Consider the following 57,671-nt stretch of genomic DNA (forward strand, 5'->3'; position numbering starts at 1 on the left):
ATTGCAATTGGCATAACGAGAAAGCCAGCAGTTAACAATGTTCCACAATTAAAAAAAACAAAATGATACACCTAATAGTCGGAAATACAGGTTCTGGAAAAACAACATATTCAACAGAATTGAAAAGAAAAACGAACGGAATCATTTTTTCGATTGATAAGTGGAATAAAACACTGTTTCTTCCCGATAAAAATTCTGAAGACGGATTAGAATGGTTTCTTGAAAGAATTGAAAGAGCAGAAGAAATGATAATGGAACTCGTCAAACAGTTGGAATCCATAAAAACTGATTCTATTCTCGACTTAGGCCTTTCAAAATTCGAACATCGAGAAAAATTTAGAGGATTTGCCAAATCAAATGGATTCGAAATAAAAATTCATTTTTTGGATATCTCAAAAGAAACCCGGCTGGAAAGAGTAATAAAACGAAACAACGAAAAAGGAAAAACTTTTGAATTTGAAGTAAGTAAGGAAGATTTTGACTTTATGGAAAGTTGGTTTGAAAAACCGAGCAAAAAAGAATTAGAGGACGGAATAATTATTCTGGAATAGAAAAGTGTATCGAGCTGTAAGCCATTATTCACTTTCAAAAACATAATAAAAATCGAACATAAATGAAATTTAGAAAGGCAACAATCAATGACATTTCGAAAATTGTCGAAATGATTGCAGACGACGAACTGGGAAAAACAAGAGAAAATTTTCGTACTCCCCTACCCAATGAATATTATGAGGCATTTGAAAATATTGATACAGATAAAAATCAAGAACTGATAGTGATTGAAAATGACAACTCGGAAATTATTGGAACTTTACAATTGAGCTTTCTACAATATATGACCTATCAAGGTGGAATACGAGCACAAATTGAGTCTGTAAGAATTAGAAAAGACCAAAGAGGAATAGGGCTGGGCAAAAAAATGCTTGAATGGGCCATTAATAGAGCTCAAGAACGAAAAGCCTATTTGTTGCAACTCACTTCGGATAAAAAAAGACCAAAAGCATTAAGATTTTATGAAAATCTGGGTTTTATCACATCCCACGAAGGAATGAAAATGCACTTCAAAAATAAGTGAAAAGGGCAGAAAGTAGATTACAATCTCGGGAATGAATCCCTCATCAAATGATAAAAGGATGCCCGAAATCATCGTAATACGAGTTTTGATTGTCTGGCAAAACCTCAAAGATTTCAAGCTTATTATTGTAATTTTAATGTTTAATTCCGATAATGAAATGACTTGGACACCTAGAAAATGAATTAACTGAAAATGATTTGAGCTATGATACATACAATCTTTCGAAAAAAATCTTTTTACAATATTTCCTCAGGCTCCACAAAGACTATTGGAATTCTCTTAGTTGTATTTATTTCAATTGTAGGTCTTACAATATTTCAAGATTTTCTAGAATCCATTAGAAGTGGCTCCTTTTTTTATTTTAGTGAATCCATCTTATTTAAATCAATCTGGTTTCTTTTTATACCAATATTGGGAGTGCTGAGTATCATTCTGAAAAATCAAAATTTATATACATTCGGTAAAACGATCTCACTGATATTGGCACCTATATTCATCCATTTGGCGCTTCTTACCTTTGTTTTCATATTCTTGTCTGTTCTTTTCTATAACGGCAGATACGATATTTATAAAATACTAACCTACACTCTAGCGAACGATTTATATAAACTTGTGTTAGTTTATTCCATTTTCGTTATTGCGCATAGGTATCTTTCATATAGAATAACTGATATAGTTTCTTTAGATAATAAATCGTACATCAGCAAAATAATTATTGGAAATGGGAAAAATAATACCGTTGTTAAAGTGAACGACATTTATCAAATTACAGCGGAAACACCCTATATTTCAATTCAGCTTAATGACAAAAAATATCTTCACACAGAAACTCTAAAGTCAATGTCAACACAATTGGATAACAAGGTTTTTGTTAGAGTCCATAAATCATCCATTATAAATTTGGATAAAGTCGTTTCATTGAAATCCCGTCTTAATGGCGATTATGACATCACTTTAAAAAATGGAGCTGAAATAAGATTGAGTAGAAATTATGTAGCCGATTTCAAGAGCAAGTTAAAACTAACTCATCAGGTTACCACATAAACTCATCGTCTGAACACATTTGATTTCTGTTTAAATACCTCCAAACCTACATTTGTTTCAAACTTAAAACAAATTAAAATGGATTTTCAAACAACGTCACTTCGGCACTCAATGAAAATATTGCATTTCATTATTTTGTTTCCTTTTATAAGTATCTTGACAAATTGTAATGGACAGAACAAAACTGATACAAAACAAACCAGAGTCAATGTCGAAAACAAAAAACTTGTTGGCGGAGGTTGCGATGGTTGTGAACTAATGTACGTTGGAATGCCAAAAAACATTAAGTCAATTGACACAAGTGCAGGTTGGACTGAAAAAGGTCAAAAACTCTTATTAACAGGAACAGTCTATAACCTTGGTGGCAGAATACCCGCGCCAAACGTCGTGGTTTATTATTGGCAAACCGACAATAACGGATATTATTCCCCAAAAGAAGGAATAGATGAACAAGCCAAACAACACGGACATATTAGAGGTTGGGTAAAATCTGACGAAAATGGCAACTATTCAATTTATACAATTCGTCCAGCACCTTATCCAAACGAAGGCATGCCTGCTCACATACACCTTTCGATAAAAGAGCCGAATATTGAGAACGAGTATTATGCTGAACTCTATTTTGACGATGACCCATTATATTTAAAGCACAAGAAAAAGTACGGAAAACTTGATAGAGCAGGCACGGAATTATTGAGAGTTTTATTGGATAAAAAAGTACAAGTCGCAGAACACAACATAATACTGGGATTAAATATCCCCAATTATCCAACCCAAAATAATGCAATAAACCAATCTGGTTTAAATATTGGCGAGGACCAACCTTCATTTATTCCGTACCATGCTTTTGGACCAGATAAAGGAACACAAACTTGCCCAGTTTGTAAATATGGTCGCTATCATGGTATAGTATATTTTGTAGGCAACCATCCAAATTGGGAAAACATCAAAGATTGGTTGTCGTTTTTGGAACTTCAAAGTATTAGTCGAAGTAAATATCTAAAGGTTTATTATGTCTACGGAAACGAGAAAGATTACAATAAAGAAAAAAGAGAAGAGGAATTGGAAGATTTGGGCAAACAACTTAATCTGAAAAATATTGCTTTAACCTTTGTTCCAGCCTTTTCGGACAAAGAAAGTGAAGCGAATCTGAACAAAATAAATCCGGAAGTAGAAAATACATTTGTAATTTATAAGTACAGAACTATTATTGACAAATTTGTGAACTTAGAGCCCACAAAAGAAAATTTCAGTCTAATTTCACAAACTTTGGACAAAACAAAAAACGAATATTTTAATCTTTCTGCCCCTAAATACGATTGATAAAAGTAGATACAGCGAAAAACCACATATTACAGGTGATGAGATGATGACTGGAACGCTAAAAGACCCTTTTGGAAATGTAATCGGACTTATTTACAACTCATATTTTAAGCTAAAAGAATAGTCTTTTAGAATTATAGAAAAAATTAAAACAAACATAAAACATGATACTAGAAATTGCAAAATGGATTGTACTGTTTTTCGGAGTTTTTATAATTTTTATTGGATTTATAATGCTTTTTAATCCCAAGAAAGCACGAGAAACTTTAAGAAAAGCAGGAAGCACAAATTTTATAAACTATGCCGAAATAACAAGTAGGTTGATTCCTGCAATCGCTTTGATTTTATACTCGGATTTATCTAAATATCCAGAAGCCTTTAAAATATTCGGGTGGATAATGCTAATAACATCGCTTGTCCTTTATGCTGTCCCGAAAAAAATACATCATAAATTTTCGATGAAAAGTGCAGATATACTTAAACCAATTTATTTTCAGCTCATCTCCCCTTTTGCCTTTCTATTTGGCGGATTAATAATTTATAATGTGAATTGGGTTTGAATATTAGAACATATCATCTGTAAAAAATTGGAAACCAGAGCCGTCTTATTACAGAATCCATCCAAAAACAAAAATTCTATGAAGACTTCAACTGACAAATCGAACGCCTCAATTGACTTTCAAATAAATATCAAAATCAAGTTAGCAGGATTATGGACAGCGACAACTCTTTGTTATTTATACGGAGACTACTTCCAATTATATATTCCTGGGCAAGTTGAAAGTTTAATAAGCGGTGAAAATGCATTAAACAGTCCACTGAAGCTTTTTATAGCTTCAATTATTTTAGCAATTCCTCCAATAATGATTTTCCTTTCTCTTGTTTTAAAACCTAGGTTAAATAGAATATTAAATATTATTTTAGGGTCGATTTTTACTATTATGATGGTCTCGATTGCCATTAATTCCCTTACACCTTGGTATGCATTCTATGTCTTTTTAGCCATTGTAGAGGCTATACTAACATTTAAAATTGTGTGGAAAGCATTTAAATGGCCGAGATAAAATGGGAAATAAGTTTATGAGTTGAGGAGTTGAGGAGTTTTGAATATCCGTATTTATATCTATGAAAAGAACAGGCAATTTTTATTGCCAACAATGAAATAATCGTTGTAACTCTAGAGAAAATCAAACTCATCAATAGATAACTCCATATTTAAAAAGCAGAATAGTACTGAATAGTAAGTTTTGTAGCCCACTCGAACTGCTTAGTGGTTTAAAAGGAAAGTACTATGAAATCTGCTGCAACTTATACAGTTTACCGACACTTGAATTAGCAAAACGAAATCAAATTCAAAAAAACCAGAATTTACAAAAGACGATTTTACGTAATTTGAGAACTCTTCTTATCTCCAATTAAAAATAAACAACAATTTCTGCAACTTAATTCTACAAGGTCTGTCTAATTAACTGTATGGATTATAAACCCGAAAACAATCTTTCCGACAGATACCTTATTGAAAAGGTATTGAATGGAAATACAGCTGCATTTTCGACCATTATTAAAAATACCGAAAGATTAGTAGCGCAAATTGTTTTCAAAATGATCCCAAATATTGAGGACAGAAAAGACATTGCTCAGGATATTTATTTAAAGACTTTTCATAAACTGGGGAGTTTTAAATTTCAATCAAAACTTTCCACTTGGATCGGCCAAATAGCCTACAATACCTGCTTGAGTTATCTTGAAAAGAAGAAGTTAGTATTCCTAAAATATAATTTTGATAATGAATCTCAAGATGAAGCATTGGAATTCATTAGCAGTAAAATCAACATGGAGAATGAAACTGAAAAACAACTTTTCCGAAAAGAGCTTTCAGAAATTTTGACTATTGAAATAGAAAAACTTCAACCTATCTATCAGGTTTTAATCAATCTATATCATAACGAAGAATTGAGTTATACCGAAATTTCTCAAATCACTCAACTTCCGGAGGGAACTGTAAAAAATTATCTATTTAGAGCTAGAAAAAAACTTAAAGAAAACTTGTTTCTCACGCATAAAAAAGAAGAGTTATGAAAAACGAACATATAAATGAAAAGGAAATTCAACAATATATATTGGCTAAAGATGATTGTGATATCAATATAATTGAGCATATAAATCACTGTCAAAAATGTAAAGCTGAAGTTGAGCTCTATAAATTATTATTTGCTGCAATTAAGAAGGAACCAAATCCAGTTTTTGAATTCGACCTTGTAAATTTAGTAATGCAACAGGTATCCGAAAAACAAAATTTCTCATTTGACAAATACTTAATTGCAATATTGTCAGGCGTTTCAATAGCCGTCATATCGATTTTGATTTATTTAACCAATAAATATTTTCCAACACTGTTTAATGGAATTTCTTTCATACAATTTTCACTAATAGCGGTAACAATTCTTCTAATTTCCATTTTCATATATATTGACATGAATAAGAATTATAAAGATCAAATGAACTTTTCTTGATTTCTTGCAACATTAATTAATTGAAGCGGTCTAATAGATATAACTAAAATCTTAAAAAATGAAAAAGTCTTTCTTAACATTAACAGCCATTGCCTCAACATTCGCGGCAACTGCACAAAACGATAGTATTTCAACTATAGACAAAGATATCCTGGTAATGATTGGAATGTTAGTTTTAATTGCTTTAGTTTCATTTACTGTTTTAACCATAATAAAACGTTGGATGGATTACCGTTTAAAAAACAAATTAATTGACAACGGACTTTCTGAAAATATAATTAATTCCATTTTACAAGATGATACCAATAGAAATAAAAACTCCAATATCAAGTGGTTCGCTATTTTAGTGGGAGTGGGCACTGCGCTTACCATAATTAATTACACCCTTCCTTTAGGTATCCATTCTATTGCAATTATGACTTTTAGTGTATCCGCAAGTTTTCTTGGTTATTTCTTCTTTCTAAAATACTCGGCTAAACAAAAATAATTAAAGCGCCTTTTTAAATATGGAATTCCATCACGTGAAATAACCTCAATACAGTTTCCCTTCCTTTTCGAATATTCAATTCAATTAATCAATTAAAGCAATTGGTTGGTAGGAGATAGTATTGACTATCATTTAAAAACTAGAACCCTTCAATTCCTGTTGATCAGCATATAAAATATAAAGCTAAAGCACTGGCTTGCAGTCTTTTTTTTTAAAATTACTCGAATTAAAAACAGTATAAATTAACCCATAATTAATCAAATAGAAACAATGAAAAATAGAATATCAATCGCAAAGGATAAGGTCAAAACAATACGCATAAAAAGTATTTTAACTGTACTATTTGTTATTGTAACCGCACTGTCTTCTGCACAGAAAAGCACAAATGAAAATAGGATTGCTCCCGAAAAATTGAAACAGGATCTTCAACTCTTGAGAGCCTCTCTTGAAGAAGGATACCCAGGAATGTATACGTATAATTCAAAAACAGTTATCGACTCTTTATTTGATTCATCTGAAAAACAGCTTCAAAAAGAAATGACTGAACGGGAATTTTATTTGTTCTTAAGTAAGATTGTTATGCAGCTTCAAGATGGTCATATGGATATTTATCCCACAAAAAATACTCGCGAAAAATTGGCAAATAGTAAGTGTTCTATTCCTATTCAGACATTTGTTTCCGGGCAAAAAATGTATGTTCAAAAAAATTATTCAACCCTGAGTGACAAAGAATTATTAGGGGCAGAAATAATTTCAATTAACGGCTACCCAGTATCCTCTTTTATTACGGAGGTCCTTTCAATTTGCAGTTCAGATGGCAACAATGAAACTAACAAATTCAAACGATTTGAAAGCACTGGATTACTAACCCGGTATTTATTTTACTTTCAGGGATATACAGAAAACTATAAAATAGAGTATTTACCATTCAATGATACCAAGACAAAAACTTCCACGTTAAAAGGAATAACCTTTGAAAATCTTCTAAAAATCCGCTTAAATAGATATCCGGGCGTTAAACAATCGCCAGCAGAATTTAAACTCCTTGATCCTTCCACCGCATACCTCAAAATAAAAAGTTTTAATGAAGATGATTATGAGAATAATAAAATGGACTTTCCTGCATTTTTGAGATCCTCATTTGAAACAATTAAAGATAAAGAAGTGAAGAACCTGATTCTTGATTTAAGAGACAATGGCGGCGGAACAGATGAGTATGGCAAAATTCTATTTTCATATTTTATAAATCACGAGTTTATGTATTACGAATCCTTAATTATCAATAAACCGGAATTTAATTTTATAAAATATACAGACTATGGCGAAATGAAAATTCCGGAGGATGCAATCAGGATTAATAAGGAAGGAACTTATTCTGTTATAGACCATCCCAACGTTGGAATGCAAAAAAATAGCACGCCAACTTATTCGGGCAAACTATTCATTCTTATTGATGGCAATTGTTTTTCAACAACATCTGAATGTCTTTCAATGTTGGAAAGCTACACGTCTGCTGTTTTTATTGGTGAGGAAAGTGGTGGCGGCTATTATGGAAACTGTTCTGGTTCCGTACCTATGCTAATCCTGCCAAATTCATTGTTACAAGTTGGAATTCCCTTAATGAAATATTCAATGGCTGTAAAAGACTATAAATACAAGGACCGTGGTGTGATTCCCGATTACAACATTGCACCAACTATAAAAGACAAAATCTTGTCTAATGATCCAGAACTTGAATTTGCTAAGAAGCTGATTAGTCCTCAATAAAGGATGCTGATTATTACAAACAAATTTTACAATCACTTCAATCCAACTTCTATTTTATATATGGCATCTTTTTCCAAGTAGTTTAGAGCCGCCAATATCATTATGCTTTGGCTTTTAAATTAAGGGGTGAAAAGCAGTTATAAATAACCATCTTAAAAAACCTCGTACAAGCCGTTGTTGGGTGTATGCTCCACTGTAAAATTCTTGCGGATTTTGTAGTGGAGTTTTGTATTTTTGATCGTTAGTGGATGAGACACCCATCGCTTTACTAAAAAATCCCAATTAAAAAAATGAACCTTGGCGAAAAAATAAGTTCCCAAAGAAAAATCAAGGGTTTGTCACAAGAATTACTTGCAGAAAATTGTGGGGTTTCATTACGGACCATCCAGAGAATAGAGAACAATAAATCCAACCCAAGACCTTATACCTTAAAAGTAATCGCGGATGCTTTAAATATACAAATGGTGCAGTTGGAACAAACTCAGAGTTCCGAGGTAGCAAATGATTATTCTCTATCAAAAATCAATTTGATAAATTCTTCAGCATTGTTAGGAGTATTAATTCCTTTCCTAAATATATTCGCACCAATCTATTTCTGGAAACTGAATAAAAAGAATTCGTTGGTAAATGAAAAAGGTAGAAAAATTATTAGTTTTCAAATACTCTGGCTTCTATTTTCCTTGTTGATTTTATTTATAACCCATTTTCTTCATTATAAAATAACGGGAGAATTCATAAGTGGTCGGATTCCGATTGTGCTCGTTGTTTACATTTTACTTCTTTTGGTAAATATATTCTTCATTATTAAGAACTCAATTCAGATCAAAAGAGGTAATCCAGAAATCTATACCTCCTTCCCAAATTTGTTTTAAACATATCAAATGTCCTAATAACGACGTCGCAATGTCGTAATCAAAATGGTTAGTTACGGGTAATTTTGTCCAAAACTAAATCTTTAAAAATGAAAAAAGCATTGCTACTTGGTATTACAATTTTAATCACTTCCGTAATCTCTATTGTTCTATTTTCCTATTTAACGGGCAATCCAACCTATCCCGAATCCGTCATTCAAACTACTATATATTCCAAAATATTAAATGAGGAAAGAGAAGTGATAATTCATCTTCCCATAAACTATGACAAAACAAAAAAGTATCCAGTTATGTACGTCCTTGACGGAAGTTTGCAGGACAAACACATTGCCAATAAATTTGATATTCTATCCTCCGCTGGGTATGTTCTAGAAACAATTGTAGTGGGCATTCCCAATGTAAGTGGAAAAGGTAGGCAACGTGATTATACGCCACCCTATATGAAAATTGACATCGATGAAAAAGACAGTCCGCTGGGAGGTGGAGACAAATTTTTAGCTTTTATGGAGAAAGAACTTCTCCCTTTTATTGAGCAAAACTATTCGGTTTCAAAAACTCGCTCCCTCGCAGGAAATTCAAGAGGCGGACTTTTGGTAATGTATTCGTTACTTTACAAACCTGAATTGTTTAAAGGTAGGTTTTGTTTCAGCCCAGCATTTTGGAGAGATGATAATCTAATCATAAAAAAGGCATCTGATTTTCTCAGTAAAAATGATAATTTAAACTCTTTTTTATATTTGAGTATGGGAGAAGATGAAAATGACAAAATGAAAAACGGGTTTAATGAAATGACCAAAACCCTGAATAAAAAACAAGATGGGAAATTAGTTTGGTTTTCGGAATTTACCAAAAATGCCGACCATCAAAACAATGCCGAAATATCAGCATCTGTGGCAATCAGGAAATGGAGCGATTATTTAAAAATAGTGAAATAATAATGATTGTCATCTACAATCACAATACGGCCAACTAAGGTAAAACTTCAGAAATTAACCTATACTTTTTCCTTAAACTTCACTAAAAGTTTAGTCTAAATTCTTACCTGATAAAATTCTCTTCAAAATAGTGTGATTTTTAAGAGCCTTGTGCGAATAATATAGAAAGGACGAATATTTCTTATTAATTTCAACCACAATGAAGCTCAAAAATATTAGAGTGCTTTTTGTTACCGCTATCGCATTTACATTACTTTCAACTGGTTGTAGTATTACATTTACCAAAAACTATTACAATGCAAAACCAAAACAACAAAAGGAAACTGATAGTACTACGTGCGCATCAAAATTAGACTCTCAAGCATCCAAACCAAATGATGGACAAAAATAAACCAGACGTTTTCCTTGAGGTTGTTGAGAAACATAAAGGCATCCTTTACAAAGTAGCGAACTCCTATTGTCAGAATTTTGAAGATAGAAAAGACCTCATTCAAGAAATAATTATCCAGCTGTGGAAATCATTTGAAAACTACAATGAAAAATTCAAGTACTCAACTTGGATATACCAAATCTCATTAAATGTGGCTATTTCATTCTATAGAAAAGAAAACAGCAGAAAACGAATTTCAAATCCGCTGGTTACAGATATTTTCGATTTTACAGATACTGAAATAGCGGAGGAAAAAGAAACCAATTTAGGTTTACTAAACCATCTTATTTCAAAACTTGATAATTTAAACAAAGCCTTAATGTTGCTATATCTAGAGGAAAAAAACTACAAGGAAATTTCAGAAATCATCGGTATTACCGAAACCAATGTTGCAACAAAAATTAGTAGAATTAAAAGTAAATTAAAAGCTGAATTCGATCAAATTAAAAATCATTAAAATGGAAAATTTAGAGCTTATCAATATTTGGAAAGAGCAAAATGCCAAGATCGAAAAGACATTGGCTATAAACAAACTGCTTTTAAAAGAAACCATTAGCAGAAAAGCAGAATCATCTTTACAAGGATTAGTTAGATTGACAACAGCCGGAATCATTGCTTTTGTAATATATCTTCTAATTTTGGGCTATGTGCTGGTTTATGCCATTTCAAATTATTCCTCAGCAAGTAATTACTTTATCATTTCAATGTCGGCAATAGCTTTAATAAATTTAAAAGGGTTTGCCGATTATATTAAACATCTTGTTTGGACAAAAAACATAAACTACAATGGCAGTGTATTGAAAATTCAAAAACAATTGTCAAAACTTCAACTTTCCATCATCAACCACTCAAAAATTATGATTCTCCAGTGTCCGTTTTGGACTACTTTTTATCTAAGTAATAGTTGGTTTCCGCAGGACGTAGGTGTACCATATATTCTGTTTCAAATTACGATTACAGGAAGTTTTATTTACTTAACCTATTGGTTGTACAAACAACATAGTCCAGAGAATTTTAATAAAAAATGGTTTCGAAATATGATTGCAGGTTCAGGAGGAAAATCTGTGGAAAAAGCGATTGAATTCTACAAAGAGATTGAGGAATTTGAGAAAGAATAAAAAGAGCACTTGTACATATACTTTTTAGTGTATTTGTGGAAATAACCTTGTTATTTAAAAACAAAAAAAAATGCCTTGAAACCTGAAACTAGAAACTTCGCTTATTCTTCTTCCCCTTCATTATTCCCAATTCGGAAGCAATGTAAATAATCAAGTGGAAGGTGGCTGCTGAAACAAATCTCAATCCAACCTAAAAAACACATTCGCAGGTTGAATGGGGTCAACTCAAAAAAACTCGTAACTATCACGCTGAACGCTTCTGCTGAGTGTAGCCGAAGTAAAGTAGAAGGGCCGTTAACTCGAAATCTGAAATTAGACCCAACAAACACTATATTTAGAAAATGTAATTTGAAGTAAAATTATCACTATTGGGTAAACTATCCTAAAGTTTAGAAAGCAACACATTAATCAGTATGGAAATTACTGCCATATTACATATCAATATTGATGATTTCGTTATAGATTTTAGACTTTCAACTAAATAGATTTTCTCGTATTGATTTTTTGATCCAAAATAGATCATCAAAAATAAATCCGCCTTCCCTCTGAAATAATTGACAGTATTTTTATGCCATTTTTCAGCACCAAAAGAGGTTTTTTATCTTATAAATGTTAAAGTTTAGTAAGAGGTGCGTAATTCGGTGCGTAGTAAATTTTGGTGGTTTGTGAGGCACTGTAAAGACTAGTGAACTAGAAAAACGGTTAGTTCCTCTTTCTCCGCTTAAAAACCTGTAAACCAATTGTTTGCAGGTTTTTTATTTTAATGTTTTTCCTTTTTGAATCACTCCGCAAATTTTCTCATTGAATCCTTACTTTTTGCTAATAATTTCGTCTTTTAACCATTCAAAAGCTACCTTCTGATCATAATTGTTATCTGGACTTAACTGGCCTACCATATCTCCTGTAAATATGACATCGGTTTCCTTCGCCTCTATACTTAATAGAAACTCCTTTTGAGATGGCACCGTTTCTTATGATAACTCCAAATACACTTAAGAGCATTTTAAAATAGCTCGAGGTCAAGCTCCATATTTTGACGGGAGTAATACAAGTCAAAAAGATCTCGTCCTTTACTTCTTTGATATAACGCTCTGAGCTTAGTTCCTAAAAGTTTATTTATACTATAAGTTTTTATATTCGCTTTTCCTTCGAACCACGGATTATTTACCTAAAATGAAAAATCCACCCAATCCAATACATTGAAGTGTTCCTTACAATTGATTTCTAATTTAAGTCTTCTACGTTCGTTTTCATATTCTGAATTAAATCGGTATAAAGATTTTGCTCCGTGACCTCGCACTTGGGTACTCCTCTTTTCTTCAAAGAAAGTAATTACCTCGCCAATACGCTTTAAAATTGGTTTGATTAGACCTTCCTTTATTTGCACAAGAAATATCTTCAGAGTATCATGGAGCGGGGTTTAAATATAGTTTATGCAAAGCTGTTCCGCCGCGAAATTTCGGGCTATAATGGAAGAGAAGGATTAATAATTAAGGTATTCAGTTGTAATTGTTCAATTTTTTAACACTTCACCGTTACGCCACGAAGCAGTCAAAATATTTATTTCGTTAGTCAAAAATAAAAAGGGTTTAAAGTTACTTTCGTAACTTTAAACCCTTAAAGATATTTTGATTAAACTTAAATTTTGGTAATCTCACCACAGGCCACGGGAATTGTTGCAACATACGAACCACCGTTATTTAAACCGTGCAATACTATGGTTCTATTCTCTAATGTGCCAAGTGCCTCAAGAGTTAGAACTCCATTTTCTCCAAGTGTGAAAGTTTTAGTATAATTCACATTTCCATTAGCATCAGCCATTGGAAAATCCTCTAAAGGTAACAATACTGCACCATAAAAAGGAGCCCCTTCTGGAATCGTTATTATACCATCACCATCGGTATCTGCTGAAGTTGGAGGACAAGTGGCATTTGATCCATCATCTTTACCGTGAATGTGCTGTGGATGTGGTTGATTCGGAACCATTCCAGTTGCTGTGACACTAACGGTCATCTTGTTGTTATCAACTATAATGTTTACCATTCCAGAAGCCCCAGAATTGTTCAATTGATTTAGAGTTCCTGAATAGTTAGCTACTACAGGTGTTGGCGTATTGTCATCATCTGAACTACAACTTGCCAAACCTATAAAAACTAACATTGATAGTGCAAATAATTTTACTGTTTTCATAATTTTAATGTTTGATTTTTATTACTGTTTTGTATACTAACGGTTAATATTTACCGATGGTTTTGTTTTTAACTGAATTTTAAGGGATCGAATAAAAACTTAACCTTTTTTAACGAACTACTCAATTCGCTGGTGAACTATATTTTATCGACACTAATTTGTGCCATACTATGGAAATGGCTTTTATGCTATAACATTTCGCTTTTCCACAAAATGATTAGCAAACAAACGACTCACAACCAAGATTAAAATATAATGAGAGTATCAATCAACAGTTTCCGCTTTAAAGCCCACTTTTTGCAATGTTGCCTTTATATCTTCTTCTGAAGCACCATCGCTTTCAATGGTCAAAATTTTATCAGGATTGGCGGTATCAACCTCCCAACTTTCAACACCTTTTTGCTTGTTTAAAAAAGGGGTTACTTTTGATACGCACCCTCCACAATTGATATTTGTTTTAAATTTTAAAGTTTTCATTTTATTTGAATTTATAATTAAGTTTTATTCGTTTAAGCCTTAAGCTATTTAGAACTACTGATACGCTACTGAAAGCCATTGCCATTCCTGCAATCATTGGATCCAATAAGAACCTATTTACGGGATAAAACTAATTTAACTTCCCCCAATTTTATAAAAACATACGGCATTTCAAGTTGTTCCAAAATATTAGATACCGCCGAGATACATCTTGGGCAGACCATATTTTTAATATGGATAGTTTCACTCATATCGTAATAATGTTAATCCAGATTTGTATAAAGAATAATAAACGGCCGCTATTGTAGCAACCACAAAAATCAATATTACCACAACCAAAGCTAAAATTTTATCCATTTTTGGAATATCACTTTTGGGTTGATGCTCAATTTTTTATTTTTCCTTCTATTCCTTCTGGTTTCACTCATTATCGTTCCCCTTTATAAATCCAAGATTACTTTATTGCTTTATTTAGATTACTTGATTAATCCATAATTCGTTTTATTGTAAGGTTGCTTTTACCTCGCCACAGGTTAACATATCTTCTCCATAATATGGATTTTTTATTTCTTTTTCCAAACTTATCCAGTAAGCACCCTTATTGTTATCGGCCATTGGACAAAATTCTAGGTAAACCTTTTGGTTAACCCCAAAAAGCTCCACACTACTTATCATATGGGCAGAAAGATGCTTAAAATGTCCTCTTTGCGATGCTATATCCGAACTGTTCTCAATAGCATTAGCAGAATTCTTCAGTTCTTTCTGAATGGTCATCCAATGGTTATGTGCTTTTTCGTCCGATAATAATTTCATATCTACTTTTTTTAATGATTGGTCTATTTGCTTTCCTGCTTGTTGAGCGCGCTTGCCATTATCATTTACCAAAGCATCTTTTAATAGGATATAATCATCAAAAACCTGTTTTAACTGATTTTGAAATTTGTTTGAAACTTCAATTCTTTCGTTCATTTGAGAATGATTGGCTTCATTTGTGTTTTTTCTGGAACTATCTTCTTGCATACCCAGATGTCCTTCGTGGCCTGTCATTGTTTTGCCACCTGTTGCGTTCATCATACTTTTTTTACCTTGCAGTTGTGCAGCAGCATCAACTGTAAATGTTCCGTTTGTAACTATTTCTTCGCCGTTGGAAAGACCATCTGTAATGGTATAAACGCTCCCGTTTTTAGTTCCCAAGGTTACTGCACGCATTTCAAAAACGGGTTCGTTGGGATCGGTCTTTACGTATACCAAAGAGCGCTCGCCTGTCCACATAACTGCTGTAGCTGGAACGGTAATTTGCGTTTCCATTTTATTTGCTTGCGACGTTGCAACCTTTGCAGTTACAAACATTCCTGGTTTTAATATATCTTCTTTATTGTTCAATGTAGCTCGAACTGAAACCGTCCTGGATTTTGTGTTCAATGTTGGGTCTATAAACGAAACTGTTGCTTCAAATTCCTTATTTGGATAGGCGTTTGTGGTAACTGTTATTTTCTGACCTACCTTAAGTTGTGAAATTTGACGTTCGTATGCATCAAACATGGCCCAAACAGTTCCCAAATCGCTTACTTTAACAATAGGCTGGCCTTGTTTTACATAGTCACCTTCTTCTGCCATTTTTTGGGAAACCGTGCCGGAAACAGTAGCATATATTGGAAAGTTTTCTCGCACCTTTCCAGAGCTTTCGATTTGATTTATTTGGCTTTCTGAAAGTTTCCACAATTTCAATTTATTGCGAACGGCATTGTACAATGCTGGTTGTGATTCTTTCATATTTGAAGCGGTTATCAATTCTTGTTGCGCAGCAACAAGTGTTGGCGCATAAATTGTAGCCAACAACTGACCTCTTCGCACTTCTTCGCCTGTGAAGTTGACATTCAGTTTTTCAATTCGGCCTTCAAAATAACTGGCTTGTACGGCATTTGCCTCTTCATTTGCCAAAATTTTCCCAGAAAGTTGCATCGTGTTATCATCCGTCCCTGAAACGTTACCAACTATCGTGGTTTGAATATTCGCCAAAGCCATTGCGTTTTCGGACATTTTAATTTCGTTCAACGCAAGACCATCTGCCCCTGTCTCTGCGGGAATCAAATGCATTCCGCAAATTGGGCAGTCGCCAGGTTCGGGCTGCATAATCTGTGGGTGCATTGAACAGGTCCACATTTGATGTTCTTCAGAATGGCTGACGTTTTCGCTCATATCTGTTATTTTCTTGTCATTTATTGAACCTTCCGCTGATCGTCCAAAAATGACGTAACCCAAAACCAAGCCAATAGCTAAAACTGCGACGTAAATGATGTATTTTTTCATAATTATTATAATTAAAGTAGGTCTCTCCCAAAGCTTCGGGAGCGCTAGACCAGACAATTTATCTGTATAAACCTAACAAGTTTTATCCTGAAGCTTCAGAACTGTTAGGTTTGGTGTTCATTATTATTTTGCTTCTTCCAAGCGTTTTATCATTGCTTTCATTTCCCCGATTTCTTTACGCTGTGCTTCGATAATTCCATCGGCCAATTTTCTAACTTCTGGATCTTTTATATCGGCTCTTTGACTTGTTAAAATGGCGATGGAGTGATGCGGAATCATTGCTTTCATCCAAAGAATATCACCAATGATTGGACTTTGCGCCCTAACCAAGCCGAGTGCGCCTACAAACAAGATTAAACTTCCCAATAAAATAGCAATGTTCTTTTTCTTATTTTGATACATTTTTCTCATAAAAAACCACATTATGCCTGCCATTGATGCTATTCCCAAACAGCTCATGTAGAACCGTGTTAAACTGAAATAAACGTGGTCAATTGAATATGTATTGAGGTACATTGTGATGTACATCGTGATAAATGAGGCGGCAAGCATCAAAATGAATGTTGTGTAATTGCCCTTGCTTTTGTGTTGATCTGAATTTTCCATTGTTTTCGGGTTTTAAATTATTGTTAACTTTTTTACTTTTCTAATCGTTGAGGATGATCGAATGTTTTTGGCACATAATCCAGATTGCGGAATTGGTCACCGTGAATATTGTCTATGTTCGTCCAACTAAAATACATCCCGCTTATGGTACAAAACAGGAATTGAATCCCAAGAAGAGCCCCAAATATCTGTGGGTCTTTCGTATTTTGATTGTTGTTTTTCTATTGACCATAGTCATAAATTAGTTTCGTTTAATTAAAATCATTTAGTTCATAAAAAATTTTACAACCAATCCGCCAGCAATCCAAACGTAGCACACCAAAGCGGCATATTTCAAAATATTTTCAAGTAATTGACTTTTGGGTGCCATTTGCTTCATATGTTTTACATCTTTCCGTTTGAAAAAACCGAGATAGAGCATAAATCCTGAAATTGCCAAAAATGCAAGGTTTAAAAAGAAGGTATAATCTATTTTAAAGTATTCACTATCCTGAATTTTAACTTGTGATGGATCAGGCAAAATGTTTAACAAATCAAATGAATAATGTAAAAGCAAAGATGCGCCAATGAGCGATGTAAACAACAAGAACAAGATGAATAAAGACATTTTCCAACCATAATATTTTGCATTGATTCGCAATATTGGAAAAACGACCAAATCACTAAATATGAAAGCCATAACACCTGCAAAACTTACCCCTTTGCCAAATAACAAAGCTGCCAAAGGAATATTTCCCATAGAGCCAATAAAGGTCAAAAATGCAGCAATAGGCCCGACAATGATGTGTTCCAGGATTTCAAAAAAACTGAAATCAGTATTTCCGTTACCGCTATTGATGAACAAAGTTTGAAAGAAAGAATCTGGAACAAACGCCGCTACGATTCCTGCAATAGTAAACCCGACAATTACGTCCTTCCATACCATTTTCCATTCCATCCCATATTGTCTGGAAACCTTTGCCCACCCTTTTTCAGATTGTATTTTCTTTTGCCACGATTTGGATTCGTCATTATCATCATCGTTCTTATCCTTTAGATTTTTTCGGGCGTTTTCTATGAGTTTATTTGGGTTTATCAATCGTATCAATAGCCACGAAATGAGAATCAATAAAATTCCGCCGACATATTCGCCAACAATAAATTGCCAACCAAGAAAGATAGAAATGATGATACCCAGCTCGATAACCAAATTGGTCGAAGCCAACAAAAATGCAATCGACGACACAAAACTTGCGCCTTTTTTGAAAAGGGATTTCGTTGATGCCAAAGCCGAAAAGCTGCACGAACTACTAATAAAACCGAAAAATGTTCCGAGCAAAACACCTTTGCCTTCATTTTCGCCCATTGTTTCCTGCATTTTCTTCTCGGTTACAAAAACCTGAATCATACTACTTATGATATAACCCAAGGCAAATGCCCAAAGCGCCATCCAGAAAAAACCAGTGGTTGTATAGGCTGCCTCGCCCCATTGTTTTAGAAAATTGTCCATACGCGTGTTTTATGATTGCGTTAGTTGTGATATTAAGGCTCCGATAAGTATTATGGCTATAATTCCATAAAGCGCATAATTGAACCATTTTTTAAAGCCACCTTTTTTTTTCTCATTTTCAGTTCCTGTTTTACAACAATCTTTCATATATTTTACTTTATTGTGCCTGACTTGGGAAAGGATTAAACTAAATAAATCAACAAAAATCTATCCATTCCCATTTCAGGACTTTAAAACTATCTTATTATCAGTATGCCACTTTAACCTTCCTGCGATTACTTTCAGGAACATCAACATTTTTAAAAAAGAAGTTATCTATTGAATAGTTTTTTGAACTTTTCCGCACTTAAGCATTTTACTACCGTAATATGGGTTTCTAACTTCGTTACTTGAGCTCAACCAAGCACTTCCTTTATCATACATTGGGCAGAACTGCTCATAAAGTGTGTTTTTTGACCCTGTAATGGCAACCATATCTGTAATATCTTTGCTCAAGGTTTTGAAATGCTCACGTTGATGGTCTATGGGACTTTCAGAAATATGTTCTGCGTGTTCGGTGGCATCTTCTATGATATTGGCAAGTTCTTTTTGTTCTTCTTTGGTATAGCTTTTCGTTTCAAAAGCTTTAAGAGACGTCATTAGTTTAGTTCCAGCTTGAGCTGCCTTTTTTGTATCATCGCCTACCAATGCATCTTTCAGCATGAAATAATCAGTAAGAACTGCTTCTGCTGATGGATTCATTTTATCCATTTTCATCGAACTATGGTCAATTTTCATATCTCCGTGCTCGTGGTTCATTTTTTCTTTTTCCTGTGCGTTGGTAAAAGAAACTGCTAACAATAGCATTGCTGCTATACTTATTTTTAAATTTTTCATTTTTATTATATTTTATTGTTGTTTATAAACTGTCTCTCAATTGTTCCATAAATTGTATCATCTCCTTTTTTTCATCAGTCGAAAAAATAGCGTCGCCGTGAATGTAGGTGTAGGATTCCAGCGGCATTTCATCATCCTTAATTTGATTGATGATGGATTTTAGCTTGCTGTTTTTTCTTCTATCGGAATAATCGTCCCATTCGTTGAAATTCAATTCGGCTTTACCTTCTTTGATGTGATCTTCTAAAAACCAAGCTGCTGGCTGAATTTTACTGTACCACGGATACTCTGTATTATTGCTATGGCAGTCATAGCAGGATACCTCTAACTTTTTCTGAATGGTTTCCGGAACGGTGTTTACCAAGAGAAAATCTGTTTTTGGTACGGTATCGCTTTGGTTCAATTCAATTGGAAAAAATTGGATTGCTATAACAGCGACAAGCAAAATAAGAGCAATGATTTTTAGAATTTTCATACTGAATTGACTTAAGACCTTAGGACGTAGCACGGAAGACATTTAAAACATAGTTTTTTAGTCCTACGTCTTACGTCAATCAGTCCTATGCCATTTTTTAATTAATTTCCTTTTCCATTTTTCCGCAGCCCATCATTTTGCTACCGTAATAAGGATTTTTCACTTCTTTCTCCATACTTAACCAAGGGCTACCACCATCATACATTGGACAATGCATTTGATACATTTTACTATCTGCTCCAGTAATGGCAACCATATCAATCATATCCTTGCTCAAGGTTTTGAAATGTTCTCGTTGATGGTCCATTTCGCTTTTGCCTATATGTTCTGCGTGTTCGGTTGCATCAGCAACTATGTCTTTCAACTTTTTTTGTTGTTCGGCTGTGTAGCTACTTATATTTAAACCTCGAAGGGCACTTTCCAATGTCTTTCCAGCTTGGGCGGCAGCATCCTTATCTGTAGCCACCAATGCGTCTTTTAACACCATATAATCTGCCATTACTTGTTTGGCGTCAGAGGCTTGCGCTTCAGAATGCATCGAGTCATTTGACTCGTCCATTTCATCGTGTTCCATTCCTTCTTCGTGATGATGGCCTTCTTCAGAAGACATTTCAGAATGCATTGCATCGTCTGAATGTTCTTCCTTTTTACCGTCTTTACAAGACATTGCTGTAAGACCTACAAAGGCCAAAGCCAATACCGATGTTGTTACTTTTAAATGTTTCATTTTGATTTTGATTTTGATTTAGATTAATACTTGTTTTTATTCGATCTATATATTGAATGATTAAAATCTCACGGATAGTCCACCACCTGCACCGAAACGATTGTCGTAGCTTGCCATCAATGAAAAGTTTCTTGATAAAAAATATTCCACTCCTGCATTCCAAGTTACTTCTTTGGCGAAAACATCGCCATTTGGAAGGTCATCAACCCAACCGAAATTAGCCTGATATTCATACATTCCAAAAATTGCCGTTCGTGGGAAAATCAGGATTTCACGACTTAAACTAATCTGTGGTCGCAATTTGCTGTCAATCCGCACATCGAGATTGAATAAATAAGGCGTCAAAAACCGAACTCCAGCAATTGCAGTTGTCGTTATTTGGTCCAAACTATCATCCATTTCGTTTTCAACATTCACACCACCAAAAACCCGAAGATAATCGTGTAGATAGCGTTCATAAGTTACTTCTGCTTCAAGATTTTTGTTCCAACCATATTCTCCGGAAACATTGAATTGGTTTCGGATATTTGAGGACACGAAATTAAACGTAGTCATATGCGATGCTGCATCAACCATTGCCCACTTGTAATATTGGTCTGCTTCATTGATTAATTTTTTAACCGGATAATTCGACATTCTTGGGTCGGACGGTGTATCGTAACTTACAACCCTCGCCATCCCGCTCATCATATGGTATAACACGTGGCAATGGAAGAACCAGTCGCCATATTCGTTGCCATAAAATTCTATCGTAACCTCTTGCATTGGTGCCACGTTCACGGTATGTTTTAGTGGCGAGTACTCGCCGTTTTTGTTAATGACCCTAAAAAAGTGTCCGTGCAAGTGCATTGGGTGGTGCATCATCGTGAGGTTGTTTAAAGTGATACGGGTAACTTCTTTATGATTTATTTTGATGTTATCGGCTTCCGAAAGCGGTACACCGTTCATACTCCAGATGTAGCGATTCATATTACCAGTAAGGTTCAATAAAATTTCCCTGACGGGAATATCTTTATCGTAATTGGTCTTTTCTGGAGATTTTAAATAATCATAATTGTATTCAGAAAACATATCCATTTCGTCCATTTGCATAGTGTCCATTCCATCCATTTTGGTGTTATCGTCATTCATATTCATTTTGGAATGGTCCATCTTTTCATTCATCATAGAATCTTTCGGCATATCCATTTTCATTTTTTCATCTTCCATCTTCATTTTAGAATGGTCCATTTTACTGTGGTCTATCTTATCGTTCATCATTGAGTCTTTGGATATATTCATATTCATTTTTGCGTCCTTCATGTTCATTTTGGAATGGTCCATCTGCATTCCGTCCATTTTCATTCCATCCATCTGCATTCCATACTCGGCTTTCATTTCATAGCGTTCATCCTTTTTTGGTTGGAATTTCAATGCGTGCGCACCCATTTTCATCTTCATTTTTGCCATTTGTTGCATCATTTGAATTTTGTCTGGTTTAGGTACAATTTCCGCAGGAAGAATTTTACCAGAACCTATATACGCCAAGGTAGTTCCAGAACCATCTTGCGCCATTGCACGGATTTCAATCTTCCCATCTTCGGGAACGGTTACGATAAAGTCATAGGTTTCCGCTATGGCGATGAAGGTTTTATTGTGTTTTACTGGAACGTCGTCCTTACCATCTGCTGCTACCAATGTTGGCGTGTCGCCACCAAAAGTCATCCAAAATTGTGATGAGGCAGAACCGTTTATGATTCGTAAGCGTACTTTTTCGCCAGCTTTAAATTCAGGATATTCAGCTACTTCCTTTCCATTGATCAAAAATGCAGGGTAATAAATATCGGCAATGTCTGCGCCCTCCATTCGTTGACGCCAGAAATCGAGCTGTGCACCAAAGGCACCTCTCGCAATCACTTTATTTAAAGGGGTTGAAGTACCTTTTTTCATTTGATACCATTCATTACCACGTTTTAGGTTTCGAAGCACATTCATTGGCTTTTCGTTTGTCCAATCTGATAGCATCAATACCAAATCTTTGTCATAATCCAAGGTTTTTTCCTTTGGTTTAATGACGATAGAACCAAAAACACCGCTCTGTTCTTGTAACATTGTATGGGAATGATACCAGTATGTGCCGTTTTGCGTTATGGCAAATTCATATTTAAAAGTGGTGCCTGGCAGTATGGGTGGCGTTGTCAAATAGGGAACGCCATCGTAAAAATTCGGTAAAATAATTCCGTGCCAATGCACCGAAGTTTCTACACTCATTTCATTTTTTACGTAAATGACTGCATATTCACCTTCGGTAAATTCGAGCGTTGGTCCAGGTATTGTTCCGTTGACCGTCATCCCTTTCACTTCTTTGCCAGCCTTGTTGACCATTTCTTCCTTTAACGTCAGGGTATATTCGTGAACAGGTAAATTGTCAGGGTTTCCTTCTGTCGATTTTTCGTAAAGGGATTGGGCAACAACTGTTTGACCAATTAGTAGCACTAGGATTAATAGAAATTTCAAGTTTTTCATTTTATTTTTTATATAATTACCTCAATTTTTTTGAACAATTTAACTCATAAGATTAGAGTTTTAAATAGTTAAATAATTGATGATTGTGGATTGCTGATAATACGTTTTTATGGATTCGATTTGATTCGTTTGAAACTTTAGCTGCAACTCTTGTATGTCGAGTACATCATTAAAATCAATCGTTCCCGTTTCGTAATTTTTTATCAGGATTTCTTCAGCATCTTTTGCCTGCTGAAGGTTTTTAGATTGCGTTTCAAACTTTATCCGTGATTGGTTTCGTTGTGAAATAGCCTTGGCCAGTTCGGTTTTTAACCCATTCAATCGTTCATCTTTCTGTGATGTAATTTCCTGTTGGCGCAAATCGTTCTGTTTGGTAATGGACTTATAGCGATTGTTGAAAATTGGGATTGAGATTGAAACCATTGGCATTACGATGTCTTTGCCATTATCAGGCATATTCATATCTATTCGTTCAGAAACTGGAATATAATCTACCCCAAAACCAAACATTGGCTGGGCTTCACGCAAATTGAGCAATTCAGATTGTGCGACCGATTCATAGAGCTTATCGAACTTTAGCAATTCTGGATTTACGGTTAATGCTTCAAAAGAAAGTTGTCTGTCTTCAAGAGGTAATTGCAGACTATCTACCACAATGACTTCTTTATTATACTCACGGTTCAGCAAACTGTTCATCGCAGCCTGTATGCCCTTGTTCTGCTGTTGCAGGACTTCCTTTTCCTGTTGCAATTCATTTTGCCGAATCTGCAAACGCAGCACATCTACCGCAGAGGCTTTCCCAACTTCCACAGAAGTGAGGGCAAGGCGTTCGTATGTTTGCAACAACTCGATATTTTGGTCAAGGACGCCCTGTTTTGCCCTAATTTCATATAATAAATAATAAAACTGACTTACCGAAAGGACCAGTTTGCGTTTTGCAATTGTGACTTCCAAGTAATCTGCTTCCGCCATCGAAGTTGCATAATTTTTCCTTGCGGTTATAGTGCCGAACCAAGGCAACATTTGCTTAAAACCAATACGTGCTCTTTGCGCTCCAACCCGTGTTTCGGGCGTGCTTACAAAATAACCTGCGCTAAATTCGGTATTGGGAATCCAGTTGGCTTCGTTGACCTTTTCAGTTGAAATGTCATATCGCAACTCAAATTTCTTGATTTCGGGGCTGTTGGAAATTGCCTCGTCTATATAGGTATTTAAATCTTGGGAATAGCTATTGAAAGCTGAAAGACATATCCCGAAAAACAAGACGAATTGTATATTTGTTTTATCTTTTTTCATTATTCAATAGTTATAAGTTGTGATTCGTTTTTCAGCCTCTTCTTCGCCATCCGTTCCTTCTTCCAGCTATAAAGTACTGGCACAAGAAAATAAGACGTTGTGTCCAATAGCATTCCACCAAAAATAGGAATGGACATCGGTATCATTATATCGCTACCTTTTCCTGTTGATGTCAAAACTGGCAACAAGGCTAAAATAGTCGTAACCGTTGTCATCAAACATGGACGGATTCGTTTTGAAGCTGCTTCTAAAGTAGATTTTCGTATTTCAGAAATATCTGTTGGGTCGTTCTTATCAAAAGTTTGTGTGAGATAGGTTGCCATTACTACACCATCATCTGTCGCAATTCCGAAAAGGGCAATAAAACCAACCCAGACCGCAACACTCAAATTGATGGTTTTTATATTGAAGAGATCTCGCAGGTTTTCGCCAAAAAAGTTGAAGTTCAAGAACCAATCTTGACCATAGAACCAAATCATTACAAAACCACCAGCAAAGGCGACGGTAATCCCTGTAAATACCATTAATGTCGTAGAAACCGAACGGAACTGGAAATACAATATTAAAAAGATGACTGCGAGCGCCAAAGGCACAATGATGGATAGTGTTTTTTCTGCACGCAATTGGTTCTCATAAGTTCCTGTGAATTTATAACTGATGCCTTTTGGCATAACCAACTCGCCACTATCAATTTTTTTCTGAATGAGTGCCTGTGCATTTTCCACAACGTTGACTTCGGCAAAACCGTCCAATTTGTCGAATAGCACATAGCCCACTAAAAAAGTATCTTCACTTTTGATTACTTGCGGACCTTGTTCGTATTTAATGGTTGCCAGTTCGCTCAGGGGAACGGGACTGCCTTTTTCAACAGGCACATAAATATCCTTCAAATCTGATGGGTCGCCACGCAATTCACGAGGATAGCGCACCCGAACGCCGTAACGTTCCCTACCTTCTACCGTTTGGGTCAGCACCATTCCGCCAACGGCTACTTGCAGCACGTTTTGAACATCCTCAATGGTAATTCCGTACCGCGCTAATTTTGTTCTATCAATATCTATGAGCAAATAAGGTTTTCCCACGATACGATCTGCAAAAACTGCTTCCTGTTTTACGCCTTCGGCCTGTTTCAGTATATCTTCCAATTGAACCCCAAAGTCTTCAATCTGCTTTAAATCCTGACCTTTTACCTTTATTCCCATTGGTGCGCGCATTCCGGTTTGCAACATTACCAAACGAGTTTCGATAGGTTGCAATTTTGGGGCGGACGTAACGCCTGGAAATTTCGTAACTCTTACAATTTCGTTCCAAATATCATCTGGCGAAGTGATTTCTGGTCGCCAGTTTCGGAAGAATTCGCCATCGTCATCTGGAATCAATTTTTCTGAAGATGCATCGACAGTAATAGATACTTTCTTGCCATTCTTTCTTGCATTTTCTACTTTTTCAGAACCAACGGGATTATTTGGATTTTCAACCAGACTACTATCTTTTTTCATAAAAAATCCGTCATCATTTACTTTAAAACGTTGCCGTTTCCCTTCTTTCAGCAAATATTCCTGTTTATACTGAATCATATTCTCATACATTGATAAAGGTGCTGGGTCGAGTGCGGATTCCGTCCGACCCGATTTACCGACAACGGTTTCGATTTCGGGGAGGCTCGCCACGGCCATATCTAGTTGCTGCAATACTCTTTTGTTCTCTTCGACTCCCGAATGCGGCATAGAGGTTGGCATCAATAGGAATGAACCTTCATTGAGGGAAGGCATAAACTCTTTGCCCGTGTTTTTAAAAATGAGAAAACCTAAAATCAATAAGGTTGTTGGAATGGTCAAGAACAAAAGTCTGTTTGCGAGTGCCCATTTTAAAATTCGGGTATAATACCTTTGGAACAGGGAAAAAACTCCCAACAGACCAAAGCAGATAATGCCCACAAAAAGAAGGCTCCAAAATACACTTTTATCGACACCTAAAGGGCGCCAGTATTCCGCCAAAAGAAACACAATGGCAGCTACAGAAAGGTAGATATTAATATGATTCGAGTGTTTGTGGGACACTTTATCGGTTTGTTTTGAAAGTGCCACAACACCGAAGGCTATCAATATTACACCAATCCAATGTGCGAAAATCACGGCAATAAACCCAGCAAGAATCAAAAGGCTATTGATACCGTAGCCAGTGTTTTTATGAAGGTTCCTGTTTTTAAAGAAAATCGCCGCAAATGGCGGAATTATAAACAAAGCTATAATTATGGATGCCGTTAGTGCAAAGGTTTTTGTGAACGCCAAGGGCCGGAACAGTTTACCTTCGGCTCCTATCATAGTAAATACAGGGATAAAACTGATGATTGTGGTCATTACGGCAGTCACAATAGCTCCAGATACTTCGGCAGTGGCCTTATATACCAATTTATTTATAGGAAGTTTTCTATCGTCTTCATCGAGATGCCTTATTATATTCTCTGCGAGAATAATACCCACATCCACCATTGTACCAATGGCAATGGCAATACCCGAAAGCGCCACAATATTGGCATCGACACCAAAGAATTTCATTGCAATAAAAACCATCAGCACCGCAACGGGCAAAAGTCCTGCAATTAAAATGGAGGCCCGAAGGTTGAACACCATTACGATGATAACTAAAATGGTAATAAGAATTTCAAGCGTTAACGCCTCGTTGAGCGTACCCAAAGTTTCCTGTATGAGTTCGGTACGGTCATAGAAAGGAACAATGGTTACTTGTGAAGTTCTACCATCAGCCAAAACTTTTGAAGGTAAGCCTTTGCTTAACTCCGCAATTTTTTCTTTGACATTGGTAATCACTGCCATCGGATTTGCTCCATAGCGCGCAACAACAACCGCACCTACCACTTCTGCTCCTTCCTTGTCCAAAATGCCACGACGAGTAGCAGGACCAAGCGTAACATTGGCAATATCACTAATCTTTATCGAAGTGTAATTTTCAGAGGTAACAACGGCATTTTCAATATCAGCCACAGATTTTACATAGCCCAGACCTCGAACGAGATATTCGGCTTGATTGATTTCCAACGTCTGTGCACCAATATCCTTATTACTTTCCTTTACAGCTTTTACAACTTGGGCAAGCCCAATGTTGTATTGTCGCATCAATTCTGGATTGACGTCTATGTGATATTCCTTGACATAACCACCGATGGATGCCACTTCTGAAACACCGCTGGCAGATGCCAAAGCATATTTCACATAATAGTCCTGAATACTTCGCAATTCCTGTAAATCCCAACCACCTGTAACGTTGCCATCTTTGTCTCGCCCTTCAAGCGTGTACCAAAATATTTGACCTAAACCTGTGGCATCGGGACCCAAAGCTGGGTTTACACCTTCGGGCAGTAAGCCGCTTGGTAGTGAATTTAGTTTTTCGAGAATTCGGCTTCGGCTCCAGTAAAATTCGATATCCTCATCAAAAATGATATAGATACTTGAAAATCCGAACATTGATGAACTCCGAATCGTTTTTACGCCTGGAATACCCAACAGCGTCGTGGTCAATGGATACGTTATCTGGTCTTCAATATCTTGTGGCGAACGACCATCCCATTTAGTAAACACAATTTGTTGGTTTTCGCCAATATCAGGAATGGCATCCACGGCAACAGGGTCTCTGGGCAAAATTCCAGTATCCCAATTAAAAGGCGCGTAAACTGTTCCAAAACCTACAAATGCGACAAGCAGAAGTACTGCAACGAGTTTGTTTTCGATAAGAAATTTGATACTTTTATTCAGCATAAACTTTGAAAATTAGACAGTTAATAGTATGATTGAATTGTTTGGGTTCAAGAAGTTGAACGCAACAAAACAAGCCCAAAACGGAAGTACCGCAGGACTAATCCCGAAACATCGGGATACTGTCTAAAAAATCAAATCAAGAAAGTCTGGTGTAACACTTTCACATCCCGTTCAATGAATGGAGGTGGATAGGCCACAAAAGGAATAGCTGTAGATTCTGTTCCTTCAAAAAGACTGATATAAGAAAATGTAAGTGAAGTGACAAAAATTTGCTGCTGAAATGATAACTGATCAAATGAAATTTTTAGGTCATCTTGACCTTGCTTAATCAATTGCTGATCTTTACAGCAGGGTTTTTCACTTACTGATGAATTTTCACAATTTGCAACAATGGGTGTTTTTTCCATTCCACAGGAATCTGCCTGCTGAACAAATGAAAAATCTACCAAAGTATCTCCACAATAATGAAAATCAACAGCAAAGGACATAGTAGTAAAAAGAACTACGCCAGCCATAATGACAGCTATTGAATTGTGGATTAATTTTTTCATGTACTGCAAATTTATGAAAAAAATGCGACAAGTTTTGATTTTAAATAAATAAGTCAGACGTTTAAAATACTGTTGAGCGAAAAGCCTAAATATGTAAATTGTATTTTTTTGATTTTATAATTAATCATTACGAAGGAAATTCCTCAAAACAAGAATATATAAAAATTATGGTGAGCATTTAAAATTTAGATGATGTTCCCTCAGTAGTAAACTATAATTTATACTTAGATCTCATAATTGAATTATCAATTAATTATATATGTTCAAATCTTCATTAAAAATAGGACTCTCTATTGCTAAAAAATTTAAGACACTATGAAATACATACCCTTGTGTGAGTGTTTTTAGGGGCTTTAATTTTCTCGAGCCATCAGGCAGCCAGACTATAAAGGGAATTTCTAATTGCTCTTTGGGTGCAAAGGCCGCAGGTATCCCGTGCATGTATAAATTATTTTCCCCTAAAGATTCACCGTGATCTGAAACGAATAGCATCGTACTCTTGTATTGTTTTAATTGCTTTAAATCATCAATTAAACTAGCAAGTAAATAATCTGTATATACAATAGTATTATCATACGCGTTGATGAGCGCTGCTTGCGTACATTCTCCTAACGCAACGCTCGTGCAGACTGGCTTAAACTTTTCAAATTCAGCTGGGTATTTTTTATTATACGACGGACCGTGGCTTGTACTTGTGTGTAAAATAACTAATATTTTATCTTTTTTACTTGCGAGTATTTGCTCTTTCAATCCTTTTAATAGAACTTCATCATAACTACAGGCTTCTCCTTCACAGCCATTTCTTAAATCTTCTTTATTGAAAAAATTCTTAATATGAACTGGAGGTTCGCCCCAATTTGTAGTTCGCCAAATAACTTCTATATTATTTCTATATAGGTAATTAGGTAAAATCTCAAATAAATCACTGGAGTTTTTATGTTCCAAAATGCACTTCACTCCTGCTGTTGTGTATGTAGCACAGGCAGTCGCATTAAAACTATGAACATTTTCCATCTTCGACAATAGCGGAGTTGTAAGTTTTTCATAACCATAAAGTGAAAAGTTTTCACTTCGTGCAGATTCTCCAATTACTAATACTGCAATGGATTTTACAGTGTCCTTTATGGTCGCGTTGGGCAATAAAATTTCTTTTTCATTCTCTTTACTTTTATAGATATAATATCTTGAAGTGTTTACCATATAAGACCAAGGCATTGCCAAAGCGCCCAATTTGGTTGAATTTTTATCAATCCATCGCCAGTTGCCACCATTTACGAAGACCATTACTATAATAAAAAGCAACGTTACGGAACATTTAATCAAAAATCTTTTGAGTGGTTCTTTGGTGATTTTTGCTTTGATAATAAAAAAGGTAGGAATTATGCCTAACAAAATTAAGTAGAGAATTAAGCCAAACGAAAAGAAACTACTGGCCTCTCCATAATCGGTATTTAGTATGTTACCAATCATTGTTATGTCAATCAAAACATTGTAGGTATTTATAAAATAAATAGCAATTGCGTTGCCGATGAAAAAGAAAATCAAAAGAAATTTTCCGACTATTCGAGAAAGAAAAAATATAAGATAAAGTACAAAAGCGTTTACAACCAGCATGATAATTAACAAACTAACAATAATGGTAAGACCGCTTAAACTTTTATAATCGAGCTTATTAAATACGAACTTAAAAAAAGGAAAATGAAAAAATAAGAAATTAATTAAACTTGCTACTACTACAAAATGGGTTAATTTAATGTTCTTTTTAAACATAAATATTCATAATTATAAATTGTGTTCCGAGAAAACTAAGTAACGAAAACTAAAATACAATCAAATTTTCAGTAACTATTTTATTAATTAAAAAACTTCCAAGATATGTTGCGCATTATGAAAAGGCAAGTCTCTGCAACTGCTGTTGAGGGGCAATCGCAAACAGTGTTCTTTTTTTTAATGGAATTTATTAGGAATAGAATTAAAACTTATATTTCAAACCAAGCAGATAATCTCCACCTCCACTTTTAAAAGAAAGTTCGTAATGGTCCCGCTCATATGGAGTGGTGAAGATATAAGTACTTCCTATACCTACAATGGTGCCTGCCAAAACATCCCATCCGTCATGTCTAGGATTATGGCCTTCCAATCGAGAAACTCCTACATATCCGGCAACCAAATAGGCGGGAACACCAAATTTCCAACCATATCTTCTTTGAATAAAAGAAGCTCCAGAAAAAGCTTCCGCCGTATGGCCAGATGGAAATGCATGCCCATCGATTGCTCCATTTGGTCTAGATTTATTTATAGCATATTTTAAAATAAAAGTTGTTCCCAGTGTCGTGCCAAAGGATTCAGCAAACTGCCAAAAACCCTCCTTATCTTTTTTTGCAAGAATTAAAGCAAATGCCGCAACAACCGACACATGTTGTGCATAATTACCACTATCCTGAATGGTATTTTCAAATCTAGTTTGTCTAGACAACCCTTCTTGAGACCATAACAGTCCAACCGTCATAATAAATAATAATACAAGTATTTTTTTCATAGACTTCGGTATAAAGATTTTTTTTAAAAATGAAAAGATGTGAAGTAGTTTTTGAGTCTATGTAGGGGGTTGTTAAAATTCTAAAGTAAATGTATTGTTGAAATCTTAAGAAATTCTGAAGTTTGGAAAACGCGCTGATTTAAAAAGGTGTTTTAAAATCAATCATTTTCAACAGTAAATTCATTATTGATCTGGAAGGTTTCATCCTCCATCACGAAAAATGCTTTGTTCTCATCATAGCCAATTACTATGATCGATCCATCAACTTCAATTTCAAATCCATAATCTATTCCAGCTGGAGTTGTTCGTTCAAAAGATTTTACCACTGAGTCACGTGGATATTTTTTTTGTAATGCTATAAGAAGTGCTGCGGGGATATCATCTATAAAAACTTCCCTTTCATTAGAAACCCACATCCCTTCCTTGTCATAGAATGCGCTCATATATTCAAACTTAATAATGTGAAAAGAGGCTTTCCATAAACCATTATATTCCAGTTTCCAGCTTATATCTTTTGCGTTAGTAAATTGATATACAAAGACATTAATTACAGTTTCTGGTGGTTGTGGACTACAGGAAATTAGAGTGAAACTTACCAAAATAATTATTAAAATGGATTTGCTTAAATTCATAGCGCAATTTTTAAATTGAGTATCTATTTTCATTTTATTAACACCCAAAATTAAAGCCCAATTCTTTTCTTAAATTGAAGGAAATCTAAAGGAATTCTTGAACTAGCATAAAAAAAAGTGCCTTGAAATGGCACTTCACGGCACTTTAATAATCAACTACTTAACCAACCTAAAAAACTTAATCTAATCGTTGTCTTCTTTATCGCTTTTTTCTGTTTTCTTTTCTTGTTTAATTACTTTTCCCGAAGAGTCAATGGCAACTTCCATCTCAGTATCTCCTTTCTCCAATGCAAATTCATAGACCGCACCTGAAGCTGTTTCAGATAGTTCCATTTCTTCTGTTTTGAATCCTGGAAAACCATCAGACAATGCCTTTTTAACGGCGGCGGGTAAATCTTTTTCCACTATTTCATGCTCGGTTTCTTTCCAAGTGCCATCATCCGAAAAATTTGCTGAGTATTCCATTTTATTCATTTTAAACTCTGCTTCCCATTCATTTGCAGATTCCTTATCCCACTTTACAGATTTTGCTGTTGGAAACTTTTTAGTGAACGCATTCTTTACTTTTTGGGGGACCTTTTCTCCTGCGGAGCAAAAGCTAAACATAACCGAAGTTAATGCGACTGCTAATAATACTTTTATTGTTTTCATAACTATTTTTTTTAAATTATAAAATAAAAGTAACTACCAATTCTAAAGTTGATTTTAAGAGAATCTAAAGAATGAAGATTATTTCTTTAAAATGTGATTGAGAACGAATGTTGTTGGTTTGCAAAACTATAGGAGAGATCAAAATTATAGAAATCACATATTTTTTTTACAATGGCCAGTCCGAGCCCAGTGGATTGCACAGAATTTACCTCCCTATAAAATCTAAGAAATAGTTTTTCAGGATGCTTTAAAGCATTTTGACCATAATTGGATATTACCAAGGTTTTATTTTCTGCAATTATAGAAATCTTTTTTTCTTCACCACTATGCTTAATGGCGTTGGAAATTAAATTGTTTATTAAAATATCGGCAAGATAAAAATCCATTGAAGTGATAAGATCGTTTTTTGAAGCTAGCGTTATATAATCAATCTCTAACTCTTTAAAATTTTCTATCTTTTCCTCCAAAAGCTTTGTAATATTAACATCTTCAACCCTTATAAATTGATTATTGTCAATTTTAGTAAGTAAGGTAATTCGTTGGTTGAGATTCTTCAAACGTTGAATGTCCTTTTGAATGGAAGAAATTTGCTCGAACTGTTTGTCATTAATAGTATGCTCATTGATAATATTATCAATCTTGGCCTGAATAATTGCCAAAGGGGTCTGCATTTCGTGCGAAACATCTTCAGTGAACTGTTTTAAGCTTTCATAGTCAGTCCTAACTTTGGAAGTCAATAATAATATTTCATCTTTTAGTTCAGAAAATTCCAAAACGTCACTGTCAACAAGTTGTAGTTCTTTATTTGAAGAGAGAGAGAATCCTTTCATCTGTTCCAAATTTGTGAAAAAAGGATTCCAAAGTTTAATATTCTTTCTAGTATTGAAAAAGAATAAAAATAGAAATGCCAATACAAAAATGGCTATATTTGAAAATACAATAGCTATAAGAATATCCTCAGATTCAACTACCAAATTTCTCACGGTTATTTGATACGTTTCACCGTTTATTTCCTTCCAACTTGAAAGTTCACGAAAGGCTTCCATTTCGTCTTGGGATGGGTCATAAATGACAGTGTCCTTTAAAATTTTAGGTCTTATCAGACTTGCTTGTTTTATTTCTGTAATGGGAGGGAATGAAAGAACTGGTTTACCTTTTTTTAAGGCATTTATAACTCGGGCCTCCGTGGAATATAAACTTTCTTCTACCTGATCTTGGAGTAAGCTTTTTGTGTAAAAATATAATGCAATGGAACTCAAAACTGTCAAAACAAAACCGGTCAACAGAAAGGTTTTTGATGTTTTTTTTATAAGTTTTGTTTTTTTACCCATTCCTAGTCTTCAATAAATTTGTATCCACTTCCATAAGCTGTTTTTATATATTTTGCCCCTTCTGAAGTTAATTTTTTACGCAAGTTATTGATGTGCACATAAATAAAATCAAAGTTGTCCAATAGATCACTATTGTCGCCCCAAAGATGTTCCGCTATTATTTCTTTTGAGAGCACCCTTCCTTTATTCGACACAAAAAATACGAGTAAGTCATATTCCTTTTTCGTCAGCGCCATTGCTTTTCCATCAATATATGCAGTTCTGGAACGTGTGTCTATTTTAATTTCATTAAATTCAATAAGCTCGTTTCCTCCGTACTTTCCCCTCCGCAAAACAGCGGTTATTCGCGCATTTAATTCTGCTAAGTGAAATGGTTTTGTTATATAATCATCAGCGCCCAAATCAAGACCTTCCAGCTTATCTGTCAGCGAATTGTTTGCCGATATAATAATTACGCCAACATCCTTATTTTCTTTTTTTAAAGATTTAAGTATGTCAAGACCACTGCCAGAAATTAGATTTACATCTAAAATAATCACATCGTAATCATACATCGCGACCTTTTCCGAAGCTTCATTAAAATTTGATGCTACTTCACACAAATTTCCATCGCGTTCCAAATAAGTAACTATGGCTCGTTGTAGATCAATCTCGTCTTCGGCTATTAAATATTTCATCTTTATAAAATTAGAGTAATAAAACTGATATTTGATTATGCCACTATCTTTTCTTTTTTATGTGAGTTAAATGTCAAATACACTACACAAGCTATAATTACCGCAAAAAAGATAATATTTATTATAGTTATTGAAATTCCCAGTCCACCATCTTTTGGAGCCTGTATAAACAAATCTCCCAACGAAGCACCAATGGGTCTTGTAACTATAAATGCTATCCAGAATGCCAAAACAGCACTTATAATTTTGGTGTAGTATAAAATGCCCGCTAAAATGAAAATTGAACCGAAAATAACAAGAGAATATAAATACCCCACATTCAAATATTCTGAAACGGTATCGCCCACCCCAGTACCTAAAGCAAATGTTGTTAACACAATAATCCAATAAAACCGTTCCCTTGCATTATTGTTGATTGAGTGAATGGACAGTGTTTCTTCTTTTGCGTACCATAAATAAAATACAACCGCCATTGCAATAGTAAAAACAACGTCTAATATTAATAATGAAACACCCAGATTGTCTACCAAATAATCGGTAATTAAAGTTCCTTCAATACTCATCATTACAATTAATAGCCAGTAGGCAGGCGGATAGTATTTTTTCTGTCTAAAATTCCAAATAACAACAATAATGGTAATTACACCCATTAAAATTGTAGTTGTTGGCAGACCAAAATTTAAATTAACTGCAATGTAATCTGCTGCTGTTTCTCCTACTGTGGTTGAAAATATTTTAATGACCCAAAATAAAATCCCCAACTCCGCTACTCTATTTAGCAATTCCTTTTTCATGACTTACTTTATTTTTAATTGATTAAGCTATAAAGGTAGTAGCGAATTCTAAATGTATTCTAAAGTAGAATCTGTTTAAGGATTTCAAAAAGATTGGCGTTTGCTTTACTTCTGAAGGAGTTTATTTCTTTCAGCTGCCGCTGGAATATGCAAAACCTAATTCTATTATTGTATGAAAAAAAATCAAAAGTTTATTCTTTAATTATTTTCAAAATAGTAGGCAAAATCACCAATAAAAGCGGCAATGCAAACACCAATCCACCAATCACAGCAATGGCCAAAGGTTGATGCAGTTGCGCTCCTGCCCCAATTCCCAAAGCGAGTGGTGCAAGTGCCATAATTGCTGCAAAAACAGTCATTAAATTTGGTCGCAGCCGAGTGGCAATAGAATATTCAATTTTTTCCAAATGTGTTAATGATGAATCAGTATCGCAATATTGCCGATACGTAAAAATGGCATTTTCGCCAATAATTCCCACAATCATTACAATGCCTGTATAACTGCCAACGTTAAGCGGTGTTCCAGTAATAAAAAGCCCTAACAAACAGCCCGCAACCCCCAAAATCGCAACAACAATAATAGCAAAAGCAATTTTTATTCTTCGGAATAGAAAAAGAATAACAATAAACACCAAGAGAATTGCGGAAATCAAAATCATCAACAACTCCTTAAAAGCCTGTTTCTGTTCTTTGTATGCACCACCATATTCAATGGAATATCCGGGGGGAAGACTTATATTCTTAGTTAAGGTATTCTGTATTTCGTTTAAAGTTGATCCCAAATCCCTTTTGTCCAAACGGGCCGTAATAACGCCCATTGATTTCTGGTTTTCACGGTTTATTTCCGCAACTCCCTTTTGAGTATTGATGGTAGCGACCGTATTTATTGGTACTGAATTACCGTTAGGCAAAAGAATTGATGCGTTTTTAATATTTTCAATCGAGATTTGGTTGGCATCAGGATAAATGAGCCTAATGTCAATAATCTGCTCTTTATCAATAACAGTACTTAAAACAGTACCCTCTATTTGTGTCTGCATTTGTAGCTGAAAATCTGCAACGGTCAGTCCCAGTTGTGCCAATTTGGGCACGTTGGGCTGAATGTTTAGCTCCGGACCGGCCAAGATAATTCCATCGTTAACATCTGCCGTGCCCTTCACTTTCTCGATCTGTGAAGCTATTTCCTTGGAAAGAGATTCTAGTTTATTTACATCGTCCCCAAAAACCTTCACTTCAATAGGTTGAACAGAACTCATAAGATCGCCAAGCATATCGCCTATTACCTGCCCAAAATCGATGGTTAATTGGGGAAGTTTTGCTTCCACTTTACTGCGAATTTCATCGGAAACCTCAGTGGTGGTTTTACTGCGTTTATCTTTTAATTTTATCAGATAATCACCTCGGTTGGGTTCAGTGATGAAAAACCCCAATTGTGTTCCCAAACGGGCAGAATAAGCTTCCACTTCTGGCTGACCGTCCAACACCTTGTTTACAATCTGGAGCATTCTGTCAGTTTCTTCTAGCGTTGTTCCTGGTGGACTCTTATAATCCAATATAATGCTACCCTCATCCATTTCAGGCAAAAATCCTGATGGTAATTTGGACGGAATCAATATTATTAAAATTATACAAAATGCAAGGAATACAATTCCTATTATTGGTTTTGCCAGAATATTATGTATCCATTTTGTTTTAGTCTCGTGTTTCTTAGCTTTTGAATTTTTCCGGGTAAATAAAATTGAAAGTACCGGTACCACAAGCCAAGTCACTACAAAGGAAGCCGCTAAGGCCATAATCATTGTATAAGCCATTACCTGAAAGTACGCTCCGGCAACCCCTGTCATTAATACAAAAGGAATGAATATAACGACTGTGCTTAATGAGGACCCCACCATTGCGGGAAATAAATGTTTTATTGTCTCGTGAGCAATCCAGCTCATATTTTCTTCTGGATTTTCTTCCTTTATTTTATGAATTTTTTCTATTATCACCACCACATCATCTATCATCAATCCAATAGCGGCTGCAACGGCACCAAGGGTCATAATATTGAAGGTATAATTGAAAGCTTCCAAGATGATGAGCGTAAGCGAAAGCGACACGGGAATTGTAAATAGTACGACCAAACTGGCCGAAAAAGATCGTAAGAAAATTATAACTACCAAGAGTGCCAATACCAGTCCTATCCAAAGAACGTCTTTGATACTCGAGATACTCGTGTTTACAAAATCGGCCTGTTTATAATAGGGTTTTAGAACAACGCCCTTGGGTAAAATATTTGCCAGTTCTTTTACCTTTTGCTCTATGCTAGCGTTTATATCTACCAAATTGGCGTTTGGCTGTTTGATTACCGCAATAGTTGGCACATTTTTGCCATTGGCGAGGATTTTTACGTATTCTTTTACTTCTGAAACCTCAATGTTTGCTACATCCTTTAATCTGATTAAACGGGTGGGACTGTTTACAATTACCAGATCCTCTAGTTCTGAGATATTATGAACGGCATTGTCTGTAAGTGTCAAGTACATGCGGTCATAATCAGTTATAAAACCATTGGATTGTAGAATATTTGAGTTTGTAACGGCATTTTGAATCGTGGTCAGGGAAATTCCCAAAGATTTAATGGTAGCTGGATTCAGGACTATGCGGTATTCCTTATCCTTCCCCCCAATTACCACAATATCTGAAACTCCTTGCGTTGCAGCCAAATAAGGCTTAATGGTATATTTTGCAATCTTTTTTAGTTCTACTTGAGAGAGTCCGTCTCCTTCCACGGAATAACCCATAACCGGTAAAATAGAGGGGTTCATTTTTTCTACGGAAAACACTGTGTTGGGAAGTATGTTGTCCTTGGATTGACTGATGAACGACTCGATCTGTGCCTTCGCCGTATTGATGTCCATGTTCCAATCTAGAAATACTGAAATCTCACAACTGCCACGTGAGGTTGTGCTGCGTATATATTGCAAGCCTTCCGTACGACGAATAATGTTTTCCAGCGGTATCGTTACCGTGGTCATCATCTTATCTACTGGTTGCTGCCCAGCATCTGCAATAACTTTGATTTTTGGAAACGTAATATCCGGAAAGAGTCCCGTTTTTAAATTTTTATAGGAAAACACGCCGCCCACCAACAATAAAACGGCAATGGCCAAGATGGGATATTTATAACTGGAATGCAGGTTCTTCATGGCTATTTGTATTTTACCAGGGTAGAATCCTGCATTTGGTAAGCTCCTTCTAAAATCACTAAATCATTCAAATGAATTTTATCAGATTTAATCTGAATAAGCGAATCATTCTTTAACTCTGGAAACACAGCCACTTTGATTGCCAATGAATCATTTACTACTTTCATAACCCAATAATCGGTCAACAGCTCATTGGTTTGAAGGGCTTTTTTAGGAATTGCCATAGCTTCAGCATCTTCTTTGAATATCGTGCGGACCTGTACATTTAGGTTTTCGGGAAGTGAAGCGTCTGGTAAGGCTATTAAAAAAACTTGCGATTGGGCTGCCGGATCTATCATTGGTAAAGTTCCCGTTATTTTTGCAGAGAGTGTTTGTCCATTCTGCAATAAAATTTCACATACAGAACCAATTTTTATCGTTCCTTCATACTCATAGGGTACATTCACTTGAACAACCAAGGTTTTAGGCTGTACAATTGTTGCCAATATATCTCCTTCTGCTACATAACCATTTTGGGTAACGTTCAGAACAGTAATAATTCCGTTTGCATTGCTTGCAATTCTTATAGGACCTATAAATTTTGCGAGCGAACTGTCAATTTTTACGGCTTCTTTCAGCGCATCCTGTTCTTTAGTTCGGAGTGAAGCAAATGTTTGACCTATCCGTATTGGATCGCCAATTTTAAAAGGCATATACGAAATATACCCAGTGATATTTGACCGAATATCATCCTTTTTTTGATACTGTGTAACACCATTAAAAGTTAGATATTCTTTGATGTCGTTTCGCTGAACTTTTATTACACTCACTGCGATAGGCACTTTTTTTGTTTCCTTTGTTTCCACAGTTTTCTTGCAGGCCGTTACGCTTAAAAGCAGCAACACGATTGTTATATTTTTGATGTATTGTATAACCATAATTACCAGTTAATAAAATTATACTGGCTCTGTAATAACCAGTGATTGGTCTGCATTTGCAATTGTGCGTAAACATTCTGTTTGTAATTCTGGATCACGTTTAGGTAGTCCACAATCGATACCTGCCCCTGCACCAACTTTCCCTTATATATTTCAAGTATGTTATTCTGTTTTTTTAATTGATTTTCCATCAATTGCATGGTTTTGTCAAGTCCTGATACTTGTTGTTTAATACTTTCAAGTCTATTTTTCAACTGTATTTTAGAATTTTCACGATAGTATTCAAGGCTCTCCTTTTTCATATCGTTTTGCATTTCATTAAACTTTCGCTGCCCGCCATCGTAAATAGGAATCGTCAATCGCAGTCCCGCACTCGCTCCTATTCTGTGTTCAATATTCTGCAATTCCACAGCGTTCAATCCTGTATTTGCATACACAGACACTTGGGGTTTATATTGGTTGTTAAATACCTGCTCGTCTGCAGCAACCTGTAAACTGTCATTTTGAAATTTTTTATTGTAAAAAAATTCAGTTGGACTACCGATTGCTGAAATATCTGGCTGCGCTATTTTGTCAATGGATTCTAATGGAATACCACTCAAGCTGTACAACTGGGCTATCGAAGTTTTAAAATTGTTTTGAATTTGTTTCAGTTCAAGCTTTTTGCTTTCAATATCTAGTTGCAACAGCAAATAATCACTTTCCATCAAAACAGCGCGTTTTACCAAAAGTTCTACAACCTGCAATCTGTTATCCAAATCGCTCAAAATTTCCTTCGTGAATTCGGCCTGCAGTTGAAGCTGATAAGTTGTGATATACAGATCAGTAATATTCTTTATTAAATTGTGTGAAATCTCTTCCGAAGAAAGCTGGATCGAATTATTTTTTATTTTATCTGAAATAACAAATTATCGATTACCGCTTGGTTAAAAAGGTTTTTGGTAACATTTAGCTGCGCGGAATAAAGCCCTCCATTGGTGATGCCAACATCGTAACCAAAAGCATTTGGCGATGGAGTGGTTGTAATATCTATCGGTTTGCCATTATTATCAAAATAAGGAGCCACTAAAACTTCTGAAGTGGCATTGATCTGAAAAGCCCTGTTTTGAGCGATTATCAACTTATTTTGGAGTTCCCCAATTTGCTCAAGATTTCTGTTTTCTAGCAAGGCAGGAGTATTATTTTTTGCTTGAAGCAAATAATAGTCAAGTTCTCTAATATCTTGGGCAGAAACCTTTAAGAATGCCAACAATAAAAAGATAAGAGTAAGCTGAGTATGTTTCATTATTAGTTTGCTCAATTTCTACTTTAAGTCTACAATAAAAAAATGGAAGTCATTTGAAGACAATAGTGCCTGACGAGGGAAGAAGTGTGCGAAACCAAATATTAATCCTACTTCCCTATCAGGGCTTACACTTAGGCACGATACCTTTAAATGTGGCTAATTCAAATAAACGATGTCTGTAACCTAAAACGTAATTTTGCCTATATGCCCTGAAAATTTATTTTTTAATATGAAGTAAAAGTAGCAGCGAAATCTAAAGAAATATTAAAGTGAAAAACTAAAGACAACTTAAAACTTCATATTTTCTTTAGAATCTGAGAGTACATTTAAATTTTAATTCCTTAAAATTTTACTCAATATGAAAGATTTACTGGTAGCCATAATAAAACGTTTAGGCAATATTCTTTCAATTAATTTTAAAAAATACGATAAAAAGCTTCCCTATATTATTACTGCTTTCATTACTTCAGTAATTGTAATAGTTGGAATAAATGTATTTATTGAGCTTACTGAAGATTTGAAATCTAAATATTTGGCATCCTACGATTCTCTTATTAGCAAGACAATTGTGAGTTATCGAACACCTGCGCTAACTGAGTATTTTATATTTATGACCAATCTTGGGGATACTTGGGGATATGTAATTGTTTTTGTACTATGCAACCTTATATTTTATTCAGTATTTAGAAGTTGGAAGTACGTGGCCGAATTATCTTTAGTGATGATATTGGCATTAAGTTCTGATTTGATACTTAAAAAAATAATCAATAGGGCAAGGCCTGATGTAAAACATTTAGTTGCAGTAAACACTTCAAGTTATCCAAGTGGCCACGCTATGTTGGCTATGTCATTCTATTGACTTTTGATTTATTTAGTATTTCAATTTAAAATTAGCAAAATTTTGAAATATTTTTTGATCTTGTTATTAGTCTTGTTTATACTCAGTATTGGCGTTAGCCGAGTTTATCTCGGTGTTCATTATCCATCTGATGTAGCTGGCGGTTATATTGCTGGATTTATTTGGGTTGTTTTTTGTATTATGATCTTCAATTTGATAAAAGTTTTTAAGAAAGATTCTGCAACTTGATTTTACGAGTTTTTATTCTTTAAAAATTTTCACTGCTTTCTTTAGAAAACCTGAGATTATAGAAATTAAGGGGTACTTCTAAACATCATTAAATAAAATTTACTTTATCCTAAAAATATTAAAGTTTCAAGAAAGGTGCGTATAAAAAACTATACACTTATCAAGTACTATAAAACCTATGTTTTCAAAAAAATGGTTAGTTCCTCTTTCTCCGCAAAGCTCTTAAACATATATTTACGAGCTTTTCAATTTTTAACCACCCCTTTGTTTTCAACGTCTATATAATTTAACTAAATATTCTGTTTAACAAATTCGTTAATTCTTTAAACATCTTGTATCTTCACCAACAAATAAATTAGGTTAAAACCCTATAAAAATGAAGCTATGTTCGGACTATTTAAAAAGAAATCAGAAAAGGAAGTATTGCAGGAAAAATATCAAAAATTATCAAATGAATCCTTCAAGCTTTCTACAACCAACCGAAAGTTAAGCGACCAAAAGGCTTATGAAGCTGAAGAAGTGATGAAACAACTGGAAAAACTGAAATAGTTTGATAATGACAGATGAGAAAAAACCCGATAACGTAGTTTTCAATATTGAAAATAATAGGTATGATGCAGCGCTAAAGCCCTATCCAACTTCATTAGGATCGCCAGTCATAACAATTTCAGATACTACGGCTTGGAAAAACAGAAGCATCAACAAAACAAACCATAAAGTAAACGCCAAATATTTAGAGCTAAAAGCTGAATATGAAAAAATGATTATGGAGTTTGAATATAACAATCTCATTTTCAATTCAGAATTTAGTTTTGAACCCGTAATTGGCGAGATTTACCATCTTTATAAAAGAAAGGAAGGCAAGAGCTTTCTATCCTTAATTGCTCCAGGACAATGCAATTTTAAACATATAGGCAGTTTCTATCTGAACGTAGATCAAACCTGGGAAAAAGTAAACGAATTATGATAGGTGAAGCCTTAACAGAAAGACAATTGGACAGAATTATTGAAATGGCCTGGGAAGACCGCACTCCTTTTGAAGCAATAGAGTTTCAATTTGGATTTCCGGAAAAGGAAATTATAAAAATAATGCGTGGCAATCTTAAGGAAAGTAGCTTCAAACTTTGGCGCAAACGCGTTAATAGTGGCGTAAGCAAAAAACACCTCAAAAAAAGAAGTTCAGAAATCAGCCGCTTTAAATGCTCGCGGCAGAAAACCATTTCTGGAAATAAAATAAGTAAAAGGTAATTTCATTCTTCCCTTAAAAACAAATATCAATATTCATTTTTAAAACTCATCTTAATTAAATATATTACTGAACCGATTCAACTAATTCAGAATTTTTTCAGAAACATATTTAATCATGAGCAATTACCACATTAAAAATTTAGAAGAATACTTTCAAGTTTATAGAAAATCTGTTCGCGATCCTGAAAATTTCTGGGAAGAAATAGCCGAAGAAAACTTTATGTGGCGCAAACGATGGGATAAAGTACTGGAATATGACCTCTCAAAACCTGAAGTTTCGTGGTATAAAGGCGCAAAACTAAACATTACTGAAAACTGTATAGATAGGCATTTATATGCACGTGGCAACAAAACAGCCATCATTTTTGAGCCCAACAACCCTTCCGAAGAAGCCGAACATATCACCTACAACCAGCTTCACGACCGCGTTTGTCGGTTTGCAAACGTTTTGCTAGACCACGGAGTAAAGAAAGGAGATCGAGTTTGTATTTACTTACCAATGATTCCTGAACTGGCGGTTTCATTATTGGCCTGCGCGCGTATTGGCGCAATACATTCTGTGGTTTTTGCGGGGTTTTCTTCCACCGCACTTCACACTCGAATTAATGATTCTGATTGCAAAATGGTCATCACCAGCGACGGCTCTTATCGCGGTGGAAAAACAATAGATTTAAAAGGAATTGTAGACGAAGCAATGAATTCCTGCCCAAACGTAAAAACTGTTCTCGTTGCTAAACGCATGAATTCTGAAATTACGATGAAAGAAGGTCGCGATAAGTGGCTTCAACCCTTGCTTGATGAAGCTAGCAACCAATGTGCTCCAGAAATTATGGATGCGGAAGATCCACTTTTTATCCTCTACACTTCTGGCTCCACCGGAAAACCAAAAGGAATGGTTCATACCACGGCTGGCTATATGGTTTTCACGGCTTACACTTTTAAAAACGTATTCCAATACCGCGAAAACGATGTTTATTGGTGTACCGCAGACATTGGCTGGGTCACCGGTCACAGTTACATAGTTTATGGTCCATTGGCAAATGGCGCAACAACTGTACTTTTTGAAGGCGTTCCCTCCTACCCAGATTTTGGACGTTTTTGGCAAGTTATTGAAAAGCATAAAATTAACCAGTTTTATACCGCGCCAACTGCAATACGTGCCTTGGCGAAAGAACGTTTGGATTTTTCAGCAAACTATGATCTTTCTTCGCTCAAGATTTTGGGAAGCGTTGGGGAACCCATTAATGAAGAGGCTTGGCACTGGTACAACGACAATATCGGGAAGAAAAACTGCCCAATTGTAGATACGTGGTGGCAAACCGAAACAGGCGGAATTATGATTTCGCCCATTCCCTACTCCACACCAACTATTCCTACCTACGCTACGCTTCCATTGCCTGGAATTCAGCCTGCATTGATGGACGAAAATGGCGATGAACTGAAAGGAAATTTAGTGAGCGGACGTTTATGTATCAAATTTCCGTGGCCAGGAATGGCGCGAACCATTTGGAACAATCACGAACGGTATCGCGAAACCTATTTTTCAACTTTTAAAAATAATTATTTTTCAGGAGATGGCGCATTAAGAGACAGCACAGGCTATTACCGAATTACGGGGCGTGTAGATGATGTAATTATTGTTTCTGGTCACAATTTAGGAACCGCACCAATTGAAGATGCCATAAACGAACACCCAGCAGTGGCAGAAAGCGCCATCGTTGGCTTTCCACACGATGTGAAGGGAAATGCGCTGTACGGTTTTGTTATTTTGAAAGAAACTGGCGAAACTCGCCTACACGAAAACTTGCGTAAAGAAATAAACCAAATAATAACCGAACATATTGGACCAATAGCCAAACTGGACAAAATACAATTCACCACTGGCCTACCAAAAACCCGAAGTGGAAAAATAATGCGTCGCATTTTAAGAAAGATTGCAGAGAAGGATACTAACAATTTGGGTGATATCTCGACACTGCTAAACCCAGAAGTGGTGCAGGAAATAATGGATGGAGCGATTTAGATTTTGAAAAAAGGCCGCTAACTATTTTTAATAACAATATCATTAAAAAAACAAAACCCACGCACATTACTTAAATGATACGTAGGTCTTTATTATTAAAAATGGAGGAGATACTATTTTATAATTATTCGCTTATTAACCGAACTATCCGAAGCGGAAACCTTAACAATATAAACGCCTTGCGCAAGTTGAAGAATCAGATTGATATTTCTTTCTGAATAATTATTCTGAAAAACCTGCTGTCCAAGCGTGTTAAATATTGCCACGGAAGATTCCATATTACTTGGTAGGTTTATGTTTACATTTCCATTGGAAATACTTGGGTATATGTTGAAATCGAAAGCTGTTGCGTTTGAAACTCCTAGAGAACACTGAATTACCTCTGGATCAAAACCAGCTGGGAAGGTGTTTTCGAAAGTTTCAATTCCATTTAGCGGCCAAATGTCTCTGTTTAACATTTTATTTCCAGGTCCAATTAAGCAAAAGGTTGGGTATGCATTAACACCAAAGTTGTTGTCAACTGCTGGACCGCCGCCTTCATTGCTTACTGCGGGTGCGTGATTAAATGGTCCACCGTGATCTATTTCATATTGTCTAACACGAGCATTGTTGTCGTTTCCATTGTTTATGGAAATAGCAAATACATCACCTCCGTTACATCCATATTTATCAAAAAACTCGTTAAACGTGGGTGCAGAACCTTGGCAAGGCACGCAGTCTACAAAAAAGAAATCGAGCCATACATATTTACCCTCTGCAATTAGAGAATACAAGTTATATTCGTTTCCTTCAGTATCAGTTACGGTAAAATCATCTACCACATCGCCAACCTGATAGTTGTTAGTCTGTGCATTTGCGAAAATGGTAAAGAACAAGAGTATTAATGTAATTTTTTTCATAATAGTTGAGGAATTATAGGTTTTTAGACTACGAAGTTAGTTAATAGCATGTGAAAAATATATTTTCAGCACAAAAAACTACAAAAAAAGACCCCTAAAAATTTCAACAATTGAAATTTTTAGGGGTCCGGCTTCAAATAAAGCGGTAATTAAAGTTTAGGTGAAAACTACCACTTATCAATTTGGTCTTTTAATTCTTCTTTGGTCTTACCAGTTTTTTCTTGAAGGCGACCAAGTAGTTCGTCAGACTTTCCTTCGGCATACTTCAAATCATCATCGGTTAAATCACCGTATGTTTGTTTCATTTTTCCTTTTACTTGGTTCCATTTTCCTTTAAATTGATCTTCGTTCATAGCTTTTTGTTTTAAGTTAAATTAATTTTTCTTTTCAATTATAAAGGTACATAGACAATCCTCTCGTTTATAATAACGAAATACTAAAGATTACATAGTTTTAGTTATAACTTTGCCAATAAATCTTAAAAACTGTTATACAAATAGCAATCTTATGAAGCATTTCATTTTAGCATTAACACTATTGCCACTTTTTACCTTCTGTGGCCAGCAAAAAGAAAAGGAAGAAGAAAATAAAACCGCCGAAACCGTAAGCGAAATACCTACGGTTAATTATAGCGCTACCTATTATTTAATACGTCACGCCGAAAAAGTACGTACAAACCCAAAAGATTCCGATCCAAGTTTAGATATAAAGGGAATGATGCGCGCTAAGCGATGGGCCACCTATTTTGAACCCATTAAAATTGATGCTATTTATATAACAAGATATATACGCACCAAACAAACCATATCATTAATTGCGCAACAAAAAGCTGTTTCGCCTAAACAATATGATCCCAACGCAATTTATTCGGATGAGTTTTTAAAAGAGACAAATGGCCAAAGCGTACTGATCGTGGGGCACAGCAATACAATTCCGCAGTTGGTTAATAATCTTATAGGCGAAGAAAAATTTACAGATATGGACGATAGTGATAATTCCACACTCTTTAAAGTAACCATAAACGGCAACGACAAAAAAGTAGAAACTATTACTGTTGAATAAGTTCTTAATTAATTATTTCCCATTAATAATTATACATTAATCATTATTCATTCTATTTTTGCCCGATGGCAATTCAGAAAAACGTAAAAATAAAAAACAGAAAAGCTAGGTTTGAGTACGAAATCCTCGATACTTTCACCGCAGGCATTGTGTTGCGAGGCACAGAAATAAAAGCTATCCGTGAAGGAAAAGCTTCTATTGCCGAAAGTTTTTGCGAGTTTAGCAATAGCGAACTCTTCGTCATTAACATGACAGTTCAGGAATATAGCCACGCAACACATTACAACCACGCTCCGAAAAGCGAGCGTAAACTTCTCCTAAACCGTAGCGAACTCAAAAAGCTGGAAAAAGAAGTGAAAAATAGCGGTCTCACTATCATTCCTTTAGTTCTTTTCACAAACGATAAAGGTTTTGCAAAAGTTGAAATAGCCCTTGCAAAAGGTAAAAAAGAATACGACAAACGCGAGGTAATTAAAGACCGCGACTCCAAAAAACAACTTAGTAGGATTAAGAAGGCGTTTAATAATTGAGACTAGAGGCTCGATTACGGAAGACGGAAGATTACGCTAGATGATAACGCTTTCTTAACAGATTCAAAATCCTTTTATTAGTATTTTGCGTAAGTTTAACGAACCTATCAAAATACTGAATGCAGTCTAAATTCCTTCTTCTATTTCTTTTCATTTCAGCAAGTATTTCTGCCCAAATAGTAGGAAAAGTAACTGACACCAACGGCCAGCCACTTTCCTATGTAAATATTTATCTTCAGAATAGCTACATAGGAACCACCACAAACGACGATGGCAATTTTTCATTAGCAGTTTCGGAAAAAAAAGATTACAAGATTATTTTTCAGTTTCTGGGATATAAAACCTTAACTAAAACCCTCACGATAAATTCATTTCCCTATATTTTGAATATTTCTTTGGGGGAGGAAACTACGAGTCTTGATGAAGTAGTTTTAAACACAACTGAAGATCCCGCCTACAGAATAATTCGTAAAACAATTGCCCAACGAAAGGAGAACATTGAAAAACTAAGTGAATACACTGCCGATTTTTACTCACGAGGTCTTTGGAAAGTAAAAGACGTACCAAAAAAAATAATGGGGCAAGAAGTAGGTGATTTTGATGGAATGCTAGATTCTACGCGTACTGGTATCATATACCTTTCAGAAACGATTTCTGAAATAGCATTTCAAAAACCTGATAAATTCACCGAAAAAATAATTGCCAGTAAAGTGAGCGGCAATGATAATGGCTTTAGTTTCAACAGTGCACAGAATGCAAATTTCAATTTTTATGAAAATACAATCGAACTGAACGCCGCGCTGGTTTCGCCAATTGCAAACAATGCTTTGAGTTACTACAATTACAAACTAGACGGTGTTTTTTACGAAGGCCCAAAACTCATCAATAAAATTAAGGTAATCCCCAAACGTCCTAATGATAGAGTGTGGCAAGGATACATTTATATTGTGGAAGATGATTGGCAAATTTACGGTGCAGAGCTTTCTACCACTGGCGCGGCAATTCAGGTGCCTTTTGTGAGCGATTTGACAGTGAAACAAAATTATAAATATGATGCCACTAATGATTTTTGGGTGAAGCTTTCCCAAACCGTAGATTTCGGTTTCGGGCTTTTAGGAATGAAAGGCGACGGACGCTTTATCGCAGTTTATAGCAATTATGATTTTAAGCCAGAATTTACCAAAAAATCATTTACAAATGAAGTGATTTCCTTTAAACCCGAAGCCAACAAAAAAGACAGTCTCTTCTGGAAAGGCAGTCGCCCCGTGCCATTGACAAATGAAGAGCTAAAAGACTATGTGAAAAAAGACAGTCTTCAAATTCTTAGACATTCAAAACCGTATTTAGATTCTATTGATGCAAAATCTAATAAGCCAGGATTTTTAAGCATTTTAACGGGTTATACTTTTAAAAATTCTTTTCAAAAATGGTCTGTGGGTTATGAAGGTCCTCTGAAAAGCATAAACTTCAACACCGTTCAGGGCTGGAATAGCAAGGCTGGTTTCACTTTCAACAAATGGTATGATGACAACCAAACCAACACTCTTTCCGCAGCCGTTCACGCAGATTATGGAATTGCCGAAGACAGACTTCGGTTTACAGCAAATATTCTCCGAAATTTTAATTGGAAGGATAAACTCCGTCTTTCGCTTTCCGGCGGAAGCACAGTGGCGCAGTTTAACGATATGGAGCCTATTTCGCCATTGATAAATACATTTGCCACGCTTTTCTTTGAAAGAAACTATATGAAGCTATACGAGCTTAATTTTGGGGAAATTCGTTACAGTCAAGAAGTTTTTAACGGACTTCATCTCTATGCTTCTGCGAGGTATGAAAACCGCCAACCGCTTTTCAACAATACAGATTACGTTACCATTCCTTTTGACGATGTAAGCTATACAAGCAACAATCCATTGGCACCAAGCGATTTTAGTAATGCTTCAATTGCAGCCCATAACATTTTAAAAACCAAGCTTCGGGCTCGAATTAACTTCGCTCAAAAGTATTTTTCAAACCCAGATATGAAATTCAATATTGGTGATAACAAATATCCAGAACTGAATCTTTCTGTGGAAAATGGCGCTGCGATTACTGAAAGTTATTATGATTACACGCAGTTTGAAGCCAGTTTAAATCAATCAATTTCTCTTGGGAATAAAGGTCACTTTTATTACAATTTAAAAGGCGGAACCTTCGCAAACGGCGATGGAATTTCGTTTATAGATTACAAACATTTCAACGGAAACCAAACACGGGTGGGAACTTCGCCTAATTACACCAACGTTTTCAACTTGATGCCTTATTATGAATTCAGCACCAATAGAAGTTATTTTGAAGGACACGTAGAACACGATTTCCGTGGTTGGATTTTAGGGAAAATTCCTGGAATCAATCAATTGAATCTCAACTTGGTAGCTGGAGCACATTTTTTAAGTACCGAAGAAAGAAAACCATATTCCGAAATTTCCGTAGGTATAGATAACCTTGGTTTTGGGCAGTTTAGACTATTGCGTGTGGATTACGTTCGTTCCTTTTACAACGGTGGTAGCGATGGCGCGTTTGTTTTTGGATTGAAGTTTTTAGATCTTTTGGGCTTATAAAATTGTTTAAAATACATATCCCGAAGGGATTACATATTTATAAAAAATCAAGTGGAAGTATGGCGTGACCCCGCTGGAGTCGTATGCTTCTCAAACTATATTTTTCTATAAATATGTGAATCCATCGGATTCTTAACTAATATAATTAATTATGAAAACGCTATTAAAATTATTACTAGTATGCTCGCTTTTCACAAGCTGCATCCCAATGCAAAAAGTACCGAAAAATGCGAAGATGACCGACTTTTTTCACTTTCAAAAAGCGAAAGATTACGACGCATCAAAATGGGCCGTTTTCCTTCCAGGAACAGGTGGTTTAAGAATTTTTAAAGACACAACCCATTACTACAACGTTGCTAAGAAACTAAATGCCGAAGGTATTTCTGTTCTCTTAGTAGATAACGTTGCAGCCTACAAAGCTTCAAAAAGAGATGTGGATGAAGAAGAACCTGCACAACTACTTTGGACGCTTGAAGAAGCCTTAAAATGGGCAAAACAGAATGGAAATATTGATCCAAATTCACAAGGAAGTATTGTGGGTTGGTCGCGAGCTGGCTTAGGTCTGATTCCGCTTGCAAACGATTCAAATGAATTGAAAACACTAAACATAAAATCAATCGCATTATTCTATCCAGCAAATGGTTATGAAATTCAACTTAAACCGAAAGTTCCAGTGCTTATTATGACCGGCGGAAAAGACAAAATTGTAAAAGTTGATGATATTTTTAAGTATATGATTGCTGAAAACGCAACCATAAAAGTGTATGATAATGCGTATCACGGCTATGATGTTGAAAGCCTGAAAAAAGGAAAATATTATAGGTATATTCCATTCATCAGCAAAAAAAACTACCTCTTGAAATACGATGAAAAAGCTGCGAATGAGTCTTTTGAGGAGTTAATAAAATTTTTAAAGAAATAAAATGCCCGTAATTGAAATAGAAACTATTATAAATGCTAAAAAAAACATAGTTTTTGATTTATCGCGAAGTATCGATTTACATAAAATTTCTACTGAACACACAAACGAAGAAGCCATTGCAGGCAAAACAAGCGGGCTTATTGGCCTAAATGAATGGGTAACTTGGCGCGCAAAACATTTAGGCTTTTATCAAGAACTCACTTCAAAAATCACAGAATTTGAATATCCAAATTATTTCGCAGACGAGATGGTAAAGGGAGCATTTAAACATTTCAAACACGAACATCATTTTAAGCAAACAGACGGAAACACAGTAATGACAGACGTTTTTAACTACATTTCTCCTTTTGGAATTATTGGCAGTTTGGTCGATAAACTCTTTTTAAAAAATTACATGAAAACCCTACTTTTGAAAAGAAATAAGATCGTCAAAGAATTTGCCGAAACCAATAAATGGAAAGAAATATTATAAAGATGGCTATACCCTTCCCAATCATAACAACAGAACGATTAAACCTTAGAAAAGTCCTACCAACAGACGCAGAAAGGGTTTTTTACTTCCGCTCAAACAAAGAGATCAATAAATACATAAAGCGGCCACCGCAAACGCGCGAGATGTCGATTGCGCATATTCAACTATTGGACTACAATTTAAAAACTAACAAAGGAATTTCTTGGGGAATAACAACCAAAGATTCTAATGTTATAATCGGCAACATTTGTCTTTGGAATTTTTCTAAAGACAAAAAAACTGCTGAAGTAGGATACGACCTAGATCCCAAATTTCAAGGTCAAGGAATTATGAGCGAAGCACTAAAAGCTGTTTTGCATTTTGCGTTTGAAATAAGAGGTTTTGAAACCATCGAAGCATACACAGATTATAGAAACATTCCTTCAAAAAAGCTCTTGAAACTACATGGATTTATTCCAAATGAAGGCAAGAAAGATACTGACAATCAAAACAATGAAGTGTTTTATATAAACCATTAGTTTTTGTCTTCTAAAAGAGGAACAAATCTAAACTCACCATACTCTTCTTTCTCAAATTCGGTGTCAGATTTGCGTAAAAAGACGGTCATAATCTGTACATTTTCACCCACAGGAATCACTAATTTTCCGCCAACTTTCAATTGCGCCAACAACGGATTTGGAACAAAAGGTGCTCCAGCGGTAACTATAATTCCATCAAAAGGAGCTTCACTTTGCAAACCAATATAACCATCTCCAAAAATCAAACGCTTCGGTTTATAACCAAGTTTTGGAAGAAAGAGTTTTGTTTTTTTGAAAAGCTCGTTTTGCCTTTCTATGGTATAAAGCGTTGCACCGATCTCTAAAAGAACCGCAGCTTGGTAACCACTCCCCGTTCCTATTTCAAGAATTTTATCACCTTTCTTCACTTCTAAAAGTTCTGTTTGGCGAGCAACAGTATAAGGTTGCGAAATAGTCTGATCTGCAGCAATCGGGAAAGCTTTGTCTACATAAGCATGGTCCACAAACCCAGAATCCATAAAAAGATGGCGCGGAATCTTCCCAATAGCTTGCAAAACATTTTTATCAATAATCCCTTTCCTACTAAGGGTTTCGACTAATTTTTTACGCATTCCTTGGTGGGTAAATGTATCTTTCAATTATTTTGATTTGAGACGTGAGACTTGAGATATTAGACTTTACAAAGTAACCAAATTCGCTGAAGAAGCACCAAATTTCAAATAACAAATTCCAAATAAAATTCAAACTACAAAAAAACAAAAATCAAAAGCATACTTCACTAATTCACAGTGAAAGCCAAACTTATCCATCTAGATTCATCGACAACTAAACTCCTCAACTTTTAAACCCATAAACTTTAAAACTAACAAACTTTTAAACCTTCACCTTTTAAACTTTCCCTCTAAAACCCTTACATTTGTGAAAAACACACGCCAATGTTAAAAGCGGGAGTTCTGGGTGCAGGTCACTTAGGAAAAATACACTTGAAATTGCTGAAACAATCCACAAAATATGACCTTGTGGGTTTCTTCGACGCCAGCAAAGAAGCTTCGGAAAAAATAGAATCTGAATTCGGTTACAAAAGTTTTCCTTCTATGGAAAGCCTTATAGATGCTAGTGATATGGTTGTAGTAGTTACGCCCACTAGCAAACATTTTGAATGTGCCGAAAAAGTAATCAGAGCCGGAAAACATCTTTTTATAGAAAAACCAATCACCCAAACCGTTGCCGAAGCCGAGCATATACGAGACTTAGCGAAGGAAATGAAGGTCCGTGGTCAAGTTGGGCAGGTAGAACGTTTTAATCCAGCTTTTCAAGCTATAAAAGATAAAATTCACAACCCGATGTTTATTGAAACGCATCGTTTGGCGGAATTCAATCCACGCGGAACGGACGTTTCAGTAGTTTTAGATTTAATGATTCACGATATTGACGCTATTTTAAGCGTTGTGAAAAGCCCTGTAAAAGCAGTAAGCGCGAGCGGAGTTTCGGTTATCAGTGAAACTCCAGATATTGCCAATGCACGAATTGAGTTTGAAAATGGCTGCGTGGCAAACCTTACCGCAAGCCGTATTTCACTCAAAAATATGCGCAAAGCACGCTTCTTTCAGCGTGATGCCTACATTTCAGTAGATTTTTTGGAGAAGAAGTGTGAAGTAGTAAAAATGAAAGATGCTCCCAAAGTACCGGACGATTTCGCAATGATTTTGACCAACGCTGAAGGCATCAAAAAGCAAATCTATTTCGAAAACCCAAATGTAGAAGCCAACAACGCAATTTTGGATGAACTAGAAAGTTTTTATGAAGCTATAAAAGCAGACAGAACGCCGGAAGTTTCTCTAAGACAAGGCACAGAAGCATTGCGAGTGGCGATGCTGATTATTGAAAATTTTAAAAGAATATAAATGTTTGAAGTTGGAAGACAGAAGACAGATGACAGAAGTAGCATCAGCTGACCTGCAAGGTGTTCCCCGCTTTTTCAGCGGGGCTCCTTGTAGGTCTAACTTGAGCAACTTTAAATATATTAATAATAATTAAAAAAAATCCGCCATTGCGGGAATGAATATGAAGAATATAGCAGTAATAGGCGCAGGAACAATGGGTAACGGAATTGCCCACACCTTCGCACAGTTTGATTTCAAAGTAAGTTTAATCGATGTTTCTCAAGCCTCGTTAGACAAAGGAATGGCAACCATAAACAACAATTTAGACAGAATGGTGGCTAAGGAAAAAATTTCAGAAGCCGATAAAAAACGAACCTTAGATAACATTTCTACTTTTACAAGTGTTGAATCGGGCGTTAAAACTGCCGATTTGGTTGTTGAAGCAGCAACAGAAAATTTGGAATTGAAACTGAAGATTTTCAGAGATTTGGATAGTTTTTGTTCCGAAGAAACCATTCTCGCAAGTAATACTTCGTCCATTTCAATCACTCAAATTGCGGCGGCTACAAAACGCCCAGAAAAGGTTATTGGAATGCATTTTATGAATCCAGTGCCAATTATGAAATTAGTTGAAATCATAAAAGGCTACAGCACCAGCGAAGAAACCTTCATAACCGTAGAAGAACTTTCAAAAAAGCTAAACAAAGTTCCTGTGGAAGTGAACGACTATCCTGGTTTCGTGGCAAATCGTATTTTAATGCCAATGATAAACGAAGCGGTGGAAACACTTTACAACGGCGTTGCTGGTGTTAAAGAAATTGACACCGTTATGATGCTCGGTATGGCGCACCCAATGGGGCCATTGGCGTTGGCTGATTTTATTGGATTGGACGTTTGCCTTTCTATCTTGAAAGTGATGTATGATGGTTTTAAAAACCCAAAATACGCTCCTTGTCCGTTATTAGTAAATATGGTAATGGCAGGAAAACTGGGCGCTAAAAGCGGTGAAGGTTTTTATGATTACAGTGAAAACCGAAAGGCGGAGGTTGTTTCTTCGCAATTTGTGAAGTGATTAGTTTAACCACAAAGTGCACCAAGATTTTACGCAAAGTTCACAGAGAAAACTTTTAAACCCTTAAACTCATCAACTTATAAACTCATCGACTCATCAACTCCTAAACTAAAAACTTGTCTAAAATAATCCCTTTCAAAGCCGTCCGCCCAACGCGGGACAAAGTGAATTTACTTGCTGCACGTTCGTATGAAAGTTATACGTCAATGCAGGTAGAATCGCGTTTGCGGGATAATCCGTTTTCGTTTTTGCACATTGTAAATCCAGGTTTTAAATATCAAAAAGAAATTTCGGGCGTGGAACGTTATGGGCTGGTTCGCAACCGCTATCAAGAGTTTAAGGAAGATGGAATATTTATGCAGGACGAAAAACCTTCGTTTTACATCTATAAAATCGTAAATCGCGATGGCCTTGAATTCAACGGTATTGTAGCCGCTACAAGCGTTCAGGATTATGAGAATGATGTAATAAAAAAACACGAAGACACTTTGGAATTTCGTGAAGTGCTTTTTAAAGAATACCTAAAAACAGTAGGTTTCAACGCAGAAGCCGTGCTCCTAACCTATCCCGACAATCAAGAATTGGAAACGATTCTTAACCAAATAATGGATAGTCGCCCAGAGTATGAATTTACCACAACCTATCGCGACACTCATTATCTTTGGAACGTGGATGATGAAGCCCTTCTTCAAAAAATACAAGATATTTTTAGTGAAATGCCCGCGCTTTATATTGCAGATGGGCACCATCGGTCCGCTTCCTCCTATTTATTGGCGAAGGATTTAATGGCGGAAAATCCGCATCACTCAGGCGATGAAGCTTATAATTATTTTATGAGTTACATAATTCCCGAAAGTGATTTGAAAATATATGAATTCAACCGTTTGGTAAAAGACCTAAATGGATTGGAAAAAGAAGAGTTTTTAATAAAACTTGATGAATACTTCAGAATCGAAAACCGAGGAATGAATTATTACAAACCTTCAGAATTGCACCATTTCAGTATGTATTTGGATGGAGAGTTTTATTCTTTAAATCTTCGAAAGAGTAAATACGAAATCAAAAATGCACTTGATGCATTGGATACGCAAATTCTTTATGTCACTATTTTAAAACCACTTCTAGGAATTGAAGATTTACGAAATGACCAACGTATAGAATATTCCCACGGAAAAAAAGATCTGGCTTTTGTGAAAACCGCAGTAGATTCGGGAACTTTTGCAGTAGGTTTTGGACTTTTAGCCGTAACGACGGAAGAAATGAGACATATTGCCGACCAAGGTTTAAAAATGCCTCCAAAAAGTACTTACATTGAGCCTAAGCTTAGGAGCGGCGTTACTGTTTATGAATTCTGAGAAAAAGAATAAAGAGGAAAGAATAAAGAGGAAAGACTATGACGATTTCAGAAAATCTAGAAAAATTTAAAACTGAATTGCCCGCCGATGTTACCTTGGTAGCGGTTTCCAAAACCAAACCAGTAAGTGATTTGATGGAGGCCTACAATTCAGGACAACGCGTTTTTGGTGAAAACAAAATCCAGGAGATGGAAACCAAATGGCGGGAAATGCCAAAGGATATTGAATGGCATATGATTGGCCACGTACAGCGGAATAAAGTGAAATATATGGCTCCTTTTGTGAGATTAATTCACGCCGTTGATAGCTTCAAACTTTTAAAAGAAATTAATAAAGAAGCGAAAAAAAACGAACGAACCATCAATTGTTTGCTTCAAATTAAAATTGCTGAAGAAGAAAGTAAATTTGGAATGGATGAAGCTGATGCAGCAACTTTACTTGCTTCGGAAGAAATAAAAAAGCTTCAAAATATAAAAATTGTTGGATTAATGGGAATGGCAACTTTTACTGATGATGATGAACAAGTTTCCGAAGAATTTCAGAAATTAAAGAAAATATTTGATGAATTCAAAGTTCACGATTCCGGATTCAAGATTCTCAGTATGGGAATGAGCGGCGATTATAAGCTTGCTATTGAAAACGGAAGCAATATGGTTCGCGTGGGCAGTGCCATTTTTGGTGATCGAAATTATATGTAGGCGCGCGATTCATCGCGCGCCAATGAATACGCCGAAACAATTTCAATAAAAAATAAAAATAGAGAATAGTTAATATCAGATGTACGCAATTTTAGACATAGAAACTACGGGCGGGAAATACAATGAGGAAGGAATTACCGAAATTGCAATTTACAGATTTGATGGTCACGAAATCGTTGACCAGTTCTCAAGCCTTGTGAATCCTGAAAAACCAATTCAGCCGTTTGTTGTTAACCTAACAGGGATTAATAATGAAATGCTTCGGAATGCTCCCAAGTTTTACGAAGTGGCAAAACGCATTATCGAAATCACAGATGGTTGCATTATGGTTGCGCACAACGCCCTTTTCGACAATAGAATTCTCACTACAGAATTCGACCGTCTAGGCTATCCTTTTGAGAAACAAACGCTTTGTACTGTTGAATTAGCGAAGAAACTGATTCCAG

The 57,671-nt window shown here is 35.5% G+C and carries 62 protein-coding genes (1 of these 62 only partly in view); 32 read left to right on the forward strand and 30 right to left on the reverse strand.

Features of this window, described 5'->3' with window-relative positions:
* Nucleotides 1-62 precede the first annotated feature (62 nt).
* From AEQSU_RS15575 to AEQSU_RS15645, 15 genes are all read left to right on the forward strand, one after another.
* The gene (locus AEQSU_RS15575) at nt 63-551 is read left to right on the forward strand and encodes a P-loop nucleotide/nucleoside kinase family protein (RefSeq protein WP_014783839.1); all 489 of its coding nucleotides are present in this window, start codon (nt 63-65) and stop codon (nt 549-551) included.
* Between the two features lie 62 nt (nt 552-613).
* Complete coding sequence (locus AEQSU_RS15580) at nt 614-1,075, forward strand: GNAT family N-acetyltransferase (protein WP_014783840.1); 462 nt, start codon at nt 614-616, stop codon at nt 1,073-1,075.
* Between the two features lie 480 nt (nt 1,076-1,555).
* Nucleotides 1,556-2,119 carry a LytR/AlgR family response regulator transcription factor gene (locus AEQSU_RS15585; protein ID WP_245529083.1) on the forward strand — a complete coding sequence of 188 codons (564 nt, stop codon included), beginning with the start codon at nt 1,556-1,558 and terminating at the stop codon, nt 2,117-2,119.
* 78 nt (nt 2,120-2,197) lie between these two features.
* Entirely contained in the window at nt 2,198-3,442 is a 1,245-nt protein-coding gene (locus tag AEQSU_RS15590; protein ID WP_014783842.1) for a dioxygenase family protein, read from the forward strand.
* A 164-nt stretch (nt 3,443-3,606) separates the two neighbouring features.
* Nucleotides 3,607-4,002 carry a hypothetical protein gene (locus tag AEQSU_RS15595; protein ID WP_014783843.1) on the forward strand — a complete coding sequence of 132 codons (396 nt, stop codon included), beginning with the start codon at nt 3,607-3,609 and terminating at the stop codon, nt 4,000-4,002.
* Nucleotides 4,003-4,080: 78 nt separating this feature from the next.
* Nucleotides 4,081-4,506, forward strand: coding sequence for a DUF6326 family protein (locus AEQSU_RS15600; protein ID WP_014783844.1), 426 nt, complete (start codon nt 4,081-4,083; stop codon nt 4,504-4,506).
* A 409-nt stretch (nt 4,507-4,915) separates the two neighbouring features.
* On the forward strand, nt 4,916-5,521 hold the full coding sequence (locus AEQSU_RS15605; protein WP_014783845.1) for an RNA polymerase sigma factor: 606 nt from the start codon (nt 4,916-4,918) through the stop codon (nt 5,519-5,521).
* Nucleotides 5,518-5,955, forward strand: a complete 438-nt coding sequence (locus tag AEQSU_RS15610; RefSeq protein WP_014783846.1) for a hypothetical protein — start codon at nt 5,518-5,520, stop codon at nt 5,953-5,955. The genes AEQSU_RS15605 and AEQSU_RS15610 overlap by 4 nt, the downstream gene beginning before the upstream one ends.
* 58 nt (nt 5,956-6,013) lie before the next feature.
* Entirely contained in the window at nt 6,014-6,442 is a 429-nt protein-coding gene (locus AEQSU_RS15615) for a hypothetical protein (protein WP_014783847.1), read from the forward strand.
* Between the two features lie 270 nt (nt 6,443-6,712).
* Nucleotides 6,713-8,209 (forward strand): S41 family peptidase, encoded by a 1,497-nt coding sequence (locus AEQSU_RS15620; protein ID WP_014783848.1) that lies wholly within the window; start codon nt 6,713-6,715, stop codon nt 8,207-8,209.
* A gap of 290 nt (nt 8,210-8,499) precedes the next feature.
* A complete protein-coding gene (locus AEQSU_RS15625; protein ID WP_014783849.1) occupies nt 8,500-9,081 on the forward strand; it encodes a magnetosome magnetite crystal formation protein family in 582 nt (193 codons plus the stop codon).
* Between the two features lie 89 nt (nt 9,082-9,170).
* Nucleotides 9,171-10,016, forward strand: a complete 846-nt coding sequence (locus tag AEQSU_RS15630; RefSeq protein ID WP_014783850.1) for an alpha/beta hydrolase — start codon at nt 9,171-9,173, stop codon at nt 10,014-10,016.
* Between the two features lie 199 nt (nt 10,017-10,215).
* Complete coding sequence (locus AEQSU_RS15635; RefSeq protein WP_014783851.1) at nt 10,216-10,407, forward strand: hypothetical protein; 192 nt, start codon at nt 10,216-10,218, stop codon at nt 10,405-10,407.
* The gene (locus AEQSU_RS15640; RefSeq protein WP_211206522.1) at nt 10,391-10,903 is read left to right on the forward strand and encodes an RNA polymerase sigma factor; all 513 of its coding nucleotides are present in this window, start codon (nt 10,391-10,393) and stop codon (nt 10,901-10,903) included. The genes AEQSU_RS15635 and AEQSU_RS15640 overlap by 17 nt, the downstream gene beginning before the upstream one ends.
* A gap of 1 nt (nt 10,904) precedes the next feature.
* Nucleotides 10,905-11,564 (forward strand): hypothetical protein, encoded by a 660-nt coding sequence (locus tag AEQSU_RS15645; RefSeq protein ID WP_014783853.1) that lies wholly within the window; start codon nt 10,905-10,907, stop codon nt 11,562-11,564.
* 809 nt (nt 11,565-12,373) lie between these two features.
* Here the strand turns inward: AEQSU_RS15645 and AEQSU_RS16935 are convergent.
* From AEQSU_RS16935 to AEQSU_RS15770, 27 genes are all read right to left on the reverse strand, one after another.
* A complete protein-coding gene (locus AEQSU_RS16935; protein WP_245529084.1) occupies nt 12,374-12,529 on the reverse strand; it encodes a hypothetical protein in 156 nt (51 codons plus the stop codon).
* Nucleotides 12,530-12,567: 38 nt separating this feature from the next.
* Nucleotides 12,568-12,699 carry a nucleotidyl transferase AbiEii/AbiGii toxin family protein gene (locus AEQSU_RS16940; protein ID WP_342626290.1) on the reverse strand — a complete coding sequence of 44 codons (132 nt, stop codon included), beginning with the start codon at nt 12,697-12,699 and terminating at the stop codon, nt 12,568-12,570.
* A 33-nt stretch (nt 12,700-12,732) separates the two neighbouring features.
* Nucleotides 12,733-12,951: a hypothetical protein gene (locus tag AEQSU_RS16945; RefSeq protein ID WP_245529085.1), complete on the reverse strand. Its 219-nt coding sequence runs from the start codon at nt 12,949-12,951 to the stop codon at nt 12,733-12,735.
* A 251-nt stretch (nt 12,952-13,202) separates the two neighbouring features.
* Complete coding sequence (locus tag AEQSU_RS15655) at nt 13,203-13,754, reverse strand: hypothetical protein (protein WP_014783854.1); 552 nt, start codon at nt 13,752-13,754, stop codon at nt 13,203-13,205.
* Nucleotides 13,755-14,018: 264 nt separating this feature from the next.
* On the reverse strand, nt 14,019-14,231 hold the full coding sequence (locus AEQSU_RS15660; protein WP_014783855.1) for a heavy-metal-associated domain-containing protein: 213 nt from the start codon (nt 14,229-14,231) through the stop codon (nt 14,019-14,021).
* 501 nt (nt 14,232-14,732) lie between these two features.
* Nucleotides 14,733-16,541: an efflux RND transporter periplasmic adaptor subunit gene (locus AEQSU_RS15665; RefSeq protein ID WP_014783856.1), complete on the reverse strand. Its 1,809-nt coding sequence runs from the start codon at nt 16,539-16,541 to the stop codon at nt 14,733-14,735.
* Between the two features lie 123 nt (nt 16,542-16,664).
* Nucleotides 16,665-17,147: a DUF305 domain-containing protein gene (locus AEQSU_RS15670; protein ID WP_014783857.1), complete on the reverse strand. Its 483-nt coding sequence runs from the start codon at nt 17,145-17,147 to the stop codon at nt 16,665-16,667.
* A 265-nt stretch (nt 17,148-17,412) separates the two neighbouring features.
* Entirely contained in the window at nt 17,413-18,636 is a 1,224-nt protein-coding gene (locus tag AEQSU_RS15680) for a permease (RefSeq protein ID WP_014783858.1), read from the reverse strand.
* A 9-nt stretch (nt 18,637-18,645) separates the two neighbouring features.
* Nucleotides 18,646-18,783 carry a hypothetical protein gene (locus AEQSU_RS16810; protein ID WP_014783859.1) on the reverse strand — a complete coding sequence of 46 codons (138 nt, stop codon included), beginning with the start codon at nt 18,781-18,783 and terminating at the stop codon, nt 18,646-18,648.
* Between the two features lie 168 nt (nt 18,784-18,951).
* Nucleotides 18,952-19,512, reverse strand: a complete 561-nt coding sequence (locus AEQSU_RS15685; protein WP_014783860.1) for a DUF3347 domain-containing protein — start codon at nt 19,510-19,512, stop codon at nt 18,952-18,954.
* A gap of 22 nt (nt 19,513-19,534) precedes the next feature.
* Nucleotides 19,535-19,987, reverse strand: coding sequence for a heme-binding domain-containing protein (locus AEQSU_RS15690; RefSeq protein ID WP_042492146.1), 453 nt, complete (start codon nt 19,985-19,987; stop codon nt 19,535-19,537).
* 97 nt (nt 19,988-20,084) lie between these two features.
* The gene (locus tag AEQSU_RS15695) at nt 20,085-20,714 is read right to left on the reverse strand and encodes a DUF3347 domain-containing protein (protein WP_014783862.1); all 630 of its coding nucleotides are present in this window, start codon (nt 20,712-20,714) and stop codon (nt 20,085-20,087) included.
* A gap of 60 nt (nt 20,715-20,774) precedes the next feature.
* Nucleotides 20,775-23,219, reverse strand: coding sequence for a multicopper oxidase domain-containing protein (locus AEQSU_RS15700; RefSeq protein WP_014783863.1), 2,445 nt, complete (start codon nt 23,217-23,219; stop codon nt 20,775-20,777).
* 60 nt (nt 23,220-23,279) lie between these two features.
* Nucleotides 23,280-24,515 carry a TolC family protein gene (locus tag AEQSU_RS15705; protein ID WP_014783864.1) on the reverse strand — a complete coding sequence of 412 codons (1,236 nt, stop codon included), beginning with the start codon at nt 24,513-24,515 and terminating at the stop codon, nt 23,280-23,282.
* Complete coding sequence (locus AEQSU_RS15710) at nt 24,515-28,288, reverse strand: efflux RND transporter permease subunit (protein WP_014783865.1); 3,774 nt, start codon at nt 28,286-28,288, stop codon at nt 24,515-24,517. The genes AEQSU_RS15705 and AEQSU_RS15710 overlap by 1 nt, the downstream gene beginning before the upstream one ends.
* A 131-nt stretch (nt 28,289-28,419) precedes the next feature.
* Nucleotides 28,420-28,839 carry an HYC_CC_PP family protein gene (locus AEQSU_RS15715; protein WP_014783866.1) on the reverse strand — a complete coding sequence of 140 codons (420 nt, stop codon included), beginning with the start codon at nt 28,837-28,839 and terminating at the stop codon, nt 28,420-28,422.
* A 249-nt stretch (nt 28,840-29,088) separates the two neighbouring features.
* Complete coding sequence (eptA, locus tag AEQSU_RS15720; protein WP_014783867.1) at nt 29,089-30,609, reverse strand: phosphoethanolamine--lipid A transferase EptA; 1,521 nt, start codon at nt 30,607-30,609, stop codon at nt 29,089-29,091.
* A 202-nt stretch (nt 30,610-30,811) separates the two neighbouring features.
* Nucleotides 30,812-31,378: a phosphatase PAP2 family protein gene (locus AEQSU_RS15725; protein WP_014783868.1), complete on the reverse strand. Its 567-nt coding sequence runs from the start codon at nt 31,376-31,378 to the stop codon at nt 30,812-30,814.
* Between the two features lie 158 nt (nt 31,379-31,536).
* Nucleotides 31,537-32,010, reverse strand: coding sequence for a hypothetical protein (locus tag AEQSU_RS15730; RefSeq protein WP_014783869.1), 474 nt, complete (start codon nt 32,008-32,010; stop codon nt 31,537-31,539).
* 183 nt (nt 32,011-32,193) lie between these two features.
* Complete coding sequence (locus tag AEQSU_RS15735) at nt 32,194-32,661, reverse strand: PepSY-like domain-containing protein (protein WP_014783870.1); 468 nt, start codon at nt 32,659-32,661, stop codon at nt 32,194-32,196.
* An 86-nt stretch (nt 32,662-32,747) separates the two neighbouring features.
* The gene (locus tag AEQSU_RS15740; RefSeq protein WP_014783871.1) at nt 32,748-33,992 is read right to left on the reverse strand and encodes a sensor histidine kinase; all 1,245 of its coding nucleotides are present in this window, start codon (nt 33,990-33,992) and stop codon (nt 32,748-32,750) included.
* A gap of 2 nt (nt 33,993-33,994) precedes the next feature.
* Nucleotides 33,995-34,669 (reverse strand): response regulator transcription factor, encoded by a 675-nt coding sequence (locus AEQSU_RS15745; RefSeq protein ID WP_014783872.1) that lies wholly within the window; start codon nt 34,667-34,669, stop codon nt 33,995-33,997.
* Between the two features lie 35 nt (nt 34,670-34,704).
* Complete coding sequence (locus AEQSU_RS15750) at nt 34,705-35,463, reverse strand: COG4705 family protein (protein ID WP_014783873.1); 759 nt, start codon at nt 35,461-35,463, stop codon at nt 34,705-34,707.
* Nucleotides 35,464-35,654: 191 nt separating this feature from the next.
* Nucleotides 35,655-38,654: an efflux RND transporter permease subunit gene (locus AEQSU_RS15755; protein WP_014783874.1), complete on the reverse strand. Its 3,000-nt coding sequence runs from the start codon at nt 38,652-38,654 to the stop codon at nt 35,655-35,657.
* A 2-nt stretch (nt 38,655-38,656) separates the two neighbouring features.
* Nucleotides 38,657-39,571: an efflux RND transporter periplasmic adaptor subunit gene (locus AEQSU_RS15760; protein ID WP_014783875.1), complete on the reverse strand. Its 915-nt coding sequence runs from the start codon at nt 39,569-39,571 to the stop codon at nt 38,657-38,659.
* Between the two features lie 2 nt (nt 39,572-39,573).
* Nucleotides 39,574-40,338, reverse strand: a complete 765-nt coding sequence (locus AEQSU_RS15765; protein ID WP_042492152.1) for a TolC family protein — start codon at nt 40,336-40,338, stop codon at nt 39,574-39,576.
* Nucleotides 40,339-40,457: 119 nt separating this feature from the next.
* Complete coding sequence (locus AEQSU_RS15770) at nt 40,458-40,871, reverse strand: hypothetical protein (protein ID WP_211206523.1); 414 nt, start codon at nt 40,869-40,871, stop codon at nt 40,458-40,460.
* A 343-nt stretch (nt 40,872-41,214) separates the two neighbouring features.
* Here AEQSU_RS15770 and AEQSU_RS15775 point away from each other — a divergent pair, with 343 nt between their 5' ends.
* The 6 genes from AEQSU_RS15775 to acs all read left to right on the forward strand — a co-directional run bounded on the left by AEQSU_RS15775 (nt 41,215) and on the right by acs (nt 45,214).
* The gene (locus AEQSU_RS15775) at nt 41,215-41,715 is read left to right on the forward strand and encodes a phosphatase PAP2 family protein (protein WP_245529087.1); all 501 of its coding nucleotides are present in this window, start codon (nt 41,215-41,217) and stop codon (nt 41,713-41,715) included.
* A 3-nt stretch (nt 41,716-41,718) separates the two neighbouring features.
* Nucleotides 41,719-41,943, forward strand: coding sequence for a phosphatase PAP2 family protein (locus tag AEQSU_RS16950; protein WP_280956319.1), 225 nt, complete (start codon nt 41,719-41,721; stop codon nt 41,941-41,943).
* 384 nt (nt 41,944-42,327) lie between these two features.
* Nucleotides 42,328-42,492 (forward strand): Lacal_2735 family protein, encoded by a 165-nt coding sequence (locus tag AEQSU_RS16705; protein ID WP_014783876.1) that lies wholly within the window; start codon nt 42,328-42,330, stop codon nt 42,490-42,492.
* A gap of 7 nt (nt 42,493-42,499) precedes the next feature.
* Nucleotides 42,500-42,910: a DUF2452 domain-containing protein gene (locus AEQSU_RS15785; RefSeq protein WP_014783877.1), complete on the forward strand. Its 411-nt coding sequence runs from the start codon at nt 42,500-42,502 to the stop codon at nt 42,908-42,910.
* Nucleotides 42,907-43,191, forward strand: a complete 285-nt coding sequence (locus tag AEQSU_RS15790; protein WP_014783878.1) for a TIGR03643 family protein — start codon at nt 42,907-42,909, stop codon at nt 43,189-43,191. Before AEQSU_RS15785 ends, AEQSU_RS15790 begins: the two co-directional genes overlap by 4 nt.
* Nucleotides 43,192-43,306: 115 nt before the next feature.
* Nucleotides 43,307-45,214 carry an acetate--CoA ligase gene (gene acs / locus AEQSU_RS15795; protein ID WP_014783879.1) on the forward strand — a complete coding sequence of 636 codons (1,908 nt, stop codon included), beginning with the start codon at nt 43,307-43,309 and terminating at the stop codon, nt 45,212-45,214.
* A 113-nt stretch (nt 45,215-45,327) separates the two neighbouring features.
* On the opposite strand, the gene AEQSU_RS15800 is transcribed toward acs, so the two are convergent.
* Together AEQSU_RS15800 and AEQSU_RS15805 are read right to left on the reverse strand one after the other, a co-directional pair.
* On the reverse strand, nt 45,328-46,113 hold the full coding sequence (locus AEQSU_RS15800; RefSeq protein ID WP_014783880.1) for a T9SS type A sorting domain-containing protein: 786 nt from the start codon (nt 46,111-46,113) through the stop codon (nt 45,328-45,330).
* A 167-nt stretch (nt 46,114-46,280) separates the two neighbouring features.
* Entirely contained in the window at nt 46,281-46,466 is a 186-nt protein-coding gene (locus tag AEQSU_RS15805; protein WP_014783881.1) for a CsbD family protein, read from the reverse strand.
* A 154-nt stretch (nt 46,467-46,620) separates the two neighbouring features.
* On the opposite strand from AEQSU_RS15805, the gene AEQSU_RS15810 reads away from it, so the two are divergent.
* The 6 genes from AEQSU_RS15810 (at nt 46,621) to AEQSU_RS15835 (ending at nt 52,217) form a co-directional block, all read left to right on the forward strand.
* Nucleotides 46,621-47,175 carry a SixA phosphatase family protein gene (locus AEQSU_RS15810; RefSeq protein WP_014783882.1) on the forward strand — a complete coding sequence of 185 codons (555 nt, stop codon included), beginning with the start codon at nt 46,621-46,623 and terminating at the stop codon, nt 47,173-47,175.
* A gap of 65 nt (nt 47,176-47,240) precedes the next feature.
* Nucleotides 47,241-47,705, forward strand: a complete 465-nt coding sequence (gene smpB, locus AEQSU_RS15815) for an SsrA-binding protein SmpB (RefSeq protein ID WP_014783883.1) — start codon at nt 47,241-47,243, stop codon at nt 47,703-47,705.
* 119 nt (nt 47,706-47,824) lie between these two features.
* The gene (locus tag AEQSU_RS15820; protein WP_014783884.1) at nt 47,825-50,305 is read left to right on the forward strand and encodes a DUF5686 and carboxypeptidase regulatory-like domain-containing protein; all 2,481 of its coding nucleotides are present in this window, start codon (nt 47,825-47,827) and stop codon (nt 50,303-50,305) included.
* Between the two features lie 151 nt (nt 50,306-50,456).
* Nucleotides 50,457-51,227, forward strand: coding sequence for a dienelactone hydrolase family protein (locus AEQSU_RS15825; protein WP_014783885.1), 771 nt, complete (start codon nt 50,457-50,459; stop codon nt 51,225-51,227).
* Nucleotide 51,228: 1 nt separating this feature from the next.
* On the forward strand, nt 51,229-51,699 hold the full coding sequence (locus AEQSU_RS15830) for an SRPBCC family protein (RefSeq protein WP_014783886.1): 471 nt from the start codon (nt 51,229-51,231) through the stop codon (nt 51,697-51,699).
* Nucleotides 51,681-52,217 (forward strand): GNAT family N-acetyltransferase, encoded by a 537-nt coding sequence (locus AEQSU_RS15835; RefSeq protein ID WP_014783887.1) that lies wholly within the window; start codon nt 51,681-51,683, stop codon nt 52,215-52,217. Before AEQSU_RS15830 ends, AEQSU_RS15835 begins: the two co-directional genes overlap by 19 nt.
* On the opposite strand, the gene AEQSU_RS15840 is transcribed toward AEQSU_RS15835, so the two are convergent.
* A complete protein-coding gene (locus AEQSU_RS15840) occupies nt 52,214-52,855 on the reverse strand; it encodes a protein-L-isoaspartate(D-aspartate) O-methyltransferase (protein WP_014783888.1) in 642 nt (213 codons plus the stop codon). The two genes, AEQSU_RS15835 and AEQSU_RS15840, sit on opposite strands and share 4 nt — an antisense overlap.
* 297 nt (nt 52,856-53,152) lie before the next feature.
* Here AEQSU_RS15840 and AEQSU_RS15845 point away from each other — a divergent pair, with 297 nt between their 5' ends.
* From AEQSU_RS15845 to AEQSU_RS15865, 5 genes are all read left to right on the forward strand, one after another.
* On the forward strand, nt 53,153-54,121 hold the full coding sequence (locus tag AEQSU_RS15845) for a Gfo/Idh/MocA family protein (protein WP_014783889.1): 969 nt from the start codon (nt 53,153-53,155) through the stop codon (nt 54,119-54,121).
* A 160-nt stretch (nt 54,122-54,281) separates the two neighbouring features.
* Nucleotides 54,282-55,172 carry a 3-hydroxybutyryl-CoA dehydrogenase gene (locus AEQSU_RS15850; RefSeq protein ID WP_042492617.1) on the forward strand — a complete coding sequence of 297 codons (891 nt, stop codon included), beginning with the start codon at nt 54,282-54,284 and terminating at the stop codon, nt 55,170-55,172.
* Between the two features lie 116 nt (nt 55,173-55,288).
* Nucleotides 55,289-56,527: a DUF1015 domain-containing protein gene (locus AEQSU_RS15855; RefSeq protein WP_014783891.1), complete on the forward strand. Its 1,239-nt coding sequence runs from the start codon at nt 55,289-55,291 to the stop codon at nt 56,525-56,527.
* Between the two features lie 38 nt (nt 56,528-56,565).
* Complete coding sequence (locus AEQSU_RS15860) at nt 56,566-57,225, forward strand: YggS family pyridoxal phosphate-dependent enzyme (protein ID WP_014783892.1); 660 nt, start codon at nt 56,566-56,568, stop codon at nt 57,223-57,225.
* A gap of 79 nt (nt 57,226-57,304) precedes the next feature.
* Nucleotides 57,305-57,671 carry the start of an exonuclease domain-containing protein gene (locus tag AEQSU_RS15865; protein WP_014783893.1) on the forward strand. 1,013 nt of this gene lie beyond the right edge of the window, so the window shows 367 of its 1,380 coding nt (coding positions 1-367); it begins with the start codon at nt 57,305-57,307; its stop codon lies beyond the right edge, outside the window.

The organism is Aequorivita sublithincola DSM 14238, assembly GCF_000265385.1.
GTDB classification, from domain to species: Bacteria; Bacteroidota; Bacteroidia; order Flavobacteriales; family Flavobacteriaceae; genus Aequorivita; species Aequorivita sublithincola.

Excerpts from the sequence above, each read along its gene's own strand:
- AEQSU_RS15575 (WP_014783839.1), top strand. The coding sequence starts at position 63 with ATGATACACCTAATAGTCGGAAATACAGGTTCTGGAAAAACAACATAT.
- AEQSU_RS15580 (WP_014783840.1), top strand. The coding sequence starts at position 614 with ATGAAATTTAGAAAGGCAACAATCAATGACATTTCGAAAATTGTCGAA.
- AEQSU_RS15590 (WP_014783842.1), top strand. The coding sequence starts at position 2,198 with ATGGATTTTCAAACAACGTCACTTCGGCACTCAATGAAAATATTGCAT.
- AEQSU_RS15595 (WP_014783843.1), top strand. The coding sequence starts at position 3,607 with ATGATACTAGAAATTGCAAAATGGATTGTACTGTTTTTCGGAGTTTTT.
- AEQSU_RS15600 (WP_014783844.1), top strand. The coding sequence starts at position 4,081 with ATGAAGACTTCAACTGACAAATCGAACGCCTCAATTGACTTTCAAATA.
- AEQSU_RS15605 (WP_014783845.1), top strand. The coding sequence starts at position 4,916 with ATGGATTATAAACCCGAAAACAATCTTTCCGACAGATACCTTATTGAA.
- AEQSU_RS15610 (WP_014783846.1), top strand. The coding sequence starts at position 5,518 with ATGAAAAACGAACATATAAATGAAAAGGAAATTCAACAATATATATTG.
- AEQSU_RS15615 (WP_014783847.1), top strand. The coding sequence starts at position 6,014 with ATGAAAAAGTCTTTCTTAACATTAACAGCCATTGCCTCAACATTCGCG.
- AEQSU_RS15620 (WP_014783848.1), top strand. The coding sequence starts at position 6,713 with ATGAAAAATAGAATATCAATCGCAAAGGATAAGGTCAAAACAATACGC.
- AEQSU_RS15625 (WP_014783849.1), top strand. The coding sequence starts at position 8,500 with ATGAACCTTGGCGAAAAAATAAGTTCCCAAAGAAAAATCAAGGGTTTG.
- AEQSU_RS15630 (WP_014783850.1), top strand. The coding sequence starts at position 9,171 with ATGAAAAAAGCATTGCTACTTGGTATTACAATTTTAATCACTTCCGTA.
- AEQSU_RS15635 (WP_014783851.1), top strand. The coding sequence starts at position 10,216 with ATGAAGCTCAAAAATATTAGAGTGCTTTTTGTTACCGCTATCGCATTT.
- AEQSU_RS15640 (WP_211206522.1), top strand. The coding sequence starts at position 10,391 with ATGATGGACAAAAATAAACCAGACGTTTTCCTTGAGGTTGTTGAGAAA.
- AEQSU_RS15645 (WP_014783853.1), top strand. The coding sequence starts at position 10,905 with ATGGAAAATTTAGAGCTTATCAATATTTGGAAAGAGCAAAATGCCAAG.
- AEQSU_RS15655 (WP_014783854.1), bottom strand. The coding sequence starts at position 13,754 with ATGAAAACAGTAAAATTATTTGCACTATCAATGTTAGTTTTTATAGGT.
- AEQSU_RS15660 (WP_014783855.1), bottom strand. The coding sequence starts at position 14,231 with ATGAAAACTTTAAAATTTAAAACAAATATCAATTGTGGAGGGTGCGTA.
- AEQSU_RS15665 (WP_014783856.1), bottom strand. The coding sequence starts at position 16,541 with ATGAAAAAATACATCATTTACGTCGCAGTTTTAGCTATTGGCTTGGTT.
- AEQSU_RS15670 (WP_014783857.1), bottom strand. The coding sequence starts at position 17,147 with ATGGAAAATTCAGATCAACACAAAAGCAAGGGCAATTACACAACATTC.
- AEQSU_RS15680 (WP_014783858.1), bottom strand. The coding sequence starts at position 18,636 with ATGGACAATTTTCTAAAACAATGGGGCGAGGCAGCCTATACAACCACT.
- AEQSU_RS16810 (WP_014783859.1), bottom strand. The coding sequence starts at position 18,783 with ATGAAAGATTGTTGTAAAACAGGAACTGAAAATGAGAAAAAAAAAGGT.
- AEQSU_RS15685 (WP_014783860.1), bottom strand. The coding sequence starts at position 19,512 with ATGAAAAATTTAAAAATAAGTATAGCAGCAATGCTATTGTTAGCAGTT.
- AEQSU_RS15690 (WP_042492146.1), bottom strand. The coding sequence starts at position 19,987 with ATGAAAATTCTAAAAATCATTGCTCTTATTTTGCTTGTCGCTGTTATA.
- AEQSU_RS15695 (WP_014783862.1), bottom strand. The coding sequence starts at position 20,714 with ATGAAACATTTAAAAGTAACAACATCGGTATTGGCTTTGGCCTTTGTA.
- AEQSU_RS15700 (WP_014783863.1), bottom strand. The coding sequence starts at position 23,219 with ATGAAAAACTTGAAATTTCTATTAATCCTAGTGCTACTAATTGGTCAA.
- AEQSU_RS15705 (WP_014783864.1), bottom strand. The coding sequence starts at position 24,515 with ATGAAAAAAGATAAAACAAATATACAATTCGTCTTGTTTTTCGGGATA.
- AEQSU_RS15710 (WP_014783865.1), bottom strand. The coding sequence starts at position 28,288 with ATGCTGAATAAAAGTATCAAATTTCTTATCGAAAACAAACTCGTTGCA.
- AEQSU_RS15715 (WP_014783866.1), bottom strand. The coding sequence starts at position 28,839 with ATGAAAAAATTAATCCACAATTCAATAGCTGTCATTATGGCTGGCGTA.
- eptA (WP_014783867.1), bottom strand. The coding sequence starts at position 30,609 with ATGTTTAAAAAGAACATTAAATTAACCCATTTTGTAGTAGTAGCAAGT.
- AEQSU_RS15725 (WP_014783868.1), bottom strand. The coding sequence starts at position 31,378 with ATGAAAAAAATACTTGTATTATTATTTATTATGACGGTTGGACTGTTA.
- AEQSU_RS15730 (WP_014783869.1), bottom strand. The coding sequence starts at position 32,010 with ATGAATTTAAGCAAATCCATTTTAATAATTATTTTGGTAAGTTTCACT.
- AEQSU_RS15735 (WP_014783870.1), bottom strand. The coding sequence starts at position 32,661 with ATGAAAACAATAAAAGTATTATTAGCAGTCGCATTAACTTCGGTTATG.
- AEQSU_RS15740 (WP_014783871.1), bottom strand. The coding sequence starts at position 33,992 with ATGGGTAAAAAAACAAAACTTATAAAAAAAACATCAAAAACCTTTCTG.
- AEQSU_RS15745 (WP_014783872.1), bottom strand. The coding sequence starts at position 34,669 with ATGAAATATTTAATAGCCGAAGACGAGATTGATCTACAACGAGCCATA.
- AEQSU_RS15750 (WP_014783873.1), bottom strand. The coding sequence starts at position 35,463 with ATGAAAAAGGAATTGCTAAATAGAGTAGCGGAGTTGGGGATTTTATTT.
- AEQSU_RS15755 (WP_014783874.1), bottom strand. The coding sequence starts at position 38,654 with ATGAAGAACCTGCATTCCAGTTATAAATATCCCATCTTGGCCATTGCC.
- AEQSU_RS15760 (WP_014783875.1), bottom strand. The coding sequence starts at position 39,571 with ATGGTTATACAATACATCAAAAATATAACAATCGTGTTGCTGCTTTTA.
- AEQSU_RS15775 (WP_245529087.1), top strand. The coding sequence starts at position 41,215 with ATGAAAGATTTACTGGTAGCCATAATAAAACGTTTAGGCAATATTCTT.
- AEQSU_RS16705 (WP_014783876.1), top strand. The coding sequence starts at position 42,328 with ATGTTCGGACTATTTAAAAAGAAATCAGAAAAGGAAGTATTGCAGGAA.
- AEQSU_RS15785 (WP_014783877.1), top strand. The coding sequence starts at position 42,500 with ATGACAGATGAGAAAAAACCCGATAACGTAGTTTTCAATATTGAAAAT.
- AEQSU_RS15790 (WP_014783878.1), top strand. The coding sequence starts at position 42,907 with ATGATAGGTGAAGCCTTAACAGAAAGACAATTGGACAGAATTATTGAA.
- acs (WP_014783879.1), top strand. The coding sequence starts at position 43,307 with ATGAGCAATTACCACATTAAAAATTTAGAAGAATACTTTCAAGTTTAT.
- AEQSU_RS15800 (WP_014783880.1), bottom strand. The coding sequence starts at position 46,113 with ATGAAAAAAATTACATTAATACTCTTGTTCTTTACCATTTTCGCAAAT.
- AEQSU_RS15805 (WP_014783881.1), bottom strand. The coding sequence starts at position 46,466 with ATGAACGAAGATCAATTTAAAGGAAAATGGAACCAAGTAAAAGGAAAA.
- AEQSU_RS15810 (WP_014783882.1), top strand. The coding sequence starts at position 46,621 with ATGAAGCATTTCATTTTAGCATTAACACTATTGCCACTTTTTACCTTC.
- smpB (WP_014783883.1), top strand. The coding sequence starts at position 47,241 with ATGGCAATTCAGAAAAACGTAAAAATAAAAAACAGAAAAGCTAGGTTT.
- AEQSU_RS15820 (WP_014783884.1), top strand. The coding sequence starts at position 47,825 with ATGCAGTCTAAATTCCTTCTTCTATTTCTTTTCATTTCAGCAAGTATT.
- AEQSU_RS15825 (WP_014783885.1), top strand. The coding sequence starts at position 50,457 with ATGAAAACGCTATTAAAATTATTACTAGTATGCTCGCTTTTCACAAGC.
- AEQSU_RS15830 (WP_014783886.1), top strand. The coding sequence starts at position 51,229 with ATGCCCGTAATTGAAATAGAAACTATTATAAATGCTAAAAAAAACATA.
- AEQSU_RS15835 (WP_014783887.1), top strand. The coding sequence starts at position 51,681 with ATGGAAAGAAATATTATAAAGATGGCTATACCCTTCCCAATCATAACA.
- AEQSU_RS15845 (WP_014783889.1), top strand. The coding sequence starts at position 53,153 with ATGTTAAAAGCGGGAGTTCTGGGTGCAGGTCACTTAGGAAAAATACAC.
- AEQSU_RS15850 (WP_042492617.1), top strand. The coding sequence starts at position 54,282 with ATGAAGAATATAGCAGTAATAGGCGCAGGAACAATGGGTAACGGAATT.
- AEQSU_RS15860 (WP_014783892.1), top strand. The coding sequence starts at position 56,566 with ATGACGATTTCAGAAAATCTAGAAAAATTTAAAACTGAATTGCCCGCC.